Below are 56,348 nucleotides of genomic sequence, written 5' to 3'. Positions count from 1 at the left end.
CTGCTCATCGACGCGGCCACCGACGCCGAGGCGCTGCTGCGGCTGATCGGGGACGCCGACCTGCGCACCGTCGTCACCTCGCACGGGCACTGGGACCACCACCGGGCGCTGCCCGAGGTGGTCGAGGCCACCGGCGCGACGACGGTCGCCCACCCCGCCGACGCCGCCGACCTGCCCGTGCCCGTTGACCGGCTGGTGGAGCACGGCGACACCCTCCGCGTCGGCGAGCACACCCTCGAGGTGATCCACCTGCGCGGGCACACGCCGGGGAGCATCGCGCTGCTGTGGCGCGGCCCCGGCGACGCCGGACCGCACCTGTTCACCGGCGACTGCCTGTTCCCCGGCGGCGTCGGCAACACGCAGAAGGACCCGCAGCGCTTCACCAGCCTGCTCGACGACGTCGAGGAGCGGGTGTTCGGCCCGCTGCCGGACGAGACGTGGGTCTACCCCGGCCACGGGAAGGACACGACGCTCGGCGCCGAGCGTCCCCACCTCGCGGAGTGGCGCGCCCGAGGCTGGTGAGCCGACGGCCGGTGGTCCCGCGGCCGCGCCGACGAGCACGCCGGGCGGGAGGCACCGGCCGTACGGTCGTCGGCATGCCGGGGCTCACGTCGGTGCCGATCGCCTCCATCCCGCTGCAGCGGTTCGAGCCGGTGCTGGACCGGCAGACCTACCGCTCGGTGCTGGAGCACGCCGAACGCGCCCGGGAGCTGTTCGCCGGCCGGGCGCTGTGGAACGTCAACTCCACCGCCCGGGGCGGCGGGGTCGCCGAGATGGTGCAGTCGCTGCTCGCGTACGCCCGCGGCCAGGGCGTGGACGCCCGCTGGGAGGTGATCTCCGGCGATCCGGAGTTCTTCACCGTCACCAAGCGGCTGCACAACCAGCTGCACGGGGCGCCCGGCGACGGCCGGCCGCTCGACGCCGCGGCGCGGGAGGTCTACGAGACGACGACGCGGGCCAACGCCGAGGCCCTCGCCGAGCGGGTGGCCCCCGGAGAGGACGTCGTGCTGCTGCACGACCCGCAGACGGCCGGCATGATCCCGCTCCTCCGCGAGCTCGGCGTCCCGGTGGTGTGGCGCTGCCACGTCGGCATCGACCACCCCGGCGAGATCACCCGGCAGGCCTGGGACTTCCTGGCCCCGTACGTCCGGCAGGCCGACGCGTACGTCTTCTCCCGGCCGCAGTACGTCTGGCGGGACCTCGACCCCGCCCGCACGGTCCTCATCCCGCCGTCCATCGACGCCTTCTCGGCCAAGAACCAGGACCTCGCGGACGACACCGTGCACGCCGTGCTCGCGGTCGCCGGGCTCCAGGAGGACGGCGCCGCGCGCACGGAGGCCGCGTTCACCCGCATCGACGGATCGCCGGGGCGGGTGGAGCGCCGGGCCGCGGTCGACGAGGGGCGCCCGCTGCGGGCCGGGGACCGGGTCGTCCTCCAGGTGTCGCGGTGGGACCGGCTCAAGGACCCGCTGGGCGTGATCCGGGGGTTCGTCGACCACGTCCTCCCGCACACCGACGCGCACCTCGTCTACGCCGGCCCGTCGGTCGAGGCCGTGGCCGACGATCCCGAGGGGCAGCAGGTCCTCGACGACGCCCGCGGGCTGTACGCCGGGCTCCCCGCGGTGGCGCGCGAGCGGGTGCACCTGGTGTCGCTGCCGATGACCGACCCGGAGGAGAACGCGGCGATGGTCAACGCCCTGCAGCGGCGCGCCGACGTCGTCGTCCAGAAGTCCCTCGCGGAGGGGTTCGGCCTCACCGTCGCCGAGGCGATGTGGAAGTCCCGGGCGGTGGTCGCCAGCCGGATCGGCGGGATCCAGGACCAGATCGACCACCCCCGGTCCGGACTGCTGGTGGACGACCCGGCCGACCTGGGGGCCTACGGCGCGGCCGTCACCGGCCTGGTGGGGGACGGCGCCCGGGCCGCGAGCATCGGCGGCGCCGCCCGCCGGCGGGTGACCGACCAGTACCTGGGCACGCGGTCGCTGGTGCAGTACACCGACCTGTTCGCCCCGCTGCTCGCGCCGAGCTGACCTGCACGGCCCGGGCGCCGGCGTCCCCGTCATCCCCCGCCGGCCCGCGGGGGCGCCGACCGGGGAGCTACTCCGTGTCGTCGTCGAAGAGGGAGACCAGCTCGTCGGCGGTGCAGGCCACGTGCAGCGGCACGACGGAGACGAGCCACCCGGGCCGCCGCTGGTCGACGTCGACGGCGAGGTCCCACGCGGCCCGGGCGCTGAGCGGGCCGAAGCAGGCGTCGTCGCCGTCCTCCTCCAGCGCGACCTCCACGAGCCAGGTGTCGGAGAGGTCGGCCGCGAGCTCGGCGAAGTCGGGCTCGGTCCCCTCCTCGGGCTCGGGCAGGTCGGCCGCGACGGGGTAGATGAGCGCCATGCGCCGAACGCTAGCCGTCCCGGTCCCGCGGCGCTCGGTCCCCGCCGGGAGCCAGCCAGCGGCGCCACCAGCGCAGTTGGTGCTCCGCGCGGGCGATCCTGGTCCGGGGCCGGTCGGAGCGCGCGGGGTCGGGCCCTCCGCCGGGGAGGACCAGCAACTCGGCGGGCACGCCGGCCCGCTTCAGCGCCGCGAAGACGCGCGCCTCCGGTGCCCGGGCGTCGGGGCTCCCGGAGACGACCAGGGTGGGCGGCGCGGCCGCGTGCGGTACCGCGTCGCCCGGGGCCGCATCGTCCAGCGCCGGATAGGCCGCCTCGAGCACGGCCGCGGCGAACCGGCCGGTCCGCGCGGCCAGCTCGAGGGCCGGCGTGCCACCGACCACCCCGACGCGGGCGCCGTCCAGCCGCAGGGCCGGGTCGGCGAGCGCGGCGTCGAGCACCGCGCCGGCGTCTCCCGGCGCGCAGAGCACGACGGCGAGGCCGGCCGAGACGGCGAGCTGCACGTCGTCGCGCAGCGACCACCCCGGCCGGTCCGCGGCCAGGTCCAGCAGCACCGGGTGCGGGCCCGGGCCGGCCGGCAGCGCAGCCCAGGCCGGCGTCTCGCGGTCGGGGACCGGCACGGCCACGGAGCGGTGCACCCGCCCGGTGGCCGCCAGCGCGGTGCCGAAGCCGGTGAGCAGCCGCCGGCGGCCCGGCGTGATGGCGACCAGCTCCCCGGCCGAGCCGTCGTGGGCGACGGTGGCGACGACGACGCCCGCGCCGGCCCCCGCCCCGCGGACGGTGAAGGGCCCGTCCACCAGGACCTCGGGCTCGCCACCGGCCGGCGGGACCCGCAGCAGCTCGACCGCTCCCTGCCGCCGCACCCTGACCAGGACCCCCCGGCCGGTCACGACCGCCCCCGGGAGCGCGTCCCCCCGGTCAGCGGCGAGCAGCGGCTCCGGGGTCCCGCCGGACGACGGGACGCGGCACAGCGCCGCCGGCCGGCCGGTGTCGTCGAGCCCGTCCGGCCCCAGGTCACCCACCCAGGTGAGGACGAGGGCATCGCCGGACGGCGACCACGCCGGGGTCCGGCACCGGCCGCGGGTGGCGGTGACCCGGCGCAGCCCCGATCCGTCGGGGCGCACCGCGAAGACGTCGGTGCGCAGGTCGCGGTCGGCCGTGGCGTGGCGGGCCGAGACGAACGCCAGCTCGCTGCCGTCGGGACTCCAGCAGACGTCGGTGCAGTCGGCCTCCCCGTGCGTGACGACCACCGGCCGGGGCAGTGCGACGTCGTCGGCGGCGAGGTCGTCGGGCAGGTCCAGGACGTGCACCTGCGCGACCGGACCGCCGAGCGGGCCCGGGCCCGTCAGCTGCCGGAGGGCGGTGACCAGCCGGGGCCCGCCGGCCTCGGCCGCATCCGCCCGGGGCGCCGTCCAGGCCAGCCGCCGGGAGTCCGGTGCCCACACCGGCGACCCGGCGCCCTGCCGCGCGTCGGTGAGCCGCCGCGGGGCGCCGCCCGCGGCGGGGAGCAGGTGCACCTGGAGCGGCTCGTCCCCGGCGGCTCCGAGGTAGGCCAGCCAGCGGCCGTCGGGCGAGAAGGCCGGTGCGGTGTCCCGCCCGCCCGAGGTCAGGGGCCGGGCGGGCGCCGAGCCGTCGGTGGGGACCGCCCACAGCTGGCTGCGCGGGGCGTCGGCGGCGAGGTCGGGCCGGGTGACGGCGACGACGGCGATCCGCCCGTCCGGCGCGAGCGCCGGCGTGCCCGGCGTGCGCAGCAGGGCGAGGTCGTCGGGCAGCATCGTCGCCGACGCTAGCCGAGCGGTCGCCGGCCGCCGCTGCTCCGGTCACCGCGTGCCGCAGGCCCCCGGCGCCGGACCTCGGCACCGCCGGCGCCCCGGCGCCGGGAGGCCCGGCGCCGGGGCACCGGCGCGGGCGGTCAGCCGCGCGGGGGCTGCTCGCCGCTGGGCTCGGTGACCGCCGCGGTGCGGCCGGTGGGCGGCGCGTCCCCGCGGCCGGCGGCCGACTCGACGCGCTCGCCCGGGCCGGACACGTGCCGGCCGGAGGCGTCGGCACCGGGGGCACCGGCGCCGGGGCCCGCCGGCGGCTCGCCCGCTGCGCGGTCACGGCGGTTCTTGGCGAGGCTGGCGACGGTGGTCACCAGCAGGGTGACCAGGATGACCAGCAGCGACAACCAGGTGGGCACCTCGGGGATCGCGGTGACGTGCTCCCCGCCGTTGATGAACGGCAACTCGTTCTCGTGCAGCGCGTGGATCACCAGCTTGACGCCGATGAAGCCGAGGATGACCGCCAGCCCGTAGGCCAGGTACACCAGCCGGTCCAGCAGCCCGTCGATCAGGAAGAACAGCTGCCGCAGACCCAGCAGCGCGAAGGCGTTCGCCGTGAACACCAGGTACGTCTCCTGCGTCAGCCCGAAGATCGCCGGGATCGAGTCGACGGCGAACAGGATGTCGGCGCTGCCGATCGCGATCAGCGCGATGAACAGCGGCGTGATGTACCGCTTGCCGTCGACCTTCGCCGTCAGCCGGTCGGAGTGGTAGGTCTCCGTCGTGGGCAGCACCCGGCGGGTGAGCCGCAGGACGGCGTTCTCCTTGAACTCCTCCTCGTCGTCGTGCCCACCGCTGCGCGCCTGCGCCCACGCCGTGTACAGGAGGAACCCACCGAAGATGTAGAAGATCCAGCTGAAGTGCTCGATCGCCGCCGCGCCGATGAAGATGAACACCGTCCGCAGCACCAGCGCGAACGCGATACCGAACAGCAGCACCTTCTGCTGCAGCTCCCGCGGCACCGCGAAGCTCGCCATGATCAGCACGAAGACGAACAGGTTGTCCACCGAGAGGCTCTTCTCGGTGATGTACCCGGCGAAGTACTCCCCGCCGTAGGTCCCTCCGGCGAACCACAGCACGAGCAGGCCGAACACGACCGCGATCGCCACGTAGACCGCGGACCAGGTGGCGGACTCGCGCAGCGTGGGGGCGTGCGGGGTCCGCACGTGACCGATGAAGTCGAAGGTGAGCATGGCGATGATCGCGGCGACGGTCAGGGCCCACACCCACAAGGGCACGTCCAAAGCAACCTCCGGGTTCGATCGTCAGCACCGGAGGACACGTCTCCGGCCGCCTGCTCGTGCCAGGTCGGCTCCCGGCCACCCGGACGAGCCGCCGTGACCGTCTCGGCGGCGGCGCGCAGGAACGCCCTGCGCTGCCGCGCCCTCCAGCGTCTCACGCCGGCGACGGCCGCGCCGCCGGCACGCGCGGCCGGTCGCCGGGCGTCCGGGCCGGTCAGTTCTCCCTGTCAGTTCTCCCTGGCGGCCGGCTCGCGCCGCCGGGCCTCGTCCCGGGCCTCGCCGGTGCCGGTGACGGGGCCGCTCCGGACGGCCTCGGCCGCGGTGTCCGCGGCGACCGGCGCCGGCCCGGCACCGGCGCGGGCGGCGTCGGCCCGGGTGCGGCGGTTCGCGGCGAGGCTGGCGACGGTGGTCACCAGCAGGGTGACCAGGATGACCAGCAGTGACAACCAGGTGGGCACCTCGGGGATCGCGGTGACGTGCTCGCCGCCGTTGATGAACGGCAACTCGTTCTCGTGCAGCGCGTGGATCATCAGCTTGACGCCGATGAAGCCGAGGATGACCGCCAGCCCGTAGGCCAGGTACACCAGCCGGTCCAGCAGCCCGTCGATCAGGAAGAACAGCTGCCGCAGACCCAGCAGCGCGAAGGCGTTCGCCGTGAACACCAGGTACGTCTCCTGCGTCAGCCCGAAGATCGCCGGGATCGAGTCGACGGCGAACAGGATGTCGGCGCTGCCGATCGCGATCAGCGCGATGAACAACGGCGTGATGTACCGCTTGCCGTCGACCTTCGCCGTCAGCCGGTCGGAGTGATAGGTCTCCGTCGTGGGCAGCACCCGGCGGGTGAGCCGCAGGACGGCGTTCTCCTTGAACTCCTCCTCGTCGTCGTGCCCACCGCTGCGCGCCTGCGCCCACGCCGTGTACAGGAGGAACCCACCGAAGATGTAGAAGATCCAGCTGAAGTTCTCGATCGCCGCCGCGCCGATGAAGATGAACACCGTCCGCAGCACCAGCGCGAACGCGATACCGAACAGCAGCACCTTCTGCTGCAGCTCCCGCGGCACCGCGAAGCTCGCCATGATCAGCACGAAGACGAACAGGTTGTCCACCGAGAGGCTCTTCTCGGTGATGTACCCGGCGAAGTACTCCCCGCCGTAGGTCCCTCCGGCGAACCACAGCACGAGCAGGCCGAACACGACCGCGATCGCCACGTAGATGGCCGACCAGGTGCCCGACTCCTTGAGCGTCGGCGCGTGCGGGGTCCGCACGTGACCGATGAAGTCGAAGGTGAGCATCGCCACGATCGCGGCGACGGTCAGGGCCCACACCCAGGTGGGGACGTCCATGCGGGTACTCCTCCGGGACTGGCGTTGCGTCAGATCCGGAGGTCTCTCCCGCCGTGAGCGCGGAGCTCACGACCGGCGGCGCCGGAGGCCTCGGGACCTCGTACTGACGACACCGCCGCTGGGGATACTCCCCTCCACACGAGGCCGGGGCACGCCGCACGGAGCCGTCGCGCCTGTCGACCTCGGGGGGCACAACGGCGCTGCCCGCTCCTGCGTTCCCCGCCCGGATGTGACCGCCGTCTCAGGTCGGCCGCTTGCTCCGCGGCAGGGCGGCGACGATCGCGTCGTAGGAGGCGTCGACCAGCTCCCGCACCTCGTCGTCGGGCACCGGGCCGGTGAAGTCCACGGCGTTCCACCCGTAACGGCCGACGTAGGAGCTGACGGTGACGGCGTCGGGGTACCGGTCGCGCCACTCGGCGGCCTCCCCGGCGTCCCGTGCACACGTCACCCCGACGGTGGACGGCCCGAGGAAGGCGAAGGCCTTGCCGCCGACCTTGGCGATTAGTTCGACGTCACCCCACGGGTAGGTCTCCTCGGCCCCGGGCTTGGCCAGGCAGTACGCCACGAGCTGCTCCCGGTCCATCAGCAACCTCCCCGGCCCCCGCTGCGGGGCCCGCCGTGAGCCTGCGAACGGCGGGGGCAGCGGGTCCTCGTTCAGGCGTGCGCGGCGTCGAGCTGTCGCAGCTCCTTCTTCAGCTCCGCCAACTCGTCGCGCAGCCGGGCCGCGACCTCGAACTGCAGCTCCCGGGCGGCGGCGAGCATCTGGTCGTTCATCTGGGCGATGAGGTCGGCGAGCTCGTTGCGGGGCAGGCCCTGGACGTCGATCGCGCCGGCCTTCGCCTTGCTCTTGGACGACAGCCCCGGCACCGGCGACTTGCCGCGGGACTGCTGCCGCCCCGAGCCGCCGAGCAGCTCGCCGGCCGTACCGTCCTCGGCCTCCCGGTAGATGCCGTCGAGGATGTCGACGATCTTCTTCCGCAGCGGCTGGGGGTCGATGCCGTGCTCGGTGTTGTACGCGACCTGCTTCTCGCGCCGGCGGTTGGTCTCCTCGATGGCCTGGGCCATCGAGGGGGTGATCCGGTCGGCGTACATGTGCACCTGGCCGGAGACGTTGCGCGCCGCCCGGCCGATCGTCTGGATCAGCGAGGTGCCCGACCGGAGGAATCCCTCCTTGTCGGCGTCGAGGATCGCCACGAGGGAGACCTCGGGCAGGTCGAGACCCTCGCGCAGCAGGTTGATGCCGACCAGCACGTCGTACTCGCCCTGCCGCAGCTCGCGCAGCAGCTCGACCCGGCGCAGCGTGTCGACCTCGGAGTGCAGGTAGCGGACCTTGATGCCCATCTCGAGCAGGTAGTCGGTGAGGTCCTCGGCCATCTTCTTGGTCAGCGTGGTGACCAGCGTGCGCTCGTCGCGCTCGACCCGCTCGCGGATCTCGGAGACCAGGTCGTCGATCTGGCCCTTGGTCGGCTTGACCACGACCTCGGGGTCGACCAGGCCGGTGGGGCGGATGACCTGCTCCACGAACTCACCGCCGGTGCGGCCCAGCTCGTAGGGGCCCGGGGTCGCCGAGAGGTAGACGACCTGACCGATCCGGTCGGTGAACTCCTCCCACTTCAGCGGCCGGTTGTCCATCGCCGAGGGCAGCCGGAAGCCGTGCTCGACCAGCGTCCGCTTGCGGCTCATGTCGCCCTCGTACATCCCGCCGACCTGCGGCACGGTGACGTGGGACTCGTCGATGACCAGGAGGAAGTCGTCGGGGAAGTAGTCCAGCAGGCAGGAGCCCGCCGAGCCGGGGGCGCGGCCGTCGATGTGCCGCGAGTAGTTCTCGATGCCGGAGCAGAAGCCGACCTGGCGCATCATCTCGATGTCGTAGGTGGTGCGCATGCGCAGCCGCTGGGCCTCGAGCAGCTTCCCCTGCCGCTCGAGCTCGGCCAGCCGCTGCTCCAGCTCGGCTTCGATCGAGCCGATCGCCCGCTCCATCCGCTCCGGGCCGGCGGCGTAGTGGGTGGCCGGGAAGACGAACAGCTCGTCGACCTCGCGCACGACCTCGCCGGTGAGCGGGTGCAGGTAGTACAGCCGCTCCACCTCGTCGCCGAACATCTCGATCCGGACGGCGAGCTCCTCGTACACCGGGAACACCTCGACGGTGTCGCCCCGGACCCGGAAGGTGCCGCGGGTGAAGGAGAGGTCGTTGCGGGTGTACTGCTCGGTGACGAGGGTGCGCAGCAGCTCGTCGCGGTCGCGCTCCTCCCCCACCTTGATCTTCAGCGCGCGCTCGACGTACTCCTCGGGGGTGCCCAGGCCGTAGATGCAGGACACGGTGGCCACCACGATCACGTCGCGGCGGGTGAACAGCGAGTTGGTGGCCGAGTGCCGCAGCCGCTCGACCTCCTCGTTGATCGAGGAGTCCTTCTCGATGTAGGTGTCCGTCTGCGGGACGTAGGCCTCGGGCTGGTAGTAGTCGTAGTAGCTGACGAAGTACTCGACCGCGTTGTCGGGGAACAGCTCGCGGAACTCGTTGGCCAGCTGGGCGGCGAGGGTCTTGTTGGGCGCCATCACCAGGGTGGGCCGCTGGACCTGCTCGACCAGCCACGCCGTCGTCGCCGACTTCCCGGTGCCGGTGGCGCCCAGCAGGACGACGTGCTCCTCGCCGGCCTCCACCCGCTCGGCCAGCGCCTTGATCGCGGCCGGCTGGTCGCCCGAGGGCTCGAACTCGCTGACGACGCGGAACCGCCCCCGCGTGGGCCGCTTCAGGTCGGTCTTCGCTCGCACGCGTCGACGGTACGACGGGGGTGTGACAGGACGGCGCCCGTGCGACGTCCGTGCCTGGTGGGACCCGCTGGTTGCACGAACGCGACGGGGGTGCTCGTCATCGGCGGCCGACGGCGATAGTGTCCCGCGCGCAGGAGCGGTCCCGGCCGGGGACCAGCGCCACCCGGGGTTCCCGGGCGAGGTCGGACCCCGGCGGGACCGCCCCTTCTGCGCACGACGCCCCCCGCGGTCCGCCCGGGGGGCGTCGTCGTCTCCCCCGCCGCCGGCCCACGCCGCCGGTGACGCACGGTGACGTGTCCCTTCCGACACCTCCGGTCAGGTGTGCCGGGTCCCGCGCGCGGGCAACGGGGTGCCGGAGCAGCACGCACCGACCTCCCGCCGACGGCCGCGGCGGGAGGCAACCGGCCCCCGGAGACGGCGGGGGCACATCGCAGGAGGACCCGCATGACCCAGGTCTGGCCCGGAAGCGCCTACCCGCTGGGCGCCACGTACGACGGCACCGGCACCAACTTCGCCATCTTCAGCGAGGTCGCCGAGAAGATCGAGCTGTGCCTGTTCGACGACGCGGGCAACGAGGAGCGGATCCGCCTCCCCGAGATGGACGGGTACGTGTGGCACGCCTTCCTGCCCGGCATCCAGCCCGGGCAGCGCTACGGCTTCCGCGTCCACGGCCCGTACGACCCGGAGAACGGGCACCGCTGCAACCCCAACAAGCTGCTGCTGGACCCCTACGCCAAGGCGATCGACGGCTCCGTCGACTGGGACGAGGCGTGCTTCGGCTACCGCTTCGGCAGCGGTGAGCGCAACGACGACGACTCCGCGCCGCACATGCCCAAGTCCGTCGTCGTCAACCCCTACTTCGACTGGGGCGTCGACCGCCCGCCGAAGACCCCGTACAACAAGACGGTCATCTACGAGGCCCACGTCAAGGGCCTGACCATGACCCACTCGCGCGTCCCCGAGGAGCTGCGCGGCACGTACGCCGGGATCGCGCACCCGGCGGTCATCGAGCACCTGCAGGGACTGGGCGTGACGGCGATCGAGCTCATGCCGGTGCACCAGTTCGTCCAGGACGACACGCTGCTGCAGAAGGGCCTGCGCAACTACTGGGGCTACAACACGATCGGCTTCTTCGCGCCGCACAACGAGTACGCGCAGTCCGCCGACGGGCAGCAGGTCCAGGAGTTCAAGGGCATGGTCCGGACCCTGCACGAGGCGGGCATCGAGGTGATCCTCGACGTCGTCTACAACCACACCGCCGAGGGCAACCACAACGGCCCGACGCTGTCGTTCAAGGGCATCGACAACCGGGCGTACTACCGGCTGGTCGAGGGCGACGAGCAGTACTACATGGACACCACCGGCACCGGGAACTCGCTCAACGTCCGCAACCCGCAGTCGCTGCAGCTGATCATGGACTCGCTGCGCTACTGGGTCACCGAGATGCACGTCGACGGGTTCCGCTTCGACCTCGCCTCCACCCTCGCCCGGCAGTTCCACGAGGTGGACCGGCTGTCGGCGTTCTTCGACCTGGTGCACCAGGACCCGGTGGTCAGCCAGGTCAAGCTCATCGCCGAGCCCTGGGACGTCGGTGACGGCGGCTACCAGGTCGGCAACTTCCCGGCGCTGTGGACCGAGTGGAACGGCAAGTACCGCGACACCGTCCGCGACTTCTGGCGGGGCGAGGACGCGACCATCGGCGAGTTCGCCAGCCGCATCTCCGGCTCGGCGGACCTGTACAAGCACTCCGGACGCCGGCCGGTGGCGAGCATCAACTTCGTCACGGCGCACGACGGCTTCACGATGCGCGACCTCGTCTCCTACAACGAGAAGCACAACGAGGCCAACGGCGAGGGCAACAACGACGGCGAGAGCCACAACCGCAGCTGGAACGGCGGTGTCGAGGGCCCCACCGACGACCCCGAGGTGCTCGCCCTGCGCGCCCGCCAGCAGCGCAACTTCCTGACCTCGCTGATGCTCAGCCAGGGCGTGCCGATGCTGCTGCACGGGGACGAGCTCGGCCGGACCCAGAACGGCAACAACAACGGCTACTGCCAGGACTCCGAGCTCACCTGGATCGACTGGACGGCCGTCGACGAGGGGCTGCTGGAGTTCACCAGGCGGGTCACCCGCCTGCGCAACGAGCACCCGACGTTCCGCCGGCGCCGGTTCTTCCACGGCCGGCCGGTGCGGCGCGAGGAGGGCGACCCGGTGCAGGACGTCGCCTGGCTCACCCCGGCCGGGGAGCTCATGTCCGACGAGGACTGGGACGTCGGCTTCGCCAAGTCCCTGGCGATGTACCTCAACGGGCACGGCATCCGGGAGACCGACGAGCGCGGCGAGGACGTCGTCGACGACTGCTTCTACCTGGCGTTCAACGCCCACCACGAGCCGATCGAGTTCACCCTGCCGCCGAGCGAGTACGCCGAGGGGTGGACCGTCGTCGTCGACACCGCGGAGATGCACGAGGTCGAGCCCGTCGTCGTCAAGGCCGGCGACACGATGACCGTGCAGGCGCGCGCGACGGTCGTGCTGCAGGCCGCTCCGTGACGTCGACGCAGGACCGCCGCGCCGTCCCGACGGCCACCTACCGCCTGCAGGTGCACGCCGGTTTCACCCTGGACGACGCCGCCGCGGTCGCCGACCACCTGGCGGCGCTGGGGGTGAGCCACGCGTACTCCTCGCCGCTGCTGCGGTCGGCGGCGGGGAGCACGCACGGCTACGACACGGTCGACCACGCGCACATCGACGAGGCGCGCGGTGGCCGGGCGGCCTTCGACCGGTTCGTGGCGGCGCTGCACGAGCACGGCCTCGGGCTGGTGCTCGACCTGGTGCCCAACCACATGGGCGTCGCCGATCCCGCCGAGGCGCCGTGGTGGTGGGACGTGCTGCAGCACGGGCGCGACAGCGCGCACGCCGCCGCCTTCGACGTCGACTGGGACATCGGCGGGCGGGTGCGCATCCCCGTGCTGGGATCGGCGGACGACGTCGCACGGCTCGAGGTGGTGGACGGGGAGCTGCGCTACTACGACAACCGCTTCCCGATCGCGCCCGGCACGGGTGAGGGGACCCCGCAGGAGGTGCACGACCGCCAGCACTACGAGCTGGTCGACTGGCGGCGCGCGGACTCCGACCTCAACTACCGGCGGTTCTTCGCGATCAACACCCTCGCCGGCCTGCGCGCGGAGGACCCGGCGGTCTTCGCCGCGACCCACGAGCTGGTGCTGGAGCTGGTCGGCGAGGGCGCCGTCGACGGGCTGCGGATCGACCACCCCGACGGGCTGGCCGACCCGAAGGGCTACCTGGAGCGGCTGGCCGAGGCCTCGGGCGGCCGGTGGACGGTCGTGGAGAAGATCCTCGAGCCGGGCGAGGACCTGCCGGAGAGCTGGGCGACCGCCGGGACCACGGGCTACGACGCGCTGTCGGAGGTCGACCAGGTGCTGGTCGACCCGGCCGGCGAGGCGGAGCTGACCGCGCTGGACACGGAGCTGACGGGCTCCCCGGTCGACTACGCGGAGCTGGTGCACGGGACCAAGCGCGAGGTCACCGACGGCATCCTCGGCTCCGAGGTGGCCCGGCTGGTGCGGGTGATCGGGGACCTGCCCGGCGTCGAACGGGACCAGCAGACCGAGGCGCTGGCGGAGCTGCTGGCCTCCTTCGACGTCTACCGCACGTACCTGCCCGACGGCCGCGAGCACCTCGACGCGACGGTCGCCGCCGTCCGCGCGCGGCGACCGGATCTGGGCGCCGCGCTGGACCAGCTGCACCCAGTGCTCTCCGCGGCCGGCACGGAGGCGGCGACCCGGTTCGAGCAGACCAGCGGCCCGGTCATGGCCAAGGGCGTCGAGGACAGCGCCTACTACCGCTGGGCGCGGTTCGCCGCCCTCAACGAGGTCGGTGGCGACCCGGCGCGGTTCGGCAGCACGGTCGAGGAGTTCCACGAGGCGCAGGCGCGGCGGCTGGCGCGCAAGGCGCAGGCGATGACGACGCTGTCCACGCACGACACCAAGCGCAGCGAGGACGTCCGCGCCCGGCTCGCCGTCCTCGCCGAGCTCCCGGGCGAGTGGGCCGGGCTGGTGCGCGGCCTGCTGGAGCGCCACCCGCTCCCCGACCGGCCGCTGGCCCACCTGGTCTGGCAGAACCTGGTCGGCGCCTGGCCGCTGTCCCGCGAGCGGGCGCAGGCCTTCGCCGAGAAGGCGGCGCGGGAGGCCGGGCTGTCGACCAGCTGGACCGACCAGGACGAGGAGTTCGAGTCGCGGCTGCGCGCGATGGTGGACGCCGCCTTCGACGACGGGCGCACCCGCTCGGAGCTCGACGCGTTCGTCGCCCGCATCGCCCCGCTGGGCCGGTCCAACTCGCTCGCGCAGAAGCTGGTGCAGCTGACGATGCCCGGCGTCCCGGACGTCTACCAGGGCACGGAGCTGTGGGACCACTCGCTGGTCGACCCGGACAACCGGCGGCCGGTGGACTACGACCTGCGCCGCCGGCTGCTGGCCCGGCTGGACGAGGGCTGGGTGCCGGACGTCGACGACACCGGCTCGGCCAAGCTGCTCGTGGTGTCCCGGGTGCTGCGGCTGCGCCGCGACTCCCCCGAGCTGTTCGCCGGCTACACCCCGGTGACGGCGACGGGGCCGGCGGCCGGGCACGTGGTGGCCTTCGACCGGGGAGCGGTGACCGTCGCGACCCGGCTGCCGGCCCGGCTGGCCGCCACGGGGTGGGGCGACACCGCGCTGCAGCTGCCCACCGGCGCCTGGCGCGACGTCCTCACCGGGCAGCGGTCGGTGTCCACCGCCGGCGGCCTGCCCCTCGCGACGGTGCTGTCCGGGCTGCCGGTGGCGCTGCTCGTCCGCGACTGAGAGGGACCGCGACCTCCGGCGACAGGCTGTGACGGGCCGGGGACGGCCGGCGCTCCCCGGCCCGGCCTGTCGCCGCCACGCCGACGACACCCCGGGGGACCCGGCGCCGCCGAGGGGCCGGACACCGCCGCAGCACCCAGGCTCTGCGTGTGCACGGCGCAACACGCGCGCTCGGCACCAGGCCGCGGTCCGCCGAACTCCGTCCGCCGCACGCCTGACCTCGACCCATCGAGGACGGAGGCGGGGGACCCATCGGGCGCGCACGCGCGCCCCGGGGTGAAGCCGCCTCTGCGCGGCCGGGCACCGATCCGCCCGAACCCGACAGCTCACCTCGCAGGCGGTGATCGGGAGGATCACCATGTCCCAGCACCGTGCGCCCTCGCGCGCCCGCATCCGGACGCTCCTGCGCGGCGGCGCCGTCGCCGTCGGCTCCGCGGCCCTCGGGATCGGCCTGATGGCCGCACCCGCGGGCGCCGCCCCCGGGCACGACTGGAGCGGCGTCGCCCAGTGCGAGTCCGGCGGCAACTGGAGCATCAACACCGGTAACGGGTACTACGGCGGGCTGCAGTTCTACCAGCCGACCTGGGTGGGCTACGGCGGGCTGCAGTACGCCCCCCGCGCCGACCTGGCCACCCCCGCGCAGCAGATCGCGGTGGCCGAGCGGGTGCTCGTCGGGCAGGGCGTCGGCGCCTGGCCGACCTGCGGCCGGCACCTGCGCGGCGGGAGCACCCCGGCCGCGGCGGCACCGGCTCCCCCGGCGCCGGCCCCGGCCGCACGCCCCGCGGCCGCGGCGCCGGCCGCCTCCGGCAGCTACGTCGTCCGGCCCGGGGACACCCTCGCCAAGATCGCGCGGGCCCAGGGCGTGGACGGCGGGTGGCGCGCCCTCTGGGCGATGAACCGGGGCACGGTCGGCGATCCGAACAGGATCTACGTCGGGCAGCGGCTGGCCGTCTGACCGGCCGCCGGCGGTCCGGCCGGGACACCGGCCGGCCACCGGCGGTACGGCCCCGCCCGGCGGTCGGCGCAGGCCGCTACGGTCCGGGGGTGCGCGCCGCCGTCCGCACCCGCTACGGGCCACCGGACGTCGTCCGCGTGCTCGACGTGGACCCGCCGCGGGTCGGCGACGGCGACGTGCTGGTGCGGGTGCACGCCACCACGGTCAACCGCACGGACTGCGCCTACCGGGCGGGAACGCCGTTCCCCGTCCGGCTGCTCACCGGGTTCCCCCGGCCCCGGGTGCAGGTGCTGGGCACCGAGTTCGCCGGCGTCGTCGAGCGGACCGGGCCCGCCGTGACCCGGTTCTCGACCGGTCAGCGCGTGTTCGGCTACGTCGAGGGGCGCTTCGGCGCGCACGCCGAACTGCTGGCCGTGGCCGGAAGCGCGTCCGTGGCGCTGCTGCCGCCCGGTGTCGGCTTCGCCGAGGGCGCGGCGGCCACCGAGGGCGCGCACTACGCGCTGGCCATGGCCAGGGTCGCGCGGGTGGCCCGCGGGCAGCGCGTGCTGGTCCTCGGCGCGACCGGGGCGATCGGCTCCGCGGCGGTGCAGCTGCTGGCGGCCGGCGGAGTCCGGGTCACCGCGGTCGCCCCCGGCCACCGGGAGGCGGTCGAGGCGCTCGGTGCCGACCGGGTCGTCACGGCCCGCGCCGAGGACGTCGTCGCGGACGGCACGCGCTTCGCCGCGGTGTTCGACGCGGTCGGCCGGAGCACGTTCGGCCGCTGCCGGGACCTGCTGGAACCCCGCGGCGTCTACACCTCCTCGGAGCTCGGGCCGAGGGGGCAGAACGTGGGCCTGGCGCTGCTGTCCCCGCTGTCCCCCGGCCGGCGGGTGCGCTTCCCCTTCCCGCGGCACGACCAGGCGATGGTCGGCCGGATCGCGGACCTGCTCGGCTCGGGCCGGTTCCGCCCGCTCCTGGACCCGCGCCGCTTCGGGCTGGCGGAGATCACGGAGGCGCACCGGTACGCCGGGAGCGGCCGCAAGACCGGCAGCGTCGTGGTGCAGGTGGCCGAGGGTTGAGCCGTCGCCGCCCGGGCATGATCGGCGCACCGCCGTCGTCCCCGGGAGGTCCCCGCATGTCCGAGCCCGCCGAGTTCACCGTCTGGGCGCCGGTGCCGTCGCGGGTCCGCCTGCAGGTCGACGGCGCCGTCCACGACATGCGGCGCGACGACGACGGCTGGTGGCGCGCCGAGGTCGACGCCGGCCCGGAGGCCGACTACGGCTTCCTGCTCGACGACGACGACGCGCTGCGCCCCGATCCGCGCTCCCGCCGGCAGCCGCAGGGCGTGCACGGGCCCTCCCGGCGGTTCGACGCGGCCTCCCACGCGTGGGGCGACCGGTCCTGGACCGGCCGCCCGCTGGCCGGCGGCGTCGTCTACGAGATGCACGTCGGCACCTTCACGCCGGAGGGCACGCTCGACGCCGCGGCGGGCAGGCTCGACCACCTGGTGGACCTCGGCGTGGACTTCGTGGAGCTGCTGCCGGTCAACGGCTTCAACGGCACGCACAACTGGGGCTACGACGGCGTGCTCTGGTACACGGTGCAGGAGGAGTACGGCGGCCCCGCGGCCTACCAGCGCTTCGTCGACGCCTGCCACCAGCGCGGGCTGGGCGTGATCCAGGACGTCGTCTACAACCACCTGGGCCCGTCGGGGAACTACCTGCCGCTGTTCATGCCGATCAACGCCCCGGGCGGCGCCAACACCTGGGGCGACTCGGTCAACCTGTCGGGGCCGGACTCCGACGAGGTGCGCCGTTACATCATCGACAACGCGCTGATGTGGCTGCGCGACATGCACGTCGACGGGCTGCGGCTCGACGCCGTGCACGCGCTGGTCGACGAGCGGGCCACGCACGTGCTCGAGGAGATGGCCCAGGAGGTCGACCGGCTCTCGGTCGCCGTCGGCCGGCCGCTGACGCTGATCGCGGAGAGCGACCTCAACGACCCGCGGATGGTGACGCCGCGGGTGGCCGGCGGCCTCGGGCTGGCCGCGCAGTGGAGCGACGACTTCCACCACGCGCTGCACTCGGTGCTCACCGGCGAGGGCCAGGGCTACTACGCCGACTTCGCCGAGGCGGGGCTCGGCGGGCTGGCCAAGACGCTGACCGGCGCCTACTTCCACGACGGCGCCTGGTCGAGCTTCCGGCGGCGGCACCACGGCCGGCCGGTGGACACCGCGCTGCTGCCGGGCTGGAAGTTCCTCGGCTACCTGCAGGACCACGACCAGATCGGCAACCGGGCCGTCGGCGACCGCATCTCCGCGACGCTCTCCCCCGGCCTGCTCGCCGTCGGCGCGACGATCGTGCTGACCAGCCCGTTCACGCCGATGCTGTTCATGGGCGAGGAGTGGGGCGCGACCACGCCGTGGCAGTTCTTCACCAGCCACCCCGAGCCCGAGCTCGGCGAGGCGACGGCGAAGGGGCGGATCGGCGAGTTCGCCGAGCACGGCTGGGACGCCGACGTCGTCCCCGACCCGCAGGACCCGGAGACCTTCACCCGGTCGAAGCTGGACTGGTCCGAGCCGGAGCGCGAGCCGCACGCGCGGCTGCTGGCGACCACCCGCGCCCTGCTGGCGCTGCGCAAGGCGCAGCCGGACCTGGTCGACCCCGACCTGTCGGCGGTCGCGGTGAGCTGGGACGACGAGGACCGCTGGCTGGTCGTGCACCGCGGCGCGCTGCGCGTGGTGACCAACCTGTCGGGCGAGCCTCGCGAGGTGGACCTGGACCGGACGGCGACCGGCGTGCTGTTCTCCACCGGTGACGAGCCCACGTTGGACGGCCCGACCGTGACGCTGCCCGCGGAGAGCGCGGCCGTGGTCTCCACCGCCTGACGTGCGCCGCCTGCTGCCGGACCCGGCGTCCGGTCACGACCTCGACGACGCCGCGCTGGCCGAGGCCTACCGGCTGGCCGGCCGGTCGGTGCGCGTCAACTTCGTCGGCTCGCTGGACGGCGCCATCGCGATCCAGGGGCGCAGCGGCGGGCTGGGGTCACCCGGTGACAAGCGGGTGTTCCGGACGCTGCGGGCGCTGGCCGACGTGGTGCTGGTCGGCGCGGGGACGGCGGCCGCGGAGGGCTACCGGCCGGTCGCGGCCGACTCCGCCGTCGGCGCCCTGCGGACCGCGCTCGGCCGTCCCGCGACCGCACCGGTCGCCGTCGTCTCCCGGCGCGCCTCGCCGGCGCCCGGCGACCGGCTGGCCCACGGCTCGACGATCCTGGTCACCTGCGCCGCCTCGGACCCGGCGCGGCGCGCGGCGCTGGCCGGCGCCGGCGTGACCGTGCTGGTCTGCGGCGAGGACGACGTCGACCTGCCCCGGGCGCTGGACGAGCTGGCGGCGCGCGGGCTCGAGCAGGTCGTGTGCGAGGGGGGCCCGGCGCTGTTCGCCGCGGCGCTCGCCGCAGGGGTCGTCGACGAGCTGGACCTGACGATCGCGCCCGCGCTGGTCGGGGGGCAGACGCGGCTGCTGCCGGGCGCGCTGGCCGAGCCGGTGCGGCCGCGGCTGGTGCAGCTGCTCGAGGAGGACGGCGTCCTGTTCACCCGGTACGCGCTGCGGGGCTGACCGCCGGGGGTTCAGTCGTCCCCGCCGCCGTCGTCGTCCCCGCCGCCCCTGCCGCCGTTCCCGCGGCCTCCGCCGCCGTTCCCGCGGCCTCCGCCGCCGTTGCCACCGCCGTCGCCGTCGCCGTCGTCCCCGCCGCCGTTGCCACCGCCCCCGTTGCCACCGCCTCCTCCCCCGTTGCCGTTGCCGTTGCCGGGATCGGCCGGCGGTGCCGGTGCCGGGGGCGGGGTGACGGCGTGGGTCACGGTGACCACCGTGCCGGGGGTCAGCGCGCCGGTGGGGTCGAGGGCGAGCACCTCGCCGTCGGCGGCGTCGGCGGTCGTGACGGGGCGCAGCTGCACCTGCAGGCCCAGCGCGACCAGCTCGGCCTGCACCAGGCCGACCGGGCGGCCGACGTGGTCACCGGCGGCCACGTCGACGGTCGCCGGCTCCTCCGCGGCGGTGGTCGCCGCAGGCTCGTCGGTCGGCGTCCCGGTCTCGGTCGTCTCCGCGTCCGCCGGCGTCCCCCCGCCGCCGCCGGCGAGCGACGCGACCAGCACGACGGCGAGCACCGCGAGCAGCGGCAGCGCGACCAGGGCCGCGATCAGGCCCTTCCGGGAGCGTCGGGGGCGTCGGGGCCGGCGGCCGGCGCCGGCCGCGACCGCGGTGCCGGCCCGAGGACCCGCGGTGCCGGCCGCGGGACCCACCGCGGGCAGCACCCGGGTGTCCTGGGGCGCGGACCCGGCCGGGCGCGGCGGGAGGACCGTGGTGGCCGCCCGGTCGCCGGCGGCGCGGTCCGGGGAGGACGGCAGCGCGTCGACGGCGTCCCGGAACGCGGTGCCGTCGGGCCACCGCCGGTCGGGGTCCTTGGCCAGCGCGCGCTCGACGAGGCCGCGGAGGGCGGCCGGGACGTCCGGCGGCAGCGGCGGTGGGAGCTCGTTGATCTGCTTGAGCACCACCTGCACCGAGTTCTCGGCGTCGAAGGCACGCCGCCCGGCGAGCATCTCGTAGCCGACCAGGCCGAGGGCGTAGACGTCGCTGGCCGGCGACGCCGGGGCACCCTGGGCCTGCTCGGGCGAGATGTAGTGGGCGGTGCCGATGATCTGGCCGGTGCCGGTGAGCGGGACGCTGGCGGCGGACGAGGCGATGCCGAAGTCGGTCAGCTTGACGGTGCCGTTCCGCGCGAGGAGCACGTTGCCCGGCTTCACGTCGCGGTGCACCACGCCCATGGCGTGGGCGGCCCCCAGTCCCGCGGCGGTCTGCCGCAGCACGTCGGCCGTGCGGGCGGGGTCGAGCCGGCCCTCCCGGGCCAGCGCCTGCGACAGCGACTCGCCCTCGACCAGCTCCATCACGAGGTACGCCAGGTGCTCGGGGCTCCCGGGTCCGGCCGGGACCTCGCCGTAGTCGAACAGGGTGGCGATGTTGGGGTGGCTCAGCACCGCGGTGTGGCGGGCCTCGGCGCGGAACCGGGCGAGAAAGGAGGGGTCGCCGGTGTACTCGCTGCGCAGCAGCTTGAGCGCGACGTCGCGGCCGAGCAGCGTGTCGTGCGCCCGCCAGACCTGCCCCATGCCGCCGGTCGCCAGCAGCGACCGCAGCTCGTAGCGGCCGGCGATCCTCGCGCCCTGCTGCACGCACCTCTCCCTCTGCCCGGGTCCCCGTGCGGCGGACCGGCTCCCCATGGTCGCCGACGGCCCCGGACGCCGCGAGGGCGGCCCGGGGAGCCCCCGGACCGCCCTCGCGCGATGGTCAGACCCGCGGGGTCGGGCGACCGCCGCCCCCGCCGTTGTTGCCCCCGCCGTTGTTCGCCCCGCCGTTGTTCGCCCCGCCGTTGTTGCCCCCGCCGTTGTTGCCCCCGCCGTTGTTGGCCCCGCCGTTGTTGCCCGGAGTCGAGGGGGCCGAGGTGGCCTGGTCCAGCGTCAGGTCGACGGTCAGCGTCGCCGAGTCACCCTGGACCTCGTTGCCGACGTTCTGGTCCAGGGACACGCGGAGCACGAAGCAGGTGACCTGGCCCGCCGAGAGTCGCTGACCGGTCACGCGCTCGCCGTCGAGGGCGGCGAGCGGCACGTCGCCGGCCAGCAGCGTCGCGGAGGTGAGGTTGACGGTCGGGGTGCAGTCGACCGCGCTGTTCACCGGCCGCTGGTAGGCGCTGACGGTGGCCAAGCGGGAGAAGTCGCCCTCAAGCCCGCCGCAGGACCCGGCCTCGGAGGCGGAGTCGCAGGCGTCGGGCGCGTCCTGGATCGCCGCCACGGCGGTCAGGACGCCGGGGAGGTTCCCGCCGTTCTGCACCGGGAACGCCAGGAGCGTCGACTGCCCCGGGGCGAGCTCCAGGTTCCGTGCCTGGGTGCTGATCTCCTCGGTGGTGCTCAGCACGAGGGTGCCGGCGCCGACCTCGCCGGAGGTCTCCGCCGTGTCGCTGAAGGCGGCGAAGGTGCCGCCGGCGCCGAAGGCGATGAGGGCGACCCCGCCCATGGCGGCGGAGGCGATGGCGATCTTCTTCACGGTGGAACTCCCTGTCGATGTCCCCGTCGGACGACGGCACTCTCACCGGGCACGGCGCCGCGGCAGTCGACCTCGACCCTCCCGGTGGGCCACCGCACCGGACATCGTCAGAACTGTCGATCGCGGTCCCACTCCGACCTCGTTCGCCCCAGCCGACCCGCGCGCCGCAGGCGCCTCGCGCCCGGCGGAGCGATCCACCGATGGAGTCGCCCCACCGTGGTCTGCTGGCGCCCAGACCACGGGGGGTCCTGCCCATGACCAGCACGAACACCGCCGCGAGCGCGGTGCGGCGCACCTGCCGGCGGCTTGGCGCCGCACGCGTCGCGGCCGCCGTGATCGCCGTCGCTGCCGCCGTCGCCGTCCTCGCGGTGGGCCGGGCAGAGGCGCGGCACGAGGTGCTCCTCGTCGCGGCGACCCTGGGTTTCCTGGCGGCCGGCTGCGGCCACCTGCTGCGGTGGCGGGTCACCGGCAACGAGACCACCCGGTCGGTGGGCGTGGGGCTGCTGCTCGTCGGCCTGAGCCGGCCGGCCGGGGTGGTCACCGGAGCTCTCGTCGACGGCGCCGGGCCGGCGCTGCCCGCGGCCGCCCACCTCGCCGTCGCCGCCACGGCCGCCGCCATCGTGCTGCGCGCCTTCCCCGGCGCGGGATCACGCCGGCGCCCCGTCACGGCCGGGCTCCTGGCGCTGGCGCTGGCCGGTGCGGCCGCGGTCGGCGCGAGCGCCGCGGCACCGGCACTCACCCGGCCGGCGGCCGCGGGCGCCTGCCTGGCGCTGTCCGCGCTGTGGGGGGCGACCGCCGTCGCCGCCTGGCGCAGCGACCAGCTCAGCACCGGTCACCGGCGCTCGGCCCAGGCCCTGGCGGTGGTCGCCCTCGCGCTCTCCGGGATCGCGGCGCTGGCCGCGCTGCCCGCCCTGGTCCCGGGCGCCGGCGGGGTGGTCGCCCTGGTCCGCGACGCGGGCACGGCCGCCGCCGCCGGCGCGGCCGCCCTGGCCGCGGCCCGCCGGCTCACCGACGCCCTCGCCGGGCAGGAACGCTACGTCGCCGGACTGCTGGAGCAGCTCGCCGGCCACGAGCGCCAGCTGCAGCAGGCGCGGGCCTGCCTGCACGACGCGCGCGCCACCGTCGCCGGGGTGCGCGCGGCGACCTCCGCCGTCCAGCGCGCCACCGCTCCCGCCCAGGCCGCGCTCCGCGCCGACCTGCAGGAGTCCGTCAACGGGGAGCTCGCCCGCCTCGAGCGCCTGCTGCGCCTGCCCGACCGCCCGCCGCGGGCACGCCGCACCGACCTGGACCGGCTGCTGCGCCCGCTCGTGGCCGGCCACCGGGAACGCGGGCTGCGGCTGCGCTGGCAGCCGTCGGGCGCCGCCCCGGTCACCGTGGACGGCGACGCGCTCGCCGTCGTCGTCGGCAACCTGCTCGGCAACGCGCTCGTGCACGCCCCCGGCGCCCTCTGCACCCTGACCGTCGAGGTCGCCGGCTCGCTCACCGTCACCGTGGCCGACGACGGGCCGGGCTTGGCGGCCGGGCGGCGGGCCGCGGCCTTCGAGGCCGGCGAGCGCGGCGCCGCCAGCCCCGGCGAGGGGCTCGGCCTGGCGATCTCCCGGGACCTGGCGCGGCGGCACGGCGGGGACCTGGTCGCCGCCGACTCCGCCGTGGGCTGCCGGTTCGTGCTGACCCTGCCGCTGGGCCCGGAGCCCGCGGACGCCCCCGCGGCGCCGTCCACCCTCCCCCGGCCGCGCATCCCGGTCGGGGACCACCTGCCCCTCGGCGCCCGACCGTCGGCGGCGGTCCGGTGAGCGCCGGGCCGACGCTGCTCGTCGACGACCACTCGCTGTTCGCCCAGGCCGTGCAGCTGGGCCTGACCGCCGCGGGGATCCGGGCCGACCGGGTCGAGCCGACGTCCGCCGCCGCCGTCGTCGAGGCGTGCCTGGCCGCGGCGCCCGCCACGGTGCTGCTCGACCTGCGCCTGGGCTGCGACGACGACGGCGTACCCGTCGACGGACTGGACCTGGTGGGCCCGCTCACCGCGGCCGGCTGCCGCGTCGTCGTGGTCACCGGCGAGGTCGGGGACGCCACGTGGGGCACGGCCCTCGAGCGGGGCGCGGTCACCGTCGTCCCCAAGGAGACCGATCTCGACGACCTGGTCGCGCTGGTGCAGGCGGTCCGCGCCGGGGACCCGGTCCTCGGCGAGCACCGGCGGCAGGACCTGCTGGCGGCCGCCCGGCGGGCCCGCCGCGAGGAGGAGGACCGCCTCGCGCCGTTCCGCTCGCTGAGCCCGCGCGAGGACGAGGTGCTCCGCTGCATGGCCGCCGGCCTGCCCGCCGCCGCCATCGCGGCCGGGTCCTTCGTCAGCGAGGCGACCGTCCGCACCCACATCCGGGCCGTCCTCGGCAAGCTGCAGGTGTCCTCGCAGCTGCAGGCCGTGGCGCTGGCCCGTCAGGCCGGCTGGCTCGACGGCGCACCGTAGCGCCCCGGCGGCGGGGCCCGGTCGGCCGCCGACGGCTCAGCGCGGTCGCCCGCCGCCGGGGTTGCCGTTGCCCGGGTTGCCGTTGCCCGGGTTGCCGTTGCCCGGGTTGCCGTTGCCCGGGTTGCCGTTGCCCGGGTTGCCGTTGCCCGGGTTGCCGTTGCCGGGGGTGCCGGGTGGCTGGCCGCCCTGCCCCGGCGGGGTGACCGCGGCGGGGGAACCGGGGACGACGAGGTGGGCCCGCACCGTCCGCGTGTCGCTGAAGCCGGCCGTGGCGGCGTCCTGGACGAGGTCGAGGCGCAGGTCCCCGGTCCAGGTGGCGTCGGTCGGTACCGGCTCGGACTCCGGGGCGCGGCCCACGTGCAGCGCGAGCGTGGTCGCACCGGCCTGCAGCGGCCCCAGGTCCCGGCCCCCGACGAGCTCGCACAGGGTCGCGGTCACGGCCGCGGCGCCCGGGCCGGTCACCGTCAGCGCCAGGTCGGGCAGGTCGCGGCAGTCGTCGGCCGGGAGGGTGAGCAGCAGCCGCCCGGGGACCGGGCCGCTCGCGGTGACCTGCAGCTGCGCACCCCCGGCGTCCTGGGCGCGGACCTGGAGGGGCGCCCCACCGGAGGACGCCGGCGAGACGTCGAGCGCGAGCGAGGCCGCACCCGCGCTCGCGCCGACCTCGGCCCGGTCGCTGAAGGTGGCCAGGGTCGTGCCGGCGCCCAGGAGGACCGTCCCGGCGAGGACGCCGCCCAGGGCCCACTGCGTCTGCCGCCTCATGCCGCACTCTCCGCCCGGCGCCGACGGCGCACCACGAGGAACAGGAACCAGCCCAGCGCCAGGACGGCGAGGAAGAGGCCACCGGCCCACATCACGGCCGCACCGAGCGACTGGCCCGCCGCCCGGGTCAGGGTCTGCGTCTGCGCCGGGGTGTCCGGCGCGGCCTCCGCCTGGGCACGGGTCTCCGTCGTCGTCCCGGACCCGGGCCTCGTCCCGGACCGGACACCGTCGTCGTCGACGGTCACCGACGCGGCCGACCGGCCCACCACGGTGCCGCCGGGCGTGACGCCCTGCGCGGCCGCGCCACCCCGGACCGGAACGCCCGGAGCAACGCCCCGGCCGTTCCCCGCGCCGACGCCGGCCGTCGGGCCGACGCCGGCCGGCGGGCCGCCGACGCCGGGGCCCGCGGTGCCGCCTCCACCGCCCGGGGCGCCGCCGCCGGTGCCGCCGGTGGCCCCGCCGTCCCCCGGGCCGGTCCCGCCGCCGGGCGCGAAGGACTCCGCGGACACCTCCAGCTCCAGCTCGAGGGTGTCGGACTGCGCGAGGTTGTTGTCGGGGCGGTCCTCGAAGGTCAGCGCCAGGGTCAGGCAGGTGACGGCGGACCAGCTCGCGCCCGTGTCGAGGGTCAGCGGCAGGTAGCGCAGCACCGGCTTCCCGGTCGCCCCGTCCGGCGACGGCGCGACGAGCGGGAGGTCCACCGACGGCCCGAGCGGCGCGCACTTCCCCGACCCGTCGACCGAACCGGGGGCGACCGTGGCGCTCAGCTGGTCGACCAGCTCACCGGGGTCGGCGTCCGGGTCCGCACCCTCGTCGGCGCACCCGTCCCCCATGTCCCGCTCCGGTGCGAGGCAGCCGTTCTCCGCCGAGCCGACGGCGGCGACGGCGACGGCGAGGACCTCCGGGGTCTCGCGCCAGCCGTCGCGGTCGAGGTCGACCCGCACGTCCTGGGTCAGGCCGGGGACCAGGCCGCCCTCGGCCGCGGCCGGCCCGCCGGTGGCGAGGACGCCGGCAGTCGCCACGAGGACGACGGCAGCGGTGGAGAGGGGACGGCGCACCGGGCGATCGTCGCGGCCGGCCGGCGGGCGCCACATCGTCAGAATCGATGATGCCGTGCCCGCCCGCGCCCGCGAGACTCGGCCCGTGCCCTCCCCCGCTCCGCCGTTGCTCGAGACGGCCCGCCGGGTCGCGGCGTGGGCGATCGGCCTGGTGCTGCTGGCGGGGACGGCGACCGCGCTGGGGGTGGCCCTCTACCCGGCGGTCACCGGCGGGCAGGCCCTGGCCGTGCTCTCCGGGAGCATGACCCCCGGCCTGCCGGTGGGCGGGATGGTGTTCACGCGGGAGGTCGACCCGGCGGACGTCGAGGTCGGCGACGTGATCACCTTCGCGCACCCCTCCGACCCCGCCGCCCGGGTCACCCACCGGGTGGTCGCCGTCGACGCGGCGGGCGGCGAGCCGGTGTTCACCACGCAGGGCGACGCGAACGACGCCCCCGACCGGCAACCGGTCCCGGCGTCAGCGGTGCAGGGCGAGGCCTGGTTCGACGTCCCGGGCGTCGGCCGGCTGATCGCGCTGCTGCACTCCGCCAAGGGCGTGGGTGTGCTCGTCGTCCTCGTCTGCGGCCTGCTCGCCGTCCACCCGGGGAAGCGTGCGGCCGACGGCGGACCGGACGCCCCGGCGCCGGCCGGCGAGGTGGACGCGGACAGCGCCCGCACCGTCGTCATGGCCCCGGTCGCCGACGAGCCGGTGACCCTGCTGGTGGGCGCGGCGCGCCCGAAGGTGCCTGTCCCACCGAGACCGGTCCGGCTGCTTGACTGACCGGCATGGACCTGCCCGTGCTGCCGCCGGTCAAGCCGATGCTGGCCAAGGCGGCCACGACGCTGCCCGTCGCCGAAGGCCTGTTCTACGAGCCGAAGTGGGACGGGTTCCGCTGCATCGTCTTCCGTGACGGCGACGAGGTGGAGCTCGGCAGCCGCAACGAGCGGCCGCTGACCCGCTACTTCCCCGAGGTCGTCGAGGCGGTCAAGGCGGCCCTGCCCGAGCGCTGCGTGGTCGACGGCGAGATCGTCGTCCCGGCCGGGGACCGGCTGCACTTCGAGGCCCTGCTGCAGCGGATCCACCCCGCCGCGAGCCGGATCACGCTGCTGGCCGAGCAGACGCCGGCCACCTTCGTCGCCTTCGACCTGCTGGCGCTCGGCGACCAGTCGCTGATGGAGCTGCCGTTCGCGCAGCGCCGGGCCCGGCTGACCGACGTCGTCACCCCCACCGGCCAGGTGCACACCACCGCCATCACCCAGGACCCGGAGACCGCCCGGCGCTGGTTCGAGCAGTTCGAGGGCGCCGGGCTCGACGGCGTGGTCGCCAAGGCCGCCGACCTGCCCTACGGCCCCGACCAGCGGCTGATGACGAAGGTCAAGCACGTCCGCACCGCCGACTGCGTGGTCGCCGGCTTCCGCTGGCACAAGAGCGGGCCGATCGTGGGCTCCCTGCTGCTGGGGCTGTACAACAGCGAGGGCGACCTGCAGCACATCGGCGTCGCCGCCTCCTTCCCGATGGCCCGGCGGGCCGAGCTGGTCGAGGAGCTGGCCCCCTACCGGGCCGGCGCGCTGGACGGCCACCCCTGGCAGGACTGGGCCAACGCGCAGACCGACACGGACGGCGAGCACCGCATGCCCGGCGCGCAGAGCCGCTGGAACGCCGGCAAGGACCTGTCCTGGGTGCCGCTGCGGCCCGAGCTGGTCGTGGAGATCAAGTACGACCAGCTGGAGGGACGGCGGCTGCGGCACACCGGCCAGTTCCTGCGCTGGCGCCCCGACCGCGAGCCGCGCAGCTGCACCTACGACCAGCTCGACGTGCCGGTGCGCTACGACCTCGCCGAGGTCCTCGCCGGATGAGCCGCGTCGGGGACCTGGCCCGCACGGGCCTGCGCGGCGTCGGGCAGCTGCTGCTGACGATCGGCTTCGTGCTGCTGCTGTTCGTCGTCTACGAGCTCTACGTCACCGACATCCTCGCCGGCCAGGCGCAGGAGCAGCTCAGCGACGAGCTGCGCGACGAGTGGGACGGCACGGCCTCCGGCGGCACGCCCGCACCGATCACGCCGGAGGTCGGGCAGCCGTTCGCCTTCCTGCACATCCCCGGGCTGGGCGCCGGCTGGAACCGGGCGGTGGTCGAGGGCACCGGCGCCGCGGAGCTCGAGCAGGGGCCCGGCCACTACGTCGGCACGGCGCTGCCCGGTGAGCAGGGCAACTTCGCCGTCGCCGGGCACCGCGTGGGCCGCGGCTCGCCGTTCCTGGAGCTCGACGAGCTGCGGCCCGGCGACCCGATCGTGGTCGAGACCGCCGACGCCTGGTACGTCTACCGGGTGCTCGGCGACCCGGCGACCGGCGACTTCGGCGGCCCGGTGCCCGGCCAGCAGATCGTCTCGCCCAGCGACGTGTCGGTGATCTCCCCCACCCCGCTCGCTCCCCCGGAGGTGCCGCCGTCGGGCGCCTACCTGACCCTGACCACCTGCCACCCGGAGTACTCGGCGCGGGAGCGGCTCATCGTCCACGCGGTCCTCGACGGGGGGCCCATCATGCGCGCCGCCGCCCCCGACGGACCCCCCGCGCTGCAGGAAGGCTGAGGTCGAGGCCGTGTACTCGTGGATCTGGGGGCGGCTGCCCGGCGGCACCGGCAGCAAGGCGTTCCTGGCGCTGCTGCTCGTGCTCGCGGTCAGCGCGCTGCTGCTGTTCGTCGTCTTCCCGCGGGTCGAGCACCTGCTGCCGTTCACCGACGTCACCGTCGATTGACCCGCCGGCCTGCCTGCAGGGGCCCGTCGCGAGCCTGCGAGGGATGGGGGGCAGGCAGGTCCTTCATCTACGCTGGTTGATCATGCGAGCCTCCCGCGGTCTGCTGGCCGCCGCGTCCGGCCTGCTCCTCGCCGTCACCGGCTGCACGTCGTCCGGGAACGGCGACGACGCCGACAGCACCGCCGCCGCCGAGACGACGACGGCGGCGCCGACGACGCCGGCGACCGACGTCGAGCCGATCGAGCTGCAGGACTGCACCGACGAGATCCTCGGCCTCGGCGTGGCCAACCCGCGGTCGCTGGCCTACGAGTGCGGCTACCTCGACGTGCCGATCTCCTACGAGGAGGCCGACAGCGAGACGCTGCCCATGTTCGTGCTCCGTGCGCGCTTCCCCGGCCAGACCGATCGCATCGGCTCGCTGGTGGTCAACCCCGGCGGGCCCGGCGGCTCCGGGGCCGACGCGGCGCTCAGCCTGTCGCAGACCCTGCCCGAGGACGTGCTCGGCCGCTTCGACCTCATCGGTTTCGACCCGCGCGGCGTCGGGCTGACCACGCCGGTCGAGTGCTTCACCGACGAGCAGAAGGACCAGTTCTTCTCCGACGAGCCGCGGCCGGTGCAGCCGGAGCAGCTGGACGCCGTGCTGGGCCTCTACGACGAGATCGCGGCGTCCTGCGCCGAGCAGTACGGCGACGCGCTGGGTGCCTTCAACACCGTGGACACCGCCCGGGACATGGACCGGCTGCGGGCTGCGCTCGGCGACGAGCAGCTGACCTTCCTCGGCTACTCCTACGGCACCACGCTGGGCTCCACCTACGCCGAGCTGTTCCCCGAGCAGGTGCGCGCCCTGGTCCTCGACGCCGCCGTGGACCCCACCGCCGACGCGCAGGCCAACGCGGAAGCCGGCGCCGCGGGCCTGGAGGCCGGGTTCGACGCCTTCGCCGCCAGCTGCACGGGTCTGATCTCCGGCTGCCCGGTCAGCGACGACCCGCGGCAGTACGTGAACGACCTGCTCGGGGAGGCGGCCGCGGCACCGATCCCCAGCAGCGTGCCGGGCGAGACGCGGCAGGCGACGCCGGGCATCGTGATGACCGCCGTCACCGCGGCGATGTACGACCCGGCGTCGTGGCCGCAGCTGTCCCAGTCGCTGCGCGCCGCCCGTGACGGGGACGCCGCCGGGCTGTTCTCGCTGGCCGACAGCTACAGCCAGCGGCGGGCCGACGGCAGCTACGCCAACCTGTTCGACGCGAACCTGGCGATCAACTGCGCGGACACCCCCGAGGACGTGACGTTCAGCCGGGACGACATCGCGGCGCTGGCCGCCGACTGGGGCGCCCGCTTCCCGCTGTTCGGCGCCGACTCCGCGGCCGCGCTGTACCTGTGCAGCGTGTGGGAGGCCCCGCGCACCCCGCTGCCGGAGCGGGACGCCGAGGGCAGCGAGCCGATCGTGGTGATCGGCAACGCCGGCGACCCGATCACCCCGATCCAGGGCTCGGTCGACATGGCCGAGACCCTCGACTCCGGCGTCCTGGTCACCTGGGAGGGGCAGGGGCACACCGCCTACCCGCGAACCGAATGCGTGACAGGGGCGGTCAACGCCTACCTGATCGACCTGGCCGTCCCGCAGGATGGGCTGACGTGCCCGGCCTGACGCCGGGGCGCTGACCTCGACGGAAGGGCGTTCATGGCCTCCAGCAAGGACGCCGTCGTCCTCCAGGTGGACGGGCGCGAGGTGCGCGTCTCGAACCCGGAGAAGCCGTACTTCGCCGAGCAGGGCATCCGCAAGATCGACGTCGTCACCTACTTCCTCAGCGTCGGCGACGGCATCCTGTCCGCCCTGCGGGACCGGCCGACGACGCTGGAGCGCTGGCCGGGCGGGGTGTTCGAGGGGGCGCGGCTGTCGACCCGGATGGACAACACCGGCGACGCCTTCTACCAGAAGCGGGTGCCCAAGAACGCCCCCGACTGGGTGCCGACCGCGCACATCACCTTCCCCAGCGGGCGGACGGCGGACGAGATCGCGCCCGACTCCGTGGCCGTGGTCGCCTGGTGCGCCAACCTCGGCACGCTGACGTTCCACCCGTGGCCGGTCGGCAAGGACGACGTCGAGTCGCCGAACCAGATCCGCATCGACCTCGACCCGCAGCCGGGCACCGACTTCTCCGACGCCGTGTGGGTCGCCCCCCACGTGCGCGAACTGCTCGCGGAGTTCGGCATGCAGGGCTGGCCGAAGACCTCGGGCGGCCGCGGCGTGCACATCTACGTGCCGATCCAGCCGCGGTGGACCTTCACCGAGGTCCGCCGGGCGGTCATCGCGTTCGGCCGGGAGCTGGAACGCCGCCTCCCCGACCGGGTCACGATATCGTGGTGGAAGGAGGAGCGCGGCGAGAAGATCTTCATCGACTACAACCAGATGGCCCGGGACCGCACGATCGCCTCGGCCTACTCAATCCGGCCCAAGCCGCACGCCCCGGTGTCGGCGCCGCTGGACTGGGACGAGCTGCCCGACGTCCACCCGGCCGACTTCACCGTGCTGACCATGCCGGAGCGGTTCGCCGCGGTCGGTGACAAGCACGCCGGGCTGGCCGACCACGCGTTCGGCATCGAGCCGCTGCTGGAGCTGGCGGAGCGGCAGGCCGCCGACCAGGGGCTCGGTGACATGCCTTATCCCCCGGACTACCCGAAGATGCCGGGCGAACCGATGCGGGTCCAGCCGAGCCGCGCCAGGAAGCCCGCCGCCGACGAGGCGTGAGGGCGACGGGCGCACGGCGCTGGTTCGCCCACTGACGTGCTTCCGTGGCGAGCCGGCTCGAGGACGTGCTGCCGTCGACAACCTGCGGGACGGCGGTCCGGTGTCACAACGGAACGCGGGAGCCTGCGTTCCATCTGTCGAGGATCCTGTCGATCCGCGACCGGCACTCCGCGACCTCCCTGCGCGCCGCGGACGTGTCCTTGCGACGCTGAGCAGCCGTGGCCGCCGCCAGGTCGCGGCGAGCCAGGCTGAACTCCGCCAGCAGGAGATCCGGGGCGACGTCGGCAGTGACCGCGCTCATGACCCCGTTTCGTCCTCGTCGCCGCGCACGGATGCGTCCGCACCGTCCAGGCGGCGGTCAACGGACGGACCCCGCGCGCCCGCCGCGTCCTGCGACGCCCGGAGCCGCCGTCGACGACCGCACCGGCGCCGATCAGGCTGGGAAATCTACTGCCGGACGCGGACGGCGGAGAGGACGAGCTCGATCGACGCGTCCGCCTGGGCTCGCAGGGTGACGCTCGGGTCGGTGGTGCGGACCCAGCGGAAGACCGCGCCCATGTACGCGTCGCTGAGGGTCCGGGAGACGACGTCGACATCGACCGATGCGTCGACCTGGCCGGCAGCCTGGCCGGCGCGGAGCAGCGGTGCCAGGTCGGCCAGCAGCTGCGACTCGTACTGGATGGGTCCGTTCGCCGAAGTCCAGCCGAGCATCATCTGCCGGGAGATCTCGGACTCGGCCTCGACGAGCTCGCTGATCGTCCAGAAGTACGCGCGGACCCGCTCCGGAGCGGTGTACTCGCCTGCCGTGGCATCCGCGGCCACCGCGACGTCGGCCAGCCGACGGGTCCAGAGCATGGGGATGTCGCTCTTGCGCGGGAAGTGGTTGAACGCCGTCCGCCGCGAGGTGCCGGCGCGCTCGGCGATGTCGGCCATCGTCGTCTCGTCGTAGCCGCGCTCCACGAACAGAGCCGCGGCCGCCTCGTAGAGCTGGTCTCGCGTGGCGGCGGCACGGGGACCGTCGAAGGCCTTGGGGCTCGCCACCGCGCTCCTTCTCGAACAGCTCCTTGGCGGACTTGCACCTGAGTACAACTCTGTGGCCCTCGTCACTTGCACCGGAGTGCAACTCCACGCTGGGGAGAACCGATGACCACGATAACGACCACGCCGGCCCGGTCCCTGGACCCGTACCGCCCCGAGGTCCTGGACGACCCGTACCCGCTGTACGCCCGGCTCCGCGCGGCCGGTCCCGTCGTGCACGAGCCCGACCGGGACATCTGGCTCGTCGCCGGGTACGCCGACGGCGCGGCGGTGCTGCGCAACCACAGGGACTTCGTGTCGGGCGACGGGGTCACCTACAGCGCGCCGACCCGCGACGTGCGCTACCCGCTGCTCGAGAGCGACCCGCCCGAGCACAACCGGATCCGCCGTGCGGTGCAGCCGGCGTTCGGCAAGTCGCCGGTCGAGCAGCTGCGCCCGGGGGTCGAAGCCGCTGCCGTCGAGATCGCCGGACGGGTCGCCGAGCTCGGAGAGTTCGACGCGGTGCAGGTGGTGGCGCAGCCGATGCCCGACCGGGCGATGGAGCTGCTGACGGGGCTCACCCCGCCGAGCGTGCAGACCCTGGTCGACTGGAGCGACGCCGTCGTGCGGGCGGAGGAACCGGCCGGGACGGCCCGGCACGCCGAACTGCTCGCCGAGGCGCTGGGCTGGCTGATCAGCGACGGCGTCCCCGGCATGCCGGCGCACTGCCTCGGCCGGCTCCTCGTGGACGAGGGCGGCGCGAACGGGGGCCTGGCCGCCGAGGGACCCGAGCGGCTGATGACGCTCGCATCCATCTGGATGGCCGGCATCGACTCCACCGGCGCGCTGCTCGGCAACGCGATCGACGCCTTCGTCGAGCACCCGGACCAGTGGGAGCTCCTGCGGAGCCGCCCCGACCTGATCCCCAACGCCGTCGACGAGCTGCTGCGCTTCGAGGCGCCGTTCCGGATCTTCTACCGCCGCACCCGCGCGCAGGCCGAGATCGGCGGGATCCCGGTGCCGGCCGGCGCCGCGGTCGGCGTGGTCCTGGGCGCGACCGGCCGCGACGAGCGGCAGTTCCCCGATCCCGACCGGCTCGACGTGACGCGCGGGAACGCCCGCAGCCATCTCGCCTTCGGCGCCTCGGTGCACCTGTGCCTCGGCGCGCCGCTGGCCCGGCTCGAGGTCACCTCCGTGCTGTCCGAGCTGGCCCGCCGGGTGGAGCGGTTCGAGCGCGCCGGTGACGCGGTGCGCCACCCGAGCGGCACGATGCGCGAGTTCGCGTCGCTGCCGGTCCGCGCGGTCCTCGCCGAGGTGCCCCGGTGACCGGCTACGCGCACGGCGTGCACGACCTCGGGCACGGCTGCACAGCCTGGCTGCTGCCCCCCGGCGGCTGGGGGCAGAGCAACTCCGGACTGGTGCGCGGCGCCGGGCAGTCGCTGCTGGTCGACACGCATCTGGACGTCGCCCACACCGCCGAGATGCTCGACGGCACCGCGTCCCTGCGCGCCGACCACCCCGTCCGGTCCGTGGTCAACACCCACGCCGACGGCGACCACTGGTTCGGCAACCAGCTGGTCGCCGGTCCCGAGGTGGAGATCGTCGCCTCGGAGGCCGCCGCCGCGTCGATGACCCAGGCGACGGTCGAGGAGCTGTCCTCGCTGTGGCAGCTCGAGGGCGCGGTCGGCGACTACGTCCGGCGGTACGCCGGCCGGTTCGACCCCTCGGGGATCACCGCGGCACCACCGACCCGCACCTTCGCCGGCGAGCTGGAGCTCGACGTCGGCGGACGACCGGTGCGGCTGCTCCAGGTGGGCCCGGCCCACACCCCCGGGGACGTCCTGGTGCACGTGCCCGACGCCGGCGTCGTCTTCACCGGGGACATCCTGTTCATCGGCAGCGCTCCCCTCGTGTGGCAGGGACCGGTCTCCCGGTGCATCGCCGCCTGCGACGCCGTCCTGGACCTCGAGCCGGACACCGTCTGCCGGGCCACGGACCGGTCACCGACCGGCGAGGCGTGCTGGACGTCCGCGACTACCTGACCCACGTCCTCACCGAGGCCACGCGCTGCTTCGAGGCCGGTCTGGACGTCGACGAGGCCGTCGCGGCGATCGACCTCGGCCGGTTCGCCGGGCTGGGGGAGCCGGAACGGATCACCGTCAACGTCGGCAACGTCTACGAGGAGCTGGACCCGGGGCGTCCCCGGGCGGACCGGCTCGACCAGTTCGGCCGGATGGCCGACCTGTGCGCGCGGAGTGCGGCGCCGGTCGCCGGCGGCAGAGGAGCGGCAGGGGCATGAGGATCGCCCGCATCGACACCGCCTCCGGTCCCCGCACGGCGGTCGTCGACGGGGACGACGTCCAGCCCCTGTCCCCCACGACCGGCGTCCTGGACCTGCTCGCGGCGTCCCCGGACGAGCGGACCGCGCTGGTCGCCGGGGCGAGGGAGGGCCGGCCCCTCCCCCTGTCCGAGGTGCGGCTGCTCGCACCGGTGCACCCACCCACGCTGCGCGACTACATCACCTTCGAGGAGCACCTGCAGGGCAGCCTCGCGGCCCTCGGGATGCCGGTGCACCCGAACTGGTACGAGCAGCCGGTCTTCTACTTCTCCAACACCAACGCGGTCATCGGCCCCGACACCCCCGTCGCCGTCCCGCCTGGCTGCGCGCTGCTGGACCTCGAGGTCGAGCTCGCCGCCATCATCGGCCGGCCCGGCCGGGACCTCACCCCGGAGCAGGCGGGCGAGCACATCGCGGGGTACACCCTGTTCAACGACTGGTCCGCACGCGACCTGATGACCCCGGTCGTCCCGATCGGGCTGGGACCGGTGAAGGGCAAGGACTTCGCCAACAGCCTGGGACCGTGGATCGTCACGGCCGACGAGCTGGCCCCGTTTCGGCGCGACGACCGGCTGGTCCTGGAGATGCACGGCGAGGTCAACGGCGTCCCGCTGCCCGGCGGCGGCGACACCCTGGCCAACATGGCGTGGTCGTTCGAGGAGATCGTGGCCTACGCCTCCCGCGGCGCCGAGCTCCGGCCCGGCGACGCGCTCGCCTCCGGGACCTGCGGAGCCGGCTGCCTGCTGGAGTACTGGGGCCGGACGGGGTCCGAGCAGCCGCCGCCGCTGCGGCCCGGGGACGTCGTGACCCTCGTCGTCGAGGGGATCGGCTCGCTGTCCAACCCGGTCGTCGCGGGGGTCGAGCCCGTCCCGCTGCCGCGCGCCCGGGCCGCGCGCAACCCCCGGCCCCGCCCGTGGGGGCCGCGGGGCACGTCGTGACCGGCGACCCCGCGGTCTGGACACCGCAGCCGGACGCGGCCGCCGACGCGGAGATCACCCGGTTCGCGCGGACCGCCGCTGCGCACGGCGGGCCGCCACCCGACGCCGGCTACGACGCCCTCTGGCGCTGGTCGGTGACCGAGCCGGCGGCGTTCTGGACCGCCGTGGCCGACCACGTCGGGATGGTGTGGGACGTCGCGCCCGACGCCGTCACCGACGGGGCGCCGATGCCGCACACGCGGTGGTTCCCGGGCGGCCGGATCAACTACACCGGCCAGGTGTTCCGTACGCCCCGCAGCGGCGCCGCCGTCGTCGGGCACGACGAGACCGGTGCGAGCCGGGTGCTGACGTGGCCCGAGCTCGAGCAGCAGGTGGCCGGGCTCGCCGCCACCCTCACCGCACTGGGGGTCGGCGCAGGGGACCGGGTGGCGGGCTACCTGCCCGACCGCCCCGAGGCGGTCGTCGCGTTCCTCGCGGCGGCCAGCCTCGGCGCGGTGTGGGCCGGCTGCGGCAGCGACCTCCGCGCCGACGCCGCGCTCGCCCGGCTCGCGCAGCTCGCCCCGACCGTGCTCGTCGCCGGCTCCGGTCACCACCACCGCGGGACGTGGGTGGACCGCAGGGACGACGTCGTCCGGCTGCAGGCGGGCCTGCCGGACCTGCGGGCCACCGTGCTCGTCGGGGACGACCCTCCCCGCGGCGGCGCCACCGTTCCCTGGGTCGACGCCGTCTCGACGGGCGCCCGGCACGTCGAGGCGCGGCCGTTGCCGGCCGACCACCCGCTCTGGGTCCTGTTCACCTCGGGCACCACCGGCCCGCCGAAGGGCATCGTCCACGGCCACGCCGGCGTGGTCGTGGAGCACCTCAAGACCCTCGCGCTGCACCTCGACCTCGGACCCGGCGACCAGTTCTTCTGGTACACGACGCTGAACTGGATGATGTGGCAGCTCCGCGTCGGTGGGCTGCTGCGCGGCGCCACGGTCCACTGCTTCGACGGCGCCCCCGGCGTCCCCGCCCTCTGGCAGGTCGCCGAGCGCGGTCGGGTCACCCACCTCGGGCTCGCTCCCGGCTACCTGGCGGCCACCCGCGACGCGGGCGTGCACCCCGCGGCCCAGTGGGACCTCGGCGCCCTCCGGGTGGTCGGGTGCACGGGTTCGGTGCTCACGGCCCCGCTGCACCGCTGGGCGGCCGGCGCGCTGCCCGGCGTCCTGGTCGGGAGCACGACCGGCGGCACCGACGTGGTGAGCGGCTTCGCCGGCTCGGTCCCGACCGTGCCCGTCCGCGCCGGCGAGATCGCCGTGCGCTGCCTCGGCGTCGACGTGCAGGCCTGGTCCCCGGCCGGCGAGTCGCTCGTCGACGAGGTGGGCGAGCTGGTGGTCACCACGCCGATGCCCTCGATGCCCCTCGGCTTCTGGAACGACCCCGACGGCGCGCGCTACCGGGCGGCGTACTTCGACCACTTCGCCGCCGTCCCCGCCGTGTGGCGGCACGGCGACTGGGTCACGGTCACCGGCCGCAGTTCGGTGGTCGTGCACGGCCGATCCGACGCCACCTTGAACCGGCACGGCATCCGGATGGGCAGCGCCGACATCTGCCAGGCCGCCGAGAGCCTCCCCCAGGTCCGGGAGGCGATGGTCGTCGGCGTCGAGGAGGACGACGGCGGCTACTGGATGCCCCTGTTCGTCGCGCTCGACGACGGGCTCGAGCTCGACGACGTCCTCCGCACGGCGATCCTCGCCGCCGTGCGCGAGCAGGTGTCGCCACGCCACGTCCCGGATGAGGTCGTCCAGGCGCCCGCCATCCCCCACACCTTGACCGGCAAGAAGCTCGAGGTCCCGGTCAAGAGCCTGCTCAGCGGCCGGGTCGCCGTCGACCGGCATGCCGTCGACCGGCCCGAGCTCCTCGACTTCCACCGCGATGTCGGCGCCCGACGCCGCGGAGAGTGACACCGGCCCCGGCGGCCGCTCAGTCGGGAGCGCCCGGTCCCGGTCGAGCGGACCGCCACTGCCCGACCGCCCGGCGGGTGCAGCGGCGCAGCAGGGGGCCGGCGTCGCGCAGGGTGTCCTCCCCCGGGAAGGCGGTGACCAGGTCCTCGAGCACGTCGAACGACCGCGCCACCGCCGGGTCGCCGCGCTCGGCCCGCCCGGCGACCGCGATCACCGGGACGCCCGCCGCGCGGGCGACGTCGGCGACGGCCTTCGGCCCCTTGCCCGCGACCGTCGAGGCATCGATGGCGCCCTCCCCCGTGAGGACGAGGTGCGCCGCCGCGACGACCCGCCGCAGGCCGACCAGGTCCAGCAGCAGGGTGGCCCCGGACGTGATCTCGGCGCCGCAGAGCGCCACCAGCGCGGCCGCCAGGCCGCCCGCGGCGCCGGCTCCGGGCAGCGCCGAGACGTCCCGCCCGGTGGCGGCGGCGAGCACGCCGGCCCACGCGCGGAGCCCCTGCTCCAGCCGCCGGACCTCGGCGGGGCCGGCTCCCTTCTGCGGTGCGAACACCGCGGCCGCGCCCTGCGGCCCCAGCAGCGGTGCCGTCACGTCGCACGCCGCGACCACGCGCATCCCCCGCAGCGCGTCCTGCTCGCGCCGGTCGGCCAGGCGGGCGACGGTCGCGAGCCCTCCCCCTCCCGGGGCGGCCTGCCGGCCCGCGGCGTCCAGGGGCACGAATCCCAGGGCGCGGGCGAGCCCGGCGCCGCCGTCGGTCGTGGCCGAGCCGCCGAGCCCGACGACGGCCGTCCGCACGTCCAGGCGGGCGGCCGCCAGCAGCAGCTCCCCCACCCCCTCGGTGCTGGCGTCCAGCGCGGTGGCGGGCCCGGGGGACGCGATCAGGGCGAGGCCGCACGCCTGCGCACTCTCCACGTAGGCCGTCGACCCGAGGACGGCGATCCGGGCGTCGACCGGCCGGCCCAGTGGCCCGGGAACCCGCACCGGCACGGGGGTGGCTCCCGCGTGCAGCAGGACGTCGAGCGTCCCCTCGCCGCCGTCGGCGACGGGCAGCACGTCGACGGCCGCGTCCGGCACCTCGTCGCGGACGCCGGCGGCCATGGCCTGCGCCGCCTCCGCCGCGGTGAGGCTCCCCCGGTACTTGTCGGGGGCCACGACCACCCGCAGGCCGCCCGACGCCGGCCGGGAGGCCGCGACGACCGTCTCCTCGCCCATGCGTCCTCGTTCCTCTCCGCCCCGAGCGGTCCGCCGGGAGCAGGCGGTGCGCCGGCAGGTGCTCCTGGCGACCGACCTGGTCCTCCGGGCGCCGCCGTGGCTACGGGACCCGCCGGTGCCCGGTCAGGCCGGGTCCAGCCCCGAGTAGACGCGCAGGGCGTTGCCGCCGAGGACCAGCGGGACGACGTCCTCCGGGAGGCCCAGCGAGGCGATCGCCCGGGCGTTCGCGGCCTGGCCGGGGACGCCGGGCCAGTCGGTGCCGTAGATCCACTTGCGGGCCAGCCGCCCCAGGTCGAACTTCGCGTAGTACTCCGGCAGCCGCTTCGGCGGGAGGCCCGACAGCTCGATCCAGACGTTCGGGCGGGACACCGCGAGGAAGGCCGCGGCGTCGTACCACCAGCCGCGGCCGCCGTGGGCGAGCACGACGTGCAGGTCGGGGAAGTCGCGGATCACCGCGTCGAGCAGCTGCGGATCGGCGTAGGCGTTCGTGGAGCCGGGGAAGGTGCTGGTCCCGCAGTGCACGACCAGCGGCACGCCCCGCTCGACCAGCACCGCGTACGCCGGGTACATGGCCGCGTCGTCGGCCCGGAAGCCGCCGTGCACGGGGTGGATCTTCAGCGCCGCGGCACCGAGGTCCAGCTGCCGGCCGAGCTCGCGGGCGATCGGGAAGTGCAGGTGCGGGTTGACGTTGGCCACCGGCCGGAACCGCCGCGGGTTCGCCTCGACCAGCGGCAGCAGGTCGTCGAAGCGCTGGTAGCCGGTGGCCTTCGGGCTGTACTCGCAGAACAGCAGGGCGACGTCGACGCCCTGCTCCCCCATGTGCCGGTCCAGCGCCGCCGGGTCCGGGGTGCCGTCGGGCAGCCAGATCTCCTCGAGGATGCCGCTGGGGCCGAACTGCCGCGCCCAGTCGACCCACGCCGGGGCGAGGGTGTCCAGGCGCGGGACGTGGACGTGCGCGTCGACCAGCACGTGTCCGTCGAGCATGCGTGCTCCCCGTTCCTCTCGCTCAGACCCACCGCGGCAGCGCCGGCAGCGGCCCGTCGGCGCGCAGGCCCTGCCCCGCCGTCCGCCCCGACACCCAGCCGGCGACGTCGGGCAGGGAGCCGGCCACCGCCGGCTCCCCGCTCCCCCACTCGCGGCCGTCGGCGAACAGGGTGAGCGCCGGGGTGTCGCCGCGCCGGTCCCAGGCGGCGAAGACCTCGTCGACCACGTCGGTCAGCACCTCGGCGGGGACGTCGGCGAAGGAGACCCCGGCGTCGAGGTCGACGGCGTGCACCCACACCTCCCGGGCGCGCATCCCCAGCACCTCGGACGCGGGCACGGTCCGGCCCTGGGCGGTCCGCACCTGCGCGGCCCACGCCTGCTCGGGCAGGCCGGCCACCGCCTCGGCCAGCCGCCGGGTCGAGGTGAGCACCTCGGCCTCGAGCGCGGCCGGATCGAGCGCCGCCCGGCGGGCGATCTCGGCGTTGCGCGCCTCGGGCGAGGCGTACATCGGCGTCTCGACGCCGGTGCGGGCCCAGGCCAGCAGGTTGACCAGCGCGTCGGCGTTGCCGGCCAGGTGCCCGAGCACGTGCGCGCGCGACCAGTCCGGCAGCAGCGAGGGGCCGGCGTAGTCGGCCGGCACCAGCCGGCCCAGCGCCGTGCCCAGCGTGCGTTCGCCGTCGGCCCAGAGCTCGCGGGCGCTCACCGCGCCGCTCACTTCTCCGCGCCCTTCTCCGCGCGGCAGGTGTTGCGGCACTCCCCCAGGCCGGCGACGGCCGTGGTCAGCACCGATCCCTCGGCGAGGTAGCGCGGCGGCTTGCGGGCGTGGCCGACGCCGCCGGGGGTGCCCAGCGCGATGACGTCACCCGGCCGCAGGGTCATGATCGTGGAGACGTAGGCGATCGTGGCGGCGGCCCCGAACACCAGGTCGGCGGTGTTGGCCGACTGCACGACCTCCCCGTCGACCGCGCAGGTGAGGTCCAGCCCCTCCCCCGCCTCGTCGGGCGTGACCAGCTCGGGCCCGAAGGGCGTCGTCGCCTCGAAGGTCTTGCCCTGCAGCCACTGCAGCGTCCGGTACTGCCAGTCCCGGGCGGTGACGTCGTTGAGCACGGAGTAGCCGGCGATCGCGGCCGCCGCGGTGGCCTCGTCGGCGTGCCGCACCGTGTCGCCCAGGACGACGGCGAGCTCGCCCTCCCAGTCCACGGCCTGCGACGCCTCCGGCAGGACCACGTCGTCGTACGCGCCGATCAGCGCCTCGGCGTACTTGGCGAACAGGGTCGGGAACTCCGGGGTCTCCCGGCCCATCTCGGCGATGTGCGCGCCGTAGTTGATCCCGACGCAGATGATCTTGCCCGGCCGCGGGACGACCGGCGCGAGGTCCAGCCCGGCGCGGTCGTGGGCCGGCCCGTCGGCGGCCTCGGCGAGCGCCCGCCAGCCCGGCTGCGCCAGCAGCTCGCCGACGTCGGCCTGGCCGGTCTCGACGGCGCGGTCGGCGTCGACGCGGACGGCGCGGGTGCCCGTCGCGGTGCGGATGGTGGCCAGGCGCATCAGGAGCTCGTTTCCGTGCGGAGGAGGAAGAGCTTCTCGAACACGGGTGCGTCGGAGAAGGTGAACAGGTCGAGGTCGGAGCCGGCGGACAGGGAGAACTCGGTCCACGACGGCACGGCGATCACGTCGCCGTGCTCGAGGGCGGTCGAGGTGCCGTCGAGGGTCACGGTGCCCCCGCCGGAGAACACCTGCCAGACCGAGGAGGCGGTGGTCCGGGTGCGCCGGGTGGTCGTGCCGGCGGCCAGCCGGTGCATCTCGGTCCGCATCGTGGTCAGCGCGTCGCCGCCGGTGGTCGGGTTGGTGAAGCGCACCGCGGCGTGACCGGGCTCGACCACCGCGCCCGGCACCCCCTCGGCGGCGAGCTCCAGCTGCCCGGTCAGCGCGGCATCGGTGTGCGCCCAGCGGTAGGCCATGAGCGGGGACTGCGGCTGGGGTCCGGCGGCCGCGACCGGGGTCAGGCCCGGACCGCCCCACAGCCGCTCGGAGTTCGACCGCTCCGGCGTCCGCCGGTCGCGGACCTCGTCCGGGCCGAACTCGAAGAACCCCTGGTCGGTCTGGGCCACCAGCGGGATGTCCAGCCCGTCGAGCCAGGCCATCGGGGTGTCGGAGACGTTCTGGTGCCCGTGGAAGCGCCAGCCGGGGGTGAGCAGCAGGTCCCCGCGCCGCATGGCGACCGGGTCGCCGTCGACGACGGTCCACACGCCCTCGCCCTCCAGCACGAACCGGAAGGCCGACTGCGAGTGCCGGTGCTCCGGGGCGTTCTCCCGCGGGGCCAGGTACTGGATGGCCGCCCACAGCGTGGGGGTCGTGTACGGGTCGCCGGGCAGGCCCGGGTTGCCCAGGCTGATCGCCCGGCGCTCGCCGCCGCGGCCGACCGGCACCAGCTCGGCGCTGCGCGCCGCCAGCGGGTACAGCTCCGCCCAGCGCCACAGGTGCGGCACCGCCCTGGGCGCCGGCACGTGCGGCATGAGATCGGCACGGGTGGTCCACAGCGGGGTCATGCCCACCGCGGCGAAGTCGCGGTAGAGCTCGGCCAGCCGGGCCTGGTGCTCCGGGCTGTCGAAGTCCACGGCGGGGGGCGGGACGCTGCTCGTGGCGGTCATGCTGCACTCCTCTCGGCGCGGGCGGATGGCGGGGATCAGGTCGCGGTCGTGCGCGCGGCGAGGTCCTCGCGCAGCGCCTTCTTGTCGATCTTCCCGACCTTGGTGGTGGCCAGCTCGGCGACCACCTCCAGCCGGTCGGGCCACTTGAAGCGGGCCACGCCCGCGTCGGCGAAGGCGGCGCGCACGTCGTCCAGGCTCAGCCGCGCTCCCGGCTCGAGGACGGCGTAGACGCAGACCCGCTCCCCCAGCTCCGGGTCGGGCATCGCGACCGCGGCCACCTGCGCGACGGCCGGCAGCGTGTAGACGACGTTCTCGACCTCCTCCGCGCTGATCTTCTCGCCGCCGCGGTTGATCATGTCCTTGTCGCGGCCCTCGACGACGAGGTTGCCGTCGGGCCGCCGGCGGACGACGTCGCCGCTGCGGTACCAGCCGTCGGGGGTGAACGCGCGGGCGTTCTGCTCCGGCGCCCGGTAGTAGCCGCGCGGGGTGTACGGCCCGCGGGTCAGCAGCGCCCCCGGGACGCCGTCGGGCAGGTCGCGGTCGTCCTCGTCCACGATCCGCACCTCGTCGCCGGAGCTCATCGGCCGGCCCTGCGTCGCGCAGACGACCTCCTCCGGGTCGTCCAGGCGGGTGTAGTTCAGCAGCCCCTCGGCCATGCCGAACACCTGCTGCAGGGTTGCGCCGAGCACCGGGCGCACCCGCCGGGCGACCTCGTCGGCCAGCCGGGCGCCGCCGACCTGCAGCACCCGCAGCGACGCGACCTCCCCGGCGCCGGCCTCGGCGGCGTGCGCGAGCCAGCGCTGCGCCACCGCCGGCACCGCCGCCGTCACCGTCACGCCCTCGGCGGCGATGGTCGCGAAGGCCCGCTCCGGCTCGGGCGAGGGGAGCATGACGACCCGGCCGCCGGCCAGCAGCGCGCCGAGGATGCCCGGGCAGGCCAGCGGGAAGTTGTGCGAGGCCGGCAGCGCGACGAGGTAGACCGTGTCGCGGCCGAAGCCGCACACCGCCGCGCTCTGCCGGGCGTTGTAGGAGTAGTCGTCGTGGGTCCGGGCGATGAGCTTGGGCAGCCCCGTCGTCCCCCCGGAGAGCAGGAAGACCGCCACCGAGCGGCTGTCCGGCGGGTCGGCGTCCCAGCGCGCCCGCTCGGCCGCGGCGTCGTCCGGGGCCGCGCACAGCGCGGTCAGGTCGGTGCCGCCCGGGCGGACCTCCTCGCCGACCACGAGCACGTGCCGCAGGGTGTCCGACCCGGCGACCAGCTCGCCGGCCATGGCCTGGTGGTCGAAGCCGCGCAGCGTCGCCGGCACGGCGATCGCGGCGGCCTCGCTGTGCGCGGCCAGGTACGCCAGCTCGTGCTCCCGGTGGGCGGGCAGGGCCATGACCGGCACGATCCCGGCCCGCAGGCAGGCCAGGGTCAGGACGACGAACTGCCAGCAGTTGGGCAGCTGGACGACGACCCGGTCCCCGCGGCGCAGGCCGAGGTCGTCGACCAGCCCGGAGGCCAGGGCGTCGGCGCGGGCGCCGAGCTCGGCGGAGGTCAGCCGGACCCCGCCGTCGACGAGCGCCACCTCGTCGGGCCGGGTGTCGGCGACCTCGTACAGGTCCGCGCCGAGCGACCGGCCGCGCCACCACCCGCGGGCGGTGTACTCGCGGGCCAGCTCCTCCGGCCAAGGCACGGTGCCCTCGGCGACGGGTGTGGCGGTGGTGGACTCCATGTCAGCGGACCTCCTCCACGAGCGTGACGACGGCGTCGAGGGCGAGCAACCCGGCGGCGGTCACCCGCAGCGGGTTGATCTCGACCGCGCCGACCTCCGGGTGCGCGGCCAGCAGGTCGCCGAGGGCGGCCAGCACGGCACCGAGGGCGGCCCGGTCGGCGACCGGTCCCCCGCGGAAGCCGTCGAGCAGCGCGCGCCCGGCGAGCTCGCCGGCCAGGGCGCCGGCCGCGGCCGGGTCCAGCGGGGCGGGGGCGACGGCGACGTCGGCCAGCGCCTCGGCCACGACGCCGCCCAGGCCCAGCAGGACCGTGGGGCCGAACACCGGGTCGCGGGTGGCCCCGGCGATCAGGTCGACCCCGGGCGGGGCCATCGACTCGAGGAGGAACCGGGTCGCTCCCGCGGCCTCCAGCGCGTCGAGCGCCGCGTCGAGGGCGGCGGGATCGCCGACGCCGAGCACCACGCCGCCGACCTCGGTCTTGTGCGTCACCGCGGCGTCGAGCAGCTTCACCGCCACCGGCCGGGGCAGCTCGGCCAGCGCCGCGTGCGCCGCGGCGCGGTCGGCGCAGGCGCGCCGCGGCGGGCACGGCACGCCCAGGCCGGCCAGCAGCGTCTTCGCCTCGTCCTCGTCGAGGTCCCCGGTCAGCGGGGCGGCGACCGGCGGCACCGCGACGGGCCGGTGCCCGAGCGCGCGGGCCCGGGCGTCGTCCACCAGGGCGGTCACCGCGGTGGTGAGCGCGGCGGGGCTGGTGAGCGCGGGGACGCCGAGCTCGCGCAGCGCGCGGCGCTGCGGCTCCACCTGCTCCGGCGGTCCGCCGAGGCCGACCACCAGCGGACCGGCCGCCGCGGCGCGCACCGCGGCCGGCAGGTCCAGGGCGTCGGGCTCGGCGAGGGCGTAGGCGCTGACCAGGTCGACCGCGGGGTCGCCGGCGACGGCGGAGAGCACGTCGGCGAACGCCGGCCCCGGCCGGCCGGTGTCGACCGGGTTGGCCTGGTAGGTGAGCGGCGGGAGCAGCTCGGCGAGGCGGTCGCGGGTGGCGCCGGCCAGCGGCGGGACGGCGACGCCGCGCCCGCGCAGCCCGTCGACGTGCAGCAGCCCCGGCCCGGCCTGCGCGGTGACCACCCCGACCCCCGGCTCCGCCGCCGGCTCCAGCCGCAGCGCCGACAGCGCGGTGACGGCGTCGACCAGCTGCCGCTCGTCGTCGACGAGCACCGCCCCGGCGGCGCGCAGCGCGGCGCGGGTGGTCCGCCACGAGGTGGCCAGCGCCCCGGTGTGCGAGCGGGCGAACTCGGCGACGTCGTTGCGGCCCACCACGAGCGCCACCACCGGCAGCCGCGCGGCGGCCGCCCGGACCGCGGCGACCAGCGCCGGCCCGTCGGTCACCGACTCCACGTGCAGCGCGACGGCGCGGGTGTCCGGGTCGGAGGCCAGGTGGGCCAGCACGTCGGCGGCGGTGACGTCGACGGCGTTGCCGAGGCCGACGGCGAGGGAGACGCCGATCCCGGCCTCGGCGAGCAGGAACGCCAGCGCGTGGTTGACCCCGCCGCTGGCCGCGACCACCGCCACCGGACCGGAGCGCACCGCGGCCGCGCCCGGCACGAAGGAGGCGGTGAGGCCCCGGCCGGGGGCGAGGAAGCCGGAGGTGTTCGGGCCGAGCAGCGCGACCCCGGCGTCGGCGGCCGCGGCGACCAGGTCGGCCTGGTACCCGATCCCGGGGCCGCCGGCCTCGGCGTAGCCGCCGGAGCAGACCAGCGCCGCCCGGGCACCACCGGCGGCGGCGTCGGCCAGCGCCCGGGCCGAGACGGCCGCGGGCACGCACAGCACGGCCAGGTCGACGGGGCCGGCGCCGGCGGACGCCTCGGCGACCGAGGCGTAGCGGCCCGCAGCGGGGTCGACGTCGCGGGCGTTCACCCCGGCGACCGTGCCCGGGAAGCCGGCCAGGGAGCGGGCCATGACGGCACCGAGCTTGGCCGGGTCGCGTGACGCGCCGACCACGGCGATGCCGCGCGGCGCGAACAGCGGCGCCAGCCGGCCGGTCACGGGGCGGCCACCAGGTCGGTGCGGCCGGAGAGGACGGCGGTCAGCCGGACGTCGGGGCCGGCCTCCTCGACCAGCAGCGAGGGCACCCGGTGCTCCAGGCGGGCGGCCTCGCACAGCAGCCGGCGGGTCAGCGCGGTGCCGCCCGACACCGCCACGAGCGCCGCACCGGCCGCCGTCCCGCGGGCCACCGCCTCCAGCGCCGGGGGCAGCCCGGCCTCCTCCTCCGGCGCGCGGACGGCCAGGCCCCAGGGCTCGCCCGTGCCCGGCGGGGCGTCCCGCAGCGGCAGGGCGCCGCCGGGCAGCGCCACCGCGCCGTCGCGCACCTGCACGACGCGGCCGGGTACCCGGCGGCCGGCGACGTCGAGCGGGCTGTCCAGCGGCGCGGCCCCGTGCTCGGCGGCCCAGGAGCGGTGCACCTCGTCGACGAAGCCGGCGTCGCGCCGGCGCAGCTTGGCGTCGGGCAGGCTGCGGGTGAAGAAGTGGTAGGCGAACTGCCAGGGGGGCATGGCGTCGTGGCTGCGCCCGAAGTGCTCCCACCAGGAGAGGCTGGGCCGCGCCGAGTCCTGGATGCGGGCCACCTGCGGCCGGCGCACAGCCTCGTAGGCGCCGAGCGCGGCGTCGACGTCGTCCCCGTGCTCGTCCAGCGCGGCGACGAGGGCGATCGCGTCCTCCATCGCCATCTTCGTGCCGGAGCCCACGGAGAAGTGCGCCGTGTGCGCGGCGTCGCCGAGCAGCGCGATGCCGGTGCCGCCGGCCCGGTGCGTCCAGCGCGCGGTGCGCAGCGTGCGGAAGTTCGACCACCGGGAGTTGTTCACCAGCAGCTCGGCGCCGTCGATCTGCGGGGCGAACAGCTCCTGCAGGTACTCCTTCGTCCGCTCGTCGCTGGGCCCGGGCGGCTGGGTCACGTCGAACGCGTCGAGCCCCGCCGCGCGCCAGGAGGCCTCGTCGGTCTCCACGATGAACGTCGAGACGCCGTTGCCGATCGGGTAGCCGTGCACGGCGAAGACCCCGTGCGGCCCGCGCTCGTGCACGAACGTCAGCCCGTCGAACGGGTAGGTGGTGCCCAGCCAGATGAACTTGGCGGTCGCCGTCTCCACCGTGGCGCCGAAGACCTCGGGGAAGCGGTTGCGCAGCCGGGAGTTGGCGCCGTCGGCGGCGACCACCAGGTCGTAGCCGGCGGCCAGCAGCTCGTCGGGATCGGCCTCGGTGCTGAACCGGACGTCGACGCCGGCGCCGAGCGCCCGCTCCTGGAGCAGCCGCAGCAGGGTGCGCCGCTCGACGGCGGCCATGCCGTTGCCGCCGCAGGACAGCCGCTCGCCGTGCAGCCGCACCTCGATGGGGTCCCAGTGCACCCCGTGCTCGGTCAGCGCGGTCCGCAGCACCGGATCCGCGGCGTGGATCTCCGCCAGGGTGGCGTCGGAGAAGACCACCCCGAAGCCGAAGGTGTCCTCGGCCCGGTTGCGCTCGAAGACGGTGACCTCGCGGGTCGGGTCCGCGCTCCTGGCCAGCGCGGCGGCGAACAGCCCCCCGGGTCCACCGCCCAGCACCGCGATCCGCATCGCTCCCCCTCCGTCGTCCACCCGGCCGCCGGCGATGTGTGTCATCTGCTTGACGGGCGACTCGATGGTGGCACACATTAGGCTCGTCGCGACAGTGGCCCCGGCCGGAGGAGGCGCCCCGACGTGAGGCCCCGCTCGGTCGTGTTCGACCTCTTCGGCGACCACCTGCGCTACACCGGCGGCGCCGTCCGCATGCAGGCGCTCGGCGAGCTGCTCGGGGCCTTCGGGATCGGCGAGAGCACCGCGCGCGTGGTGCTCTCGCGGATGCGCCGGGAGGGCTGGTTCGCCACCCGACGGGAGGGCCGGCAGACCGTCTACGAGCTGACCGGGCAGAGCTGGCGACTGCTGGACGAGGGCAGGGACCGGATCTTCGAGCGCGGCTCCGAGCCCTGGGACGGCGAGTGGCGGATGGTGCTCTACACCGTCCCCGAGACCGAGCGCGCCGAGCGCGAGCACGTGCGCCGGTCGCTGTCCTGGCTGGGCTTCGGCCCCCTGGCTCCCTCGGTCTGGCTGAGCCCGCACCCCCGGCTGGCCGCGGCGGAGGAGGCCCTGGCGGGCACCTCGGCCGCGCGCGTGGAGCTGCTGACGGCACGCAGCGAGGGACGCGAGGCCGACCGGCGGATGGCCGCCCGCTGCTGGGACCTCGACGCCCTGGGCCGCGACTACGCCGAGCTGGTCGCCGAGCTGGAGCAGCTGCCCCCCGCCGCGGACCTGGCCGCGCTGCCCGGCCCCGAGGCGCTGCGCCGGCGGATCGGGCTGATCGCGGCCTACCGGCGCTTCCCCTTCCGCGACCCCGACCTGCCGGCCGAGCTCCTGCCCGAGAGCTGGCCCGGCGCCCGGGCGCACGCGCTGTTCCTCGCCGCGCACCAGGCGCTGGAGCTCCCGGCCGACCGGTACGTCCGCGAGGTGCTGGCCCGGCACGCACCCGACTGATCGCCCCACCCCGCGCCCGCCCGGGCGCGGTCGGCCCTCGACGAGGAGGAACGGACATGGCGGACTTCGTCCTGCAGCACGGCGCGTGGCACGGCGGCTGGTCCTGGCAACCGGTGGCCCGGCACCTGCGGGCGGCCGGTCACCGGGTGAGCACGGTGACCAGCCCGGGCCTGGCGGTGGACGACGACCCGCGCGGGGTGACGCTGGCCGACTGCGTCGACGCGCTGGTCGCCCACGTGGAGTCGACCGACCGCCGCGACGTCACGCTCGTGGGGCACAGCTGGGGCGGCTACGTCGTCGCCGGCGCCGCGCCCCGGCTGGCCGGGCGGCTGGCCGGTGTCGTGTTCTGGAGCGCCTTCGTGCCCGAGGCGGGGCGGTCGCTGTACGACGAGGTCCCGCCCCCCTACCAGGAGCTGTTCGCCTCGCTGGCGGCCGCCTCGGGCGACGACACCGTGGCGCTGCCGCTGGAGGTGTTCCAGCAGGGCTTCATGAACGACGCCGACCCGGCCACCGCCGCCGTCGTCCACTCCGTGCTGCGCCCGCAGCCCTACCGGACCTTCACCGACGAGCCGGTGGGTGGCAACGCCTACCGCGACCTGGGCGTGCCGCTGCACTACGTCTACTCGGACGAGGACGTCGCCCTGCCGCCCGGCGAGTTCGCCTGGACCCCGCGGTTCCCCGACCGCATCGGGGCCACGCCGGTCCTCGTGCCGGGCAGCCACGAGTCGGTGTTCACCCGGCCCGCCGAGCTGGCCGAGGGCATCCTGCGCACCGTCGCCGCCGGGTGACGTCGCGGGCGAGGTCCCCCGCGTCCCGCCCGGATGACAGCACGGCGACACCGCAGCACGATGAGACCTGGATCACACCGAGGGAGAGGAGTCCCATGAGCGATCGACCGGGCGTGCCCGCCCGCGAGCTGTCCGACGAGGAACTGGAGCGCCAGGGCGTGCACGCGCACGCCATGCGCCACTGGGTGTTCCTGCACGGCACCGCCGACCAGTTCCGCACCCACACCGAGCGGATGCTGGAACTGGAGCAGGAGTACCTGCGCCGGCACCCGCAGCGCACGTGGCAGGGCTCGGGTGGCGACGCCGACGCGCCGTCGCGCGACGACCGGATCCGGGACCTGGTGCAGACCTTCTCCCGGGCGGTCACCGCGCTGCTCGACGAGGAGCCGGCGCCGTCGCAACCGGCGCACCGCCGCGATCCCGAGGAGGCGCAGGCGGCGTTGCTGCAGCGCTTCGCGCAGGCCCCCGGCGGACGGATGCACAAGCTCGAGGCGCACCAGATCGCCCGCCAGCTCGCCCCCGACAACCACCTCGTGGCCCGGCTGTACCGGTCCGACCCGCCGTTGCTGCAGGCGGAGAAGGACACCCGCGTCATCACCGAGGCCGGCCGGGCGTGGCTGGCCGACCACCCCGCCGCGGCGGGGGTCTGACCGGCGCAGCGGTGCGGTCAGTCCTGGCGGGCGAGCTCGACCCACGCCGCCTGGGCCCGCGCGGCCCAGGCGGCGTGCCGCTCGCGGAACACCTCCGCGGCGCGGTTGCCGCTCCACCGCGGCGGGAGCAGGTCGCGGGGCAGGCCGGGGTCCAGCAGCGGGAAGCGCCGCCACTCCTGCACCAGCCGGACCTGCGCGACAAGCGCCTGCCGGTCGGTCCGGGGACGCCGGCGGCCGACCAGCTCCAGGAAGTCCTCGTACCGGGCCTCGATGTCGTCGAGGTCCCAGGCGGCCCGGGCCAGCGAGCGCTCGTCGCCCACCTGGCCGGAGGAGGCGACGAACGTCCAGCTGCCCGCCAGCAGCCCCAGGTCCTCGAGCGACTCGCGCACCTCCGGTTCCCGTCCGGCCCAGGGCGTGACCCAGGTACCCGGCGCCGGCGAGCCGAGCCCGGCCCAGCCCAGCTGCGTGCGCAGCCGCTGGCGCAGCGCGCGGTTGTTCTCGGGCACGCCGACCAGCGCGACCAGCCACCGGCCGTCCCACTGCCGCTGGTCGGTGGCGAAGCCGTAGATGCGCTCGCTGCCCTCCCGGAGCAGGCGGGTTCCGGCGGGCGTCAGGGACCAGCGGGTCTCGCGGCCGACGCGGGAGGCGGCGATCCAGCCCGAATCGGCGGTGCGCATGATGGCCTGGCGCGCCGCCTTCTCGGCGATGTCGAGCTCGCCGAGCAGCTCGATCAGCGTCGCGGTCCAGACCGGGCGCCCGGCCGGGAGCACGTACTCGCCGAGCACGGTCAGCAGCAGGCTGCGGGCGCTGGCGGCGCCGAGCTCCTGCCGGCGCGTCACGAACGGCCCGTCGACGACCTCCACGCCGCCCATCGTGGCATCCTCCTCCCCCGCAGCCGCGTCCCCCGGACGGTGGAGCCGGGCCTCGGCAACGACTCGGTAACGGACCACGCCCCTGCCCTGTGGCGCTTGACACAGCGTGGTGTGCTCTACAGCATTTCTCAAGACAGACGTGCAGCTGTAGCACGTCCCGGACCCGTGCGGAGATCCTCATGGCCTTGCCCGACCTGTCCCGTCGCCAGCTGCTGGGAGCCATGGGGGTGGGTGCCGGCGGCCTCCTGCTGAACGCCTGCGGCGGCGGCAGCCTCGGCGGTGGCGACGACAACGGCGGCGGCGGCGGCGGGGGCGGCGGCAACGGCCCCATCCGCGTGGGGCTGGTCATCCCGCAGGCCGGCGTCTACACCCCGCTCGGTGTCGACATGCAGAACGGCTGGAACCTCTGGCTGGAGCAGAACGGCAACCAGATCGGCGGCCGGGACGTCGAGACGAGGACCGCCGACGAGGGCGAGGGCCCCGACACCGGCGTCCCCGCCATCCAGCGGCTGATCTCCGACGTCGACGTCGTCGTCGGCATCGTCAACTCGGCCACCGCCCTCGGCGCGGCGGAGCTGTTCAACGAGGAGCAGAAGCTGCTGCTCATCGGCAACGCCGGCGCCGTCGGGCTCACCGGCGCCGCGGGCAACGACTACGTCTGGCGCGTGTCGTTCAGCAACGCGCAGAACTCCTACGCGATGGGCGAGTACCTCGCCGCGCAGGACATCGGCTCGGTGTTCCTCATGGTCCCGGACTACGCGGCCGGCCAGGAGAACATCACGGCCTTCACCGAGGCCTTCGAGGCCGGCGGCGGCACGGTCGCCGGCACCGCGCTCACCCCGTTCGGCCAGACCCAGGACTTCCAGCCGTTCCTCTCCCAGATCCAGGCGTCGGGGGCGGAGGCGACCTTCGTCTTCTACTCCGGCGGCGAGGCGGTCACCTTCGTCAACCAGTACGACGACTTCGGCCTGAAGGACAGCATCCCGCTCTACGGCTCGGGCTTCCTCACCGAGGGCAGCGTGCTGGACGGCCAGGGCCCGTCCGCGGTGGGCATCCGCACCACGATGCAGTACTCCACCGAGCTCGACAACGACGCCAACCAGGAGTTCGTGCAGGCCTACCAGGAGGCCTACGGGGTGCTGCCGACCGTGTTCGCCATGTCGATGTTCGACGCGGCCAACGTGCTCGACCTCGCCGTCTCCGAGGCCGGCGGAACCGGCGGGGAGGAGCTCGTCGAGGCCCTCGGCGGCCTGGGGACGATCGACAACAGCCCGCGCGGGCCGTGGGAGTTCGAGGACCAGAACCCGCGGCAGACCATCTACCTGCGCGAGGTCGTCGACCAGGACGGCACGCTGATCAACAGCGTCCTCGAGGACCTCGGCCAGTACGGCACCGTCTGATCTCGGGGCCGGCGCACCCGGCCCCTCCGCTGCCCCGTCCGGGGCCGGGCACGCCGCCCGGCCCCGGACGCCGCCCCTCCGGAAGGTCCCCTCCATGGCCGGCTGGTTCGACGCGAACCTGGTCAGCATCCTCAACGGCTTCGCCATCGGCTCGCTGCTGTTCATCCTCGCGGTCGGCCTGTCCATCGTCTTCGGGATGATGGACGTGCTCAACCTCGCCCACGGCGCGCTCTACCTGGTGGGCGCCTACCTCGCCTTCACCATGCTCGACGGCGGACCCACGTGGGGCGCGTTCCTCGGCGCCCTGGGGCTGGCCGTCGTCTTCGGCCTGTTCGCCGGCGGCACGCTGTCGGTGATGACCGAGCCGCTGGCCAAGCGGCCGATCCTGGACCAGGCGCTGCTCACCCTGGGCATCTCGCTGATCGTCGCCGAGGTCCTGTCGATCATCTACGGCAACGACGTGTACCGGATCGGTGCACCTCCCGGCCTCGACGGCAGCGTGTCGATTGCCGGCAACACCTACCCCACCTACCGGCTGGTGCTCATCGGCATCGGCGCGGTGATGGCGGTCACCGTCTGGCTGGTCATGGAGCGGACGTCGCTCGGCGCGCTGGTCCGCGCCGCCGTCGCCGACCGCGAGATGGTCTCGGCGATGGGCATCGACAACCGCAAGGTGAAGATCGGCGTGCTGGCCTTCGGCTCGGTCCTGGCCTCGGTGGCCGGCGTCCTGGGCGGTCCGGTCTACGGCGTGCGGCCCGGGCTGGACGAGACGGTGCTGCTGCTGGCGTTGATCGTCGTGGTGATCGGCGGCCTGGGATCGATCAAGGGCGCGCTCATCGGCGCACTGGTCATCGGCCAGGTCGACTCCCTCGGCCGCGCCCTGCTGCCCGAGCTCGCGTCGTTCATCCTCTTCGGCGCGCTGGCCCTGGTCCTGATCGTGCGCCCGCAAGGGCTCTTCGGCCCCAGGAAGGTGGCGTCATGAGCGCGCCCGCGCAGTCCCCGACGACCGCCGGTCCCGGCACCGGCTCGAGCGCCGCGGGCACGGCACCGCCGCCGCCCGGCGGGCGGGCCCGCCTGCTGGGCGCCGTACCCCCGGCCGCCGTCCTGCTGCTGCTGGTCCTCGTGCCGTTCTTCGTGGCGCAGGACGGCACCAACATCCTCACCCGCATCCTGATCTTCGGGTTGTTCGCCGTCAGCCTCGACCTGCTGGTCGGCATCACCGGGCTGCCGTCGCTGGGGCACGCGGCCTACTTCGGCGTCGGCGCGTACACCGCGGCGATCGTCGCCGACAACTGGACGCCCAGTGCCCCCGTCCCGGTGCTGATGGCCGCCGGGGCCGGTGCGGTCGCCGCCGTCCTCACCGGATGGCTGGCCGTGCGCAGCCACGGCGTGTTCTTCCTGATGCTCACCCTGGCCATCGGGGAGATCACCGCACAGCTGGCGCTCCGGCTCGACGGCGTCACCGGCGGCTCCAACGGCATGTCGGTGCCCTCCGTCCGGTTCGGCAGCGAGCCGTTCGACGCCGGCTTCCGCGTCGCCTACACCTACTGGTACGTCCTGGCCGTCTTCGTGATCGCCTTCGCGGCGATGTGGCTGATCGCCCGCTCCCCGTTCGGCCTGGTCCTGCGCGGCATCCGCGACAACGAGGACCGGATGCGGTCGCTGGGGTACACCCCGTTCCGCTACAAGTACGTCGTCTACATCCTGGCCGGCGGCTTCGCCGGCGTGGCCGGGGGACTCTTCGCCCAGGTCAACCGGCTGGTCTCCCCGGGGGACGCCGGCTTCGCCCTCAGCGCGATCACGCTGCTGGCCCTCGTGCTCGGCGGCGCCGGCACCCTGTGGGGACCGGTGCTCGGCATGGCCGTGGTGGTCATCGTCCGCGACTACTACGGCCCCGACCTGGACGGGCACGGCCCCCTGCTGCTGGGCATCGTGTTCGTCATCGCCGTGTACGTGCTCCCCCGCGGGTTCGCCGGCCTGGCCGGGATGCTGCGCACGCCGAAACGGCGCCGAACCCGATCGATCGTCCCCGGAGAGGAGGGGTCGGTATGAGCGAGGACCTGCTCCAGCTGTCCGGCCTCACGCGCCGGTTCGGTGCGCTGACCGCCGTCGACGACGTCGACCTGACCGTCCGGACCGGTGCCCGGCACGCGCTGATCGGCCCCAACGGGGCCGGCAAGAGCACGCTGTTCAAGCTGGTCACCGGGTCGATGGCGGTGTCGTCGGGCACCGTCGCCTTCGACGGCGCCGACATCACGCGGCTGTCGGAGCCGCAGCGGGCACGGCGCGGGATCAGCCAGACCCTGCAGCACTCCAGCCTGTTCCTCAGCCAGACCGTCGAGCGCAACGTGATCATGGCCGCGCAGCGGCAGCCCGGCGGCAGCCGGCACTCGCTGCTGCCGCGCCGCCAGCGGGCCACGCGCGAGCGCGTGCACGGGCTGCTGGCCGACGTCGGCCTCGCCGGCCGCTCGCACGCGCTGGTGTCGGCGCTGTCCCACGGCGAGCGGCGCCAGCTCGAGGTGGCCGTCGCGCTGGCCTGCGAGCCGCGGCTGCTGCTACTCGACGAGCCGGCGGCCGGCATGTCGCCGGCGGAGAGCGCCCGCCTGGTCGCGCTGCTCAAGGGCCTGCCCGAGAGCGTGACCCTGGTGATCGTCGAGCACGACCTCGACGTCGTGTTCGCCCTGGCCACCTCGGTGACGGTGCTGCACCTGGGGAAGCTGCTGATGACGGGCTCCCCCGACGAGGTGCGCGCCAGCAGCGCGGTGCAGGAGGCCTACCTCGGCACCGGCCGCGAGGCGCTGTTCCTCGACGGCCCCGCATCCCTGGACGCCGGCCGCCCCGGCATGGAGGTGAGCTGAGTGCTCGAGGTGCGCGGACTGGAGTCCGGCTACAAGCGCAGCACGGTGCTGCAGGGTGTCGACCTCGACCTGGAGAACGGCCGGGTGCTCGGCCTGCTGGGCCGCAACGGCGTCGGCAAGTCGACGCTGATCAACACGCTGATGGGGCTGGTGACCCCCTCGGCCGGCCGGGTCACCGTCGAGGGGCGCGATCTCACCGGCAAGCGGCCGGACGTGATCGCCCGCGCCGGCGTGGCGCTCGTGCCGCAGGGCCGGCGGACGTGGGCGCCGCTGACCGTGACCGAGCACCTGGACCTGGCCACGCGCCAGGGCCGGGGCAAGGGCCCGTGGGACATGGAGCGGGTGCTGGACCTCCTGCCCCGCCTGGGCGAGCGGCGCAAGCACACCGCCGGGCAGCTGTCCGGCGGCGAGCAGCAGATGCTCGCGATCGCCCGCGCGCTGCTCACCAACCCCCGGCTGGTCCTCATGGACGAGCCCTCCGACGGCCTCGCCCCCTCGGTGGTGGACCTCATCGGGGAGGCCATCGGCCGGATGAAGGCCGAGGGCGTCACCCTGCTCGTCGTCGAGCAGGACCTGCACCTGGCCTTCGCCGTCGCCGACGAGATCGCCGTCATGGACAAGGGCCGGATCGTGCACCGCTCTTCCACCCTCGAGTTCCGCAGCGACTCCTCGGTGGCGCACGCGCTGCTCGGGGTCGGCTGAGGACGGCGGGCCGCCGGGCCGGTCAGACGAGCAGGCGGCGGAGCTCCTCGGCGTGCCCCGACAGCACCTCCCGTGCCGTACCGGTCATCCACCCCTGCGTCCGCGAGCCGGTGCTGCTGGCGACGTGCATGGCCGCGACCACCACGCCGTCCGCCCGGCGCAGGGGCACGGCGACCGACTGCAGGCCCGCCTCGACCTCGTCGGCGACGTAGGCCCACCCCTGGGCGCGGACCCGGTCGAGCTCGGCACCCGGCGCCCCCGTGCCCGCCAGCAGCACCCGGCCGAGGGCGGAGCCGGCGGCCGGCACGCGGAACCCGATCCCGGTGCCGACCGGGACGAGCCGGCGGGGCTGGGCCCGGGCGACCACCACGGCGTCGGCCCCGTCCAGGACGGCGACGCCGCAGGCCTCCCCCAGCTCGGCGACGACCTCCTCGCAGGCCGGCTGCAGGACCTGGCCCAGCGGATCGCCGGCGAGGTAGGCCGTGGCCAGCCGCAGCACCTGCGGGGTGAGCGCCAGGGTCCGCCCGGCGGTGCGCACGAAGCCCAGGTGCTCCAGCGTCAG

The 56,348-nt window shown here is 75.3% G+C and carries 51 protein-coding genes and 1 riboswitch (2 of these 52 running past the window's edge); of the genes, 29 read left to right on the top strand and 22 right to left on the bottom strand.

Going from position 1 to position 56,348, the window contains the following annotated elements; translation table 11 throughout:
* Both ACK586_RS04710 and ACK586_RS04705 read left to right on the top strand, forming a co-directional pair.
* Nucleotides 1-522, top strand: partial view of an MBL fold metallo-hydrolase gene (locus ACK586_RS04710; protein WP_409329296.1) — the 3' portion only. 144 nt of this gene lie to the left of the window's left edge; only the last 522 of its 666 coding nucleotides appear in the window; its start codon lies beyond the left edge, outside the window; the stop codon is at nt 520-522.
* 74 nt (nt 523-596) lie between these two features.
* Complete coding sequence (locus ACK586_RS04705; protein WP_409329295.1) at nt 597-2,030, top strand: glycosyltransferase; 1,434 nt, start codon at nt 597-599, stop codon at nt 2,028-2,030.
* A gap of 67 nt (nt 2,031-2,097) precedes the next feature.
* On the opposite strand, the gene ACK586_RS04700 is transcribed toward ACK586_RS04705, so the two are convergent.
* The 6 genes from ACK586_RS04700 to uvrB all read right to left on the bottom strand — a co-directional run bounded on the left by ACK586_RS04700 (nt 2,098) and on the right by uvrB (nt 9,557).
* Entirely contained in the window at nt 2,098-2,385 is a 288-nt protein-coding gene (locus ACK586_RS04700; RefSeq protein WP_409329294.1) for a hypothetical protein, read from the bottom strand.
* A 10-nt stretch (nt 2,386-2,395) separates the two neighbouring features.
* Nucleotides 2,396-4,156: a S9 family peptidase gene (locus ACK586_RS04695; protein WP_409329293.1), complete on the bottom strand. Its 1,761-nt coding sequence runs from the start codon at nt 4,154-4,156 to the stop codon at nt 2,396-2,398.
* Nucleotides 4,157-4,293: 137 nt separating this feature from the next.
* Nucleotides 4,294-5,439 (bottom strand): TerC family protein, encoded by a 1,146-nt coding sequence (locus ACK586_RS04690; RefSeq protein ID WP_409329292.1) that lies wholly within the window; start codon nt 5,437-5,439, stop codon nt 4,294-4,296.
* Between the two features lie 230 nt (nt 5,440-5,669).
* Complete coding sequence (locus ACK586_RS04685; protein ID WP_409329291.1) at nt 5,670-6,785, bottom strand: TerC family protein; 1,116 nt, start codon at nt 6,783-6,785, stop codon at nt 5,670-5,672.
* Nucleotides 6,786-7,026: 241 nt separating this feature from the next.
* Entirely contained in the window at nt 7,027-7,368 is a 342-nt protein-coding gene (locus ACK586_RS04680; protein ID WP_409329290.1) for an MmcQ/YjbR family DNA-binding protein, read from the bottom strand.
* Nucleotides 7,369-7,439: 71 nt separating this feature from the next.
* The gene (gene uvrB / locus ACK586_RS04675; protein ID WP_409329289.1) at nt 7,440-9,557 is read right to left on the bottom strand and encodes an excinuclease ABC subunit UvrB; all 2,118 of its coding nucleotides are present in this window, start codon (nt 9,555-9,557) and stop codon (nt 7,440-7,442) included.
* A gap of 444 nt (nt 9,558-10,001) precedes the next feature.
* Here uvrB and glgX point away from each other — a divergent pair, with 444 nt between their 5' ends.
* From glgX to ACK586_RS04645, 6 genes are all read left to right on the top strand, one after another.
* Nucleotides 10,002-12,107, top strand: coding sequence for a glycogen debranching protein GlgX (glgX, locus tag ACK586_RS04670; protein WP_409329288.1), 2,106 nt, complete (start codon nt 10,002-10,004; stop codon nt 12,105-12,107).
* Nucleotides 12,104-14,413, top strand: coding sequence for a malto-oligosyltrehalose synthase (gene treY / locus ACK586_RS04665; protein ID WP_409329287.1), 2,310 nt, complete (start codon nt 12,104-12,106; stop codon nt 14,411-14,413). Before glgX ends, treY begins: the two co-directional genes overlap by 4 nt.
* Nucleotides 14,414-14,614: 201 nt before the next feature.
* Nucleotides 14,615-14,769, top strand: a riboswitch (cyclic di-AMP (ydaO/yuaA leader).
* A gap of 2 nt (nt 14,770-14,771) precedes the next feature.
* A complete protein-coding gene (locus ACK586_RS04660; RefSeq protein ID WP_409329286.1) occupies nt 14,772-15,368 on the top strand; it encodes a transglycosylase family protein in 597 nt (198 codons plus the stop codon).
* Nucleotides 15,369-15,457: 89 nt separating this feature from the next.
* Nucleotides 15,458-16,426, top strand: a complete 969-nt coding sequence (locus ACK586_RS04655) for an NAD(P)-dependent alcohol dehydrogenase (protein WP_409329285.1) — start codon at nt 15,458-15,460, stop codon at nt 16,424-16,426.
* Nucleotides 16,427-16,482: 56 nt separating this feature from the next.
* Nucleotides 16,483-18,237, top strand: a complete 1,755-nt coding sequence (gene treZ, locus ACK586_RS04650) for a malto-oligosyltrehalose trehalohydrolase (protein WP_409329284.1) — start codon at nt 16,483-16,485, stop codon at nt 18,235-18,237.
* A 1-nt stretch (nt 18,238) separates the two neighbouring features.
* Nucleotides 18,239-18,964, top strand: coding sequence for a dihydrofolate reductase family protein (locus ACK586_RS04645; RefSeq protein ID WP_409329283.1), 726 nt, complete (start codon nt 18,239-18,241; stop codon nt 18,962-18,964).
* An 11-nt stretch (nt 18,965-18,975) separates the two neighbouring features.
* Here the strand turns inward: ACK586_RS04645 and ACK586_RS04640 are convergent, their stop codons facing one another.
* Both ACK586_RS04640 and ACK586_RS04635 read right to left on the bottom strand, forming a co-directional pair.
* The gene (locus ACK586_RS04640) at nt 18,976-20,571 is read right to left on the bottom strand and encodes a serine/threonine-protein kinase (RefSeq protein ID WP_409329282.1); all 1,596 of its coding nucleotides are present in this window, start codon (nt 20,569-20,571) and stop codon (nt 18,976-18,978) included.
* A 115-nt stretch (nt 20,572-20,686) separates the two neighbouring features.
* A complete protein-coding gene (locus tag ACK586_RS04635; RefSeq protein ID WP_409329281.1) occupies nt 20,687-21,439 on the bottom strand; it encodes a TasA family protein in 753 nt (250 codons plus the stop codon).
* Nucleotides 21,440-21,693: 254 nt separating this feature from the next.
* On the opposite strand from ACK586_RS04635, the gene ACK586_RS04630 reads away from it, so the two are divergent.
* The gene (locus ACK586_RS04630) at nt 21,694-23,232 is read left to right on the top strand and encodes a sensor histidine kinase (protein ID WP_409329280.1); all 1,539 of its coding nucleotides are present in this window, start codon (nt 21,694-21,696) and stop codon (nt 23,230-23,232) included.
* Nucleotides 23,229-23,903 (top strand): LuxR C-terminal-related transcriptional regulator, encoded by a 675-nt coding sequence (locus ACK586_RS04625; RefSeq protein ID WP_409329279.1) that lies wholly within the window; start codon nt 23,229-23,231, stop codon nt 23,901-23,903. The genes ACK586_RS04630 and ACK586_RS04625 overlap by 4 nt, the downstream gene beginning before the upstream one ends.
* A gap of 36 nt (nt 23,904-23,939) precedes the next feature.
* On the opposite strand, the gene ACK586_RS04620 is transcribed toward ACK586_RS04625, so the two are convergent.
* Complete coding sequence (locus ACK586_RS04620; RefSeq protein WP_409329278.1) at nt 23,940-24,662, bottom strand: hypothetical protein; 723 nt, start codon at nt 24,660-24,662, stop codon at nt 23,940-23,942.
* A complete protein-coding gene (locus tag ACK586_RS04615; protein ID WP_409329277.1) occupies nt 24,659-25,717 on the bottom strand; it encodes a hypothetical protein in 1,059 nt (352 codons plus the stop codon). The genes ACK586_RS04620 and ACK586_RS04615 overlap by 4 nt, the downstream gene beginning before the upstream one ends.
* An 85-nt stretch (nt 25,718-25,802) precedes the next feature.
* Here ACK586_RS04615 and ACK586_RS04610 point away from each other — a divergent pair, with 85 nt between their 5' ends.
* The 6 genes from ACK586_RS04610 to ACK586_RS04585 all read left to right on the top strand — a co-directional run bounded on the left by ACK586_RS04610 (nt 25,803) and on the right by ACK586_RS04585 (nt 31,196).
* A complete protein-coding gene (locus ACK586_RS04610; protein ID WP_409329276.1) occupies nt 25,803-26,477 on the top strand; it encodes a signal peptidase I in 675 nt (224 codons plus the stop codon).
* Nucleotides 26,478-26,482: 5 nt separating this feature from the next.
* Nucleotides 26,483-27,553: an ATP-dependent DNA ligase gene (locus tag ACK586_RS04605; RefSeq protein WP_409329275.1), complete on the top strand. Its 1,071-nt coding sequence runs from the start codon at nt 26,483-26,485 to the stop codon at nt 27,551-27,553.
* Complete coding sequence (locus tag ACK586_RS04600) at nt 27,550-28,281, top strand: class E sortase (protein ID WP_409329274.1); 732 nt, start codon at nt 27,550-27,552, stop codon at nt 28,279-28,281. Before ACK586_RS04605 ends, ACK586_RS04600 begins: the two co-directional genes overlap by 4 nt.
* A 10-nt stretch (nt 28,282-28,291) precedes the next feature.
* On the top strand, nt 28,292-28,447 hold the full coding sequence (locus ACK586_RS04595; RefSeq protein ID WP_409329273.1) for a hypothetical protein: 156 nt from the start codon (nt 28,292-28,294) through the stop codon (nt 28,445-28,447).
* An 82-nt stretch (nt 28,448-28,529) separates the two neighbouring features.
* The gene (locus ACK586_RS04590) at nt 28,530-30,095 is read left to right on the top strand and encodes an alpha/beta hydrolase (protein WP_409329272.1); all 1,566 of its coding nucleotides are present in this window, start codon (nt 28,530-28,532) and stop codon (nt 30,093-30,095) included.
* A 33-nt stretch (nt 30,096-30,128) separates the two neighbouring features.
* Nucleotides 30,129-31,196 carry a DNA polymerase domain-containing protein gene (locus ACK586_RS04585; RefSeq protein ID WP_409329271.1) on the top strand — a complete coding sequence of 356 codons (1,068 nt, stop codon included), beginning with the start codon at nt 30,129-30,131 and terminating at the stop codon, nt 31,194-31,196.
* Nucleotides 31,197-31,299: 103 nt separating this feature from the next.
* Here the strand turns inward: ACK586_RS04585 and ACK586_RS04580 are convergent, their stop codons facing one another.
* Both ACK586_RS04580 and ACK586_RS04575 read right to left on the bottom strand, forming a co-directional pair.
* Nucleotides 31,300-31,497 carry a hypothetical protein gene (locus tag ACK586_RS04580; protein WP_409329270.1) on the bottom strand — a complete coding sequence of 66 codons (198 nt, stop codon included), beginning with the start codon at nt 31,495-31,497 and terminating at the stop codon, nt 31,300-31,302.
* A 146-nt stretch (nt 31,498-31,643) separates the two neighbouring features.
* Entirely contained in the window at nt 31,644-32,237 is a 594-nt protein-coding gene (locus tag ACK586_RS04575) for a TetR/AcrR family transcriptional regulator (RefSeq protein WP_409329269.1), read from the bottom strand.
* Between the two features lie 102 nt (nt 32,238-32,339).
* On the opposite strand from ACK586_RS04575, the gene ACK586_RS04570 reads away from it, so the two are divergent.
* The 5 genes from ACK586_RS04570 to ACK586_RS04550 are packed head-to-tail and all read left to right on the top strand — an operon-like array spanning nt 32,340 to nt 37,432.
* Nucleotides 32,340-33,539 carry a cytochrome P450 gene (locus tag ACK586_RS04570; protein ID WP_409329268.1) on the top strand — a complete coding sequence of 400 codons (1,200 nt, stop codon included), beginning with the start codon at nt 32,340-32,342 and terminating at the stop codon, nt 33,537-33,539.
* Entirely contained in the window at nt 33,536-34,255 is a 720-nt protein-coding gene (locus tag ACK586_RS04565; RefSeq protein ID WP_409329267.1) for an MBL fold metallo-hydrolase, read from the top strand. Before ACK586_RS04570 ends, ACK586_RS04565 begins: the two co-directional genes overlap by 4 nt.
* Nucleotides 34,231-34,512, top strand: a complete 282-nt coding sequence (locus ACK586_RS04560) for a hypothetical protein (RefSeq protein WP_409329266.1) — start codon at nt 34,231-34,233, stop codon at nt 34,510-34,512. Before ACK586_RS04565 ends, ACK586_RS04560 begins: the two co-directional genes overlap by 25 nt.
* On the top strand, nt 34,509-35,489 hold the full coding sequence (locus ACK586_RS04555) for a fumarylacetoacetate hydrolase family protein (protein ID WP_409329265.1): 981 nt from the start codon (nt 34,509-34,511) through the stop codon (nt 35,487-35,489). The genes ACK586_RS04560 and ACK586_RS04555 overlap by 4 nt, the downstream gene beginning before the upstream one ends.
* Nucleotides 35,486-37,432 carry an acetoacetate--CoA ligase gene (locus tag ACK586_RS04550; RefSeq protein WP_409329264.1) on the top strand — a complete coding sequence of 649 codons (1,947 nt, stop codon included), beginning with the start codon at nt 35,486-35,488 and terminating at the stop codon, nt 37,430-37,432. Before ACK586_RS04555 ends, ACK586_RS04550 begins: the two co-directional genes overlap by 4 nt.
* A gap of 19 nt (nt 37,433-37,451) precedes the next feature.
* Here ACK586_RS04550 and ACK586_RS04545 read toward each other — a convergent pair whose 3' ends face one another.
* From ACK586_RS04545 to ACK586_RS04510, 8 genes are all read right to left on the bottom strand, one after another.
* Nucleotides 37,452-38,642, bottom strand: coding sequence for a glycerate kinase (locus ACK586_RS04545; RefSeq protein ID WP_409329263.1), 1,191 nt, complete (start codon nt 38,640-38,642; stop codon nt 37,452-37,454).
* A gap of 123 nt (nt 38,643-38,765) precedes the next feature.
* A complete protein-coding gene (locus tag ACK586_RS04540; protein ID WP_409329262.1) occupies nt 38,766-39,626 on the bottom strand; it encodes an amidohydrolase family protein in 861 nt (286 codons plus the stop codon).
* Nucleotides 39,627-39,648: 22 nt separating this feature from the next.
* Nucleotides 39,649-40,329 (bottom strand): maleylpyruvate isomerase family mycothiol-dependent enzyme, encoded by a 681-nt coding sequence (locus tag ACK586_RS04535; RefSeq protein WP_409329261.1) that lies wholly within the window; start codon nt 40,327-40,329, stop codon nt 39,649-39,651.
* 8 nt (nt 40,330-40,337) lie between these two features.
* Complete coding sequence (locus ACK586_RS04530) at nt 40,338-41,171, bottom strand: fumarylacetoacetate hydrolase family protein (protein ID WP_409329260.1); 834 nt, start codon at nt 41,169-41,171, stop codon at nt 40,338-40,340.
* Nucleotides 41,171-42,274 (bottom strand): cupin domain-containing protein, encoded by a 1,104-nt coding sequence (locus ACK586_RS04525; RefSeq protein WP_409329259.1) that lies wholly within the window; start codon nt 42,272-42,274, stop codon nt 41,171-41,173. The genes ACK586_RS04530 and ACK586_RS04525 overlap by 1 nt, the downstream gene beginning before the upstream one ends.
* Nucleotides 42,275-42,309: 35 nt before the next feature.
* Nucleotides 42,310-43,986, bottom strand: a complete 1,677-nt coding sequence (locus tag ACK586_RS04520) for a (2,3-dihydroxybenzoyl)adenylate synthase (RefSeq protein WP_409329258.1) — start codon at nt 43,984-43,986, stop codon at nt 42,310-42,312.
* 1 nt (nt 43,987) lies between these two features.
* Nucleotides 43,988-46,024, bottom strand: a complete 2,037-nt coding sequence (locus ACK586_RS04515) for an acetate--CoA ligase family protein (RefSeq protein ID WP_409329257.1) — start codon at nt 46,022-46,024, stop codon at nt 43,988-43,990.
* Entirely contained in the window at nt 46,021-47,628 is a 1,608-nt protein-coding gene (locus tag ACK586_RS04510; protein WP_409329256.1) for an FAD-dependent monooxygenase, read from the bottom strand. The genes ACK586_RS04515 and ACK586_RS04510 overlap by 4 nt, the downstream gene beginning before the upstream one ends.
* 78 nt (nt 47,629-47,706) lie before the next feature.
* Here ACK586_RS04510 and ACK586_RS04505 point away from each other — a divergent pair, with 78 nt between their 5' ends.
* From ACK586_RS04505 to ACK586_RS04495, 3 genes are all read left to right on the top strand, one after another.
* Nucleotides 47,707-48,516, top strand: coding sequence for a PaaX family transcriptional regulator (locus ACK586_RS04505; protein ID WP_409329255.1), 810 nt, complete (start codon nt 47,707-47,709; stop codon nt 48,514-48,516).
* Between the two features lie 56 nt (nt 48,517-48,572).
* Complete coding sequence (locus ACK586_RS04500; RefSeq protein WP_409329254.1) at nt 48,573-49,304, top strand: alpha/beta fold hydrolase; 732 nt, start codon at nt 48,573-48,575, stop codon at nt 49,302-49,304.
* Nucleotides 49,305-49,399: 95 nt separating this feature from the next.
* Nucleotides 49,400-49,954, top strand: coding sequence for a DUF6158 family protein (locus ACK586_RS04495; RefSeq protein WP_409329253.1), 555 nt, complete (start codon nt 49,400-49,402; stop codon nt 49,952-49,954).
* 17 nt (nt 49,955-49,971) lie between these two features.
* Here the strand turns inward: ACK586_RS04495 and ACK586_RS04490 are convergent, their stop codons facing one another.
* Entirely contained in the window at nt 49,972-50,826 is an 855-nt protein-coding gene (locus ACK586_RS04490; protein WP_409329252.1) for a PaaX family transcriptional regulator, read from the bottom strand.
* Between the two features lie 179 nt (nt 50,827-51,005).
* Here ACK586_RS04490 and ACK586_RS04485 point away from each other — a divergent pair, with 179 nt between their 5' ends.
* From ACK586_RS04485 to ACK586_RS04465, 5 genes are all read left to right on the top strand, one after another.
* Nucleotides 51,006-52,226, top strand: a complete 1,221-nt coding sequence (locus ACK586_RS04485; protein WP_409329251.1) for an ABC transporter substrate-binding protein — start codon at nt 51,006-51,008, stop codon at nt 52,224-52,226.
* Nucleotides 52,227-52,320: 94 nt separating this feature from the next.
* On the top strand, nt 52,321-53,208 hold the full coding sequence (locus ACK586_RS04480; protein WP_409329250.1) for a branched-chain amino acid ABC transporter permease: 888 nt from the start codon (nt 52,321-52,323) through the stop codon (nt 53,206-53,208).
* Nucleotides 53,205-54,278 (top strand): branched-chain amino acid ABC transporter permease, encoded by a 1,074-nt coding sequence (locus tag ACK586_RS04475; protein ID WP_409329249.1) that lies wholly within the window; start codon nt 53,205-53,207, stop codon nt 54,276-54,278. Before ACK586_RS04480 ends, ACK586_RS04475 begins: the two co-directional genes overlap by 4 nt.
* On the top strand, nt 54,275-55,084 hold the full coding sequence (locus tag ACK586_RS04470) for an ABC transporter ATP-binding protein (RefSeq protein WP_409329248.1): 810 nt from the start codon (nt 54,275-54,277) through the stop codon (nt 55,082-55,084). The genes ACK586_RS04475 and ACK586_RS04470 overlap by 4 nt, the downstream gene beginning before the upstream one ends.
* A complete protein-coding gene (locus ACK586_RS04465; protein WP_409329247.1) occupies nt 55,085-55,786 on the top strand; it encodes an ABC transporter ATP-binding protein in 702 nt (233 codons plus the stop codon).
* Nucleotides 55,787-55,808: 22 nt separating this feature from the next.
* Here the strand turns inward: ACK586_RS04465 and ACK586_RS04460 are convergent, their stop codons facing one another.
* Nucleotides 55,809-56,348: the 3' portion of an IclR family transcriptional regulator domain-containing protein gene (locus tag ACK586_RS04460; protein WP_409329246.1), read on the bottom strand. The gene runs 201 nt beyond the window's last position; only the last 540 of its 741 coding nucleotides appear in the window; its start codon lies beyond the right edge, outside the window; the stop codon is at nt 55,809-55,811.

The organism is Trujillonella humicola, from assembly GCF_046233715.1.
Lineage (GTDB): Bacteria > Actinomycetota > Actinomycetes > Mycobacteriales > Geodermatophilaceae > Trujillonella > Trujillonella humicola.
This window is presented reverse-complemented; position numbering and strand designations above follow the sequence as displayed.

What these genes read in the sequence shown, in the direction of transcription:
- ACK586_RS04510 (WP_409329256.1), bottom strand. Translation starts at nt 47,628, where the DNA reads ATGACACACATCGCCGGCGGCCGGGTGGACGACGGAGGGGGAGCGATG.
- ACK586_RS04500 (WP_409329254.1), top strand. Translation starts at nt 48,573, where the DNA reads ATGGCGGACTTCGTCCTGCAGCACGGCGCGTGGCACGGCGGCTGGTCC.
- ACK586_RS04490 (WP_409329252.1), bottom strand. Translation starts at nt 50,826, where the DNA reads ATGGGCGGCGTGGAGGTCGTCGACGGGCCGTTCGTGACGCGCCGGCAG.
- ACK586_RS04480 (WP_409329250.1), top strand. Translation starts at nt 52,321, where the DNA reads ATGGCCGGCTGGTTCGACGCGAACCTGGTCAGCATCCTCAACGGCTTC.
- ACK586_RS04590 (WP_409329272.1), top strand. Translation starts at nt 28,530, where the DNA reads ATGCGAGCCTCCCGCGGTCTGCTGGCCGCCGCGTCCGGCCTGCTCCTC.
- ACK586_RS04620 (WP_409329278.1), bottom strand. Translation starts at nt 24,662, where the DNA reads ATGAGGCGGCAGACGCAGTGGGCCCTGGGCGGCGTCCTCGCCGGGACG.
- ACK586_RS04580 (WP_409329270.1), bottom strand. Translation starts at nt 31,497, where the DNA reads ATGAGCGCGGTCACTGCCGACGTCGCCCCGGATCTCCTGCTGGCGGAG.
- treZ (WP_409329284.1), top strand. Translation starts at nt 16,483, where the DNA reads ATGTCCGAGCCCGCCGAGTTCACCGTCTGGGCGCCGGTGCCGTCGCGG.
- ACK586_RS04475 (WP_409329249.1), top strand. Translation starts at nt 53,205, where the DNA reads ATGAGCGCGCCCGCGCAGTCCCCGACGACCGCCGGTCCCGGCACCGGC.
- ACK586_RS04470 (WP_409329248.1), top strand. Translation starts at nt 54,275, where the DNA reads ATGAGCGAGGACCTGCTCCAGCTGTCCGGCCTCACGCGCCGGTTCGGT.
- ACK586_RS04605 (WP_409329275.1), top strand. Translation starts at nt 26,483, where the DNA reads ATGGACCTGCCCGTGCTGCCGCCGGTCAAGCCGATGCTGGCCAAGGCG.
- ACK586_RS04585 (WP_409329271.1), top strand. Translation starts at nt 30,129, where the DNA reads ATGGCCTCCAGCAAGGACGCCGTCGTCCTCCAGGTGGACGGGCGCGAG.
- ACK586_RS04700 (WP_409329294.1), bottom strand. Translation starts at nt 2,385, where the DNA reads ATGGCGCTCATCTACCCCGTCGCGGCCGACCTGCCCGAGCCCGAGGAG.
- ACK586_RS04680 (WP_409329290.1), bottom strand. Translation starts at nt 7,368, where the DNA reads ATGGACCGGGAGCAGCTCGTGGCGTACTGCCTGGCCAAGCCCGGGGCC.
- ACK586_RS04485 (WP_409329251.1), top strand. Translation starts at nt 51,006, where the DNA reads ATGGCCTTGCCCGACCTGTCCCGTCGCCAGCTGCTGGGAGCCATGGGG.
- ACK586_RS04525 (WP_409329259.1), bottom strand. Translation starts at nt 42,274, where the DNA reads ATGACCGCCACGAGCAGCGTCCCGCCCCCCGCCGTGGACTTCGACAGC.
- ACK586_RS04695 (WP_409329293.1), bottom strand. Translation starts at nt 4,156, where the DNA reads ATGCTGCCCGACGACCTCGCCCTGCTGCGCACGCCGGGCACGCCGGCG.
- ACK586_RS04540 (WP_409329262.1), bottom strand. Translation starts at nt 39,626, where the DNA reads ATGCTCGACGGACACGTGCTGGTCGACGCGCACGTCCACGTCCCGCGC.
- ACK586_RS04660 (WP_409329286.1), top strand. Translation starts at nt 14,772, where the DNA reads ATGTCCCAGCACCGTGCGCCCTCGCGCGCCCGCATCCGGACGCTCCTG.
- ACK586_RS04685 (WP_409329291.1), bottom strand. Translation starts at nt 6,785, where the DNA reads ATGGACGTCCCCACCTGGGTGTGGGCCCTGACCGTCGCCGCGATCGTG.
- ACK586_RS04630 (WP_409329280.1), top strand. Translation starts at nt 21,694, where the DNA reads ATGACCAGCACGAACACCGCCGCGAGCGCGGTGCGGCGCACCTGCCGG.
- ACK586_RS04545 (WP_409329263.1), bottom strand. Translation starts at nt 38,642, where the DNA reads ATGGGCGAGGAGACGGTCGTCGCGGCCTCCCGGCCGGCGTCGGGCGGC.
- ACK586_RS04555 (WP_409329265.1), top strand. Translation starts at nt 34,509, where the DNA reads ATGAGGATCGCCCGCATCGACACCGCCTCCGGTCCCCGCACGGCGGTC.
- ACK586_RS04570 (WP_409329268.1), top strand. Translation starts at nt 32,340, where the DNA reads ATGACCACGATAACGACCACGCCGGCCCGGTCCCTGGACCCGTACCGC.
- ACK586_RS04530 (WP_409329260.1), bottom strand. Translation starts at nt 41,171, where the DNA reads ATGCGCCTGGCCACCATCCGCACCGCGACGGGCACCCGCGCCGTCCGC.
- ACK586_RS04520 (WP_409329258.1), bottom strand. Translation starts at nt 43,986, where the DNA reads ATGGAGTCCACCACCGCCACACCCGTCGCCGAGGGCACCGTGCCTTGG.
- ACK586_RS04495 (WP_409329253.1), top strand. Translation starts at nt 49,400, where the DNA reads ATGAGCGATCGACCGGGCGTGCCCGCCCGCGAGCTGTCCGACGAGGAA.
- glgX (WP_409329288.1), top strand. Translation starts at nt 10,002, where the DNA reads ATGACCCAGGTCTGGCCCGGAAGCGCCTACCCGCTGGGCGCCACGTAC.
- ACK586_RS04705 (WP_409329295.1), top strand. Translation starts at nt 597, where the DNA reads ATGCCGGGGCTCACGTCGGTGCCGATCGCCTCCATCCCGCTGCAGCGG.
- ACK586_RS04600 (WP_409329274.1), top strand. Translation starts at nt 27,550, where the DNA reads ATGAGCCGCGTCGGGGACCTGGCCCGCACGGGCCTGCGCGGCGTCGGG.